53 protein-coding genes and 1 tRNA gene (1 of these 54 running past the window's edge) are annotated in these 57404 nt (G+C 55.4%); 18 read left to right on the forward strand and 36 right to left on the reverse strand.

Going from position 1 to position 57404, the window contains the following annotated elements; translation table 11 throughout:
- Positions 1–121: 121 nt before the first annotated feature.
- A tRNA-Ser gene (locus ACILP4_RS03480) sits at positions 122–211 on the reverse strand.
- Positions 212–343: 132 nt separating this feature from the next.
- On the opposite strand from ACILP4_RS03480, the gene hspQ reads away from it, so the two are divergent.
- Entirely contained in the window at positions 344–694 is a 351-nt protein-coding gene (gene hspQ / locus ACILP4_RS03485) for a heat shock protein HspQ (RefSeq protein ID WP_395619453.1), read from the forward strand.
- A gap of 90 nt (positions 695–784) precedes the next feature.
- Here the strand turns inward: hspQ and ACILP4_RS03490 are convergent, their stop codons facing one another.
- The 10 genes from ACILP4_RS03490 to glmM all read right to left on the reverse strand — a co-directional run bounded on the left by ACILP4_RS03490 (position 785) and on the right by glmM (position 9911).
- Positions 785–2167: an NAD(P)(+) transhydrogenase (Re/Si-specific) subunit beta gene (locus ACILP4_RS03490; RefSeq protein ID WP_395619454.1), complete on the reverse strand. Its 1383-nt coding sequence runs from the start codon at positions 2165–2167 to the stop codon at positions 785–787.
- Between the two features lie 31 nt (positions 2168–2198).
- On the reverse strand, positions 2199–2480 hold the full coding sequence (locus tag ACILP4_RS03495) for an NAD(P) transhydrogenase subunit alpha (RefSeq protein ID WP_125230306.1): 282 nt from the start codon (positions 2478–2480) through the stop codon (positions 2199–2201).
- 9 nt (positions 2481–2489) lie between these two features.
- Positions 2490–3617, reverse strand: coding sequence for a Re/Si-specific NAD(P)(+) transhydrogenase subunit alpha (locus ACILP4_RS03500; RefSeq protein ID WP_395619455.1), 1128 nt, complete (start codon positions 3615–3617; stop codon positions 2490–2492).
- 3 nt (positions 3618–3620) lie between these two features.
- Positions 3621–3755: an aa3-type cytochrome c oxidase subunit IV gene (locus ACILP4_RS03505; RefSeq protein ID WP_395619363.1), complete on the reverse strand. Its 135-nt coding sequence runs from the start codon at positions 3753–3755 to the stop codon at positions 3621–3623.
- A 170-nt stretch (positions 3756–3925) separates the two neighbouring features.
- Positions 3926–4345 (reverse strand): DUF2177 family protein, encoded by a 420-nt coding sequence (locus ACILP4_RS03510; RefSeq protein WP_395619364.1) that lies wholly within the window; start codon positions 4343–4345, stop codon positions 3926–3928.
- Between the two features lie 59 nt (positions 4346–4404).
- Positions 4405–5511, reverse strand: a complete 1107-nt coding sequence (gene folP, locus ACILP4_RS03515; protein ID WP_395619365.1) for a dihydropteroate synthase — start codon at positions 5509–5511, stop codon at positions 4405–4407.
- Entirely contained in the window at positions 5508–6638 is a 1131-nt protein-coding gene (locus ACILP4_RS03520; RefSeq protein ID WP_395619366.1) for a site-specific DNA-methyltransferase, read from the reverse strand. The genes folP and ACILP4_RS03520 overlap by 4 nt, the downstream gene beginning before the upstream one ends.
- Positions 6639–6850: 212 nt before the next feature.
- Positions 6851–7432 carry a ribonuclease HII gene (locus tag ACILP4_RS03525; protein ID WP_395619367.1) on the reverse strand — a complete coding sequence of 194 codons (582 nt, stop codon included), beginning with the start codon at positions 7430–7432 and terminating at the stop codon, positions 6851–6853.
- Positions 7429–8571, reverse strand: coding sequence for a bifunctional hydroxymethylpyrimidine kinase/phosphomethylpyrimidine kinase (gene thiD / locus ACILP4_RS03530; protein WP_395619368.1), 1143 nt, complete (start codon positions 8569–8571; stop codon positions 7429–7431). The genes ACILP4_RS03525 and thiD overlap by 4 nt, the downstream gene beginning before the upstream one ends.
- Positions 8571–9911, reverse strand: coding sequence for a phosphoglucosamine mutase (gene glmM, locus ACILP4_RS03535; RefSeq protein ID WP_395619369.1), 1341 nt, complete (start codon positions 9909–9911; stop codon positions 8571–8573). Before glmM ends, thiD begins: the two co-directional genes overlap by 1 nt.
- A gap of 96 nt (positions 9912–10007) precedes the next feature.
- Here glmM and ACILP4_RS03540 point away from each other — a divergent pair, with 96 nt between their 5' ends.
- Together ACILP4_RS03540 and ACILP4_RS03545 are read left to right on the forward strand one after the other, a co-directional pair.
- Positions 10008–11252, forward strand: coding sequence for a dicarboxylate/amino acid:cation symporter (locus ACILP4_RS03540; protein ID WP_395619370.1), 1245 nt, complete (start codon positions 10008–10010; stop codon positions 11250–11252).
- Positions 11239–12234: an aldo/keto reductase gene (locus tag ACILP4_RS03545; protein ID WP_395619371.1), complete on the forward strand. Its 996-nt coding sequence runs from the start codon at positions 11239–11241 to the stop codon at positions 12232–12234. The genes ACILP4_RS03540 and ACILP4_RS03545 overlap by 14 nt, the downstream gene beginning before the upstream one ends.
- Here ACILP4_RS03545 and ACILP4_RS03550 read toward each other — a convergent pair.
- The 4 genes from ACILP4_RS03550 to ACILP4_RS03565 are packed head-to-tail and all read right to left on the reverse strand — an operon-like array spanning position 12231 to position 17248.
- Positions 12231–12914 (reverse strand): NnrU family protein, encoded by a 684-nt coding sequence (locus ACILP4_RS03550; RefSeq protein ID WP_395619372.1) that lies wholly within the window; start codon positions 12912–12914, stop codon positions 12231–12233. The two genes, ACILP4_RS03545 and ACILP4_RS03550, sit on opposite strands and share 4 nt — an antisense overlap.
- Before the next feature lie 41 nt (positions 12915–12955).
- The gene (locus tag ACILP4_RS03555; RefSeq protein ID WP_395619373.1) at positions 12956–14248 is read right to left on the reverse strand and encodes an amidohydrolase family protein; all 1293 of its coding nucleotides are present in this window, start codon (positions 14246–14248) and stop codon (positions 12956–12958) included.
- A complete protein-coding gene (locus ACILP4_RS03560; protein ID WP_395619374.1) occupies positions 14245–15642 on the reverse strand; it encodes an amidohydrolase in 1398 nt (465 codons plus the stop codon). The genes ACILP4_RS03555 and ACILP4_RS03560 overlap by 4 nt, the downstream gene beginning before the upstream one ends.
- 4 nt (positions 15643–15646) lie before the next feature.
- Positions 15647–17248, reverse strand: coding sequence for a peptide MFS transporter (locus ACILP4_RS03565; RefSeq protein ID WP_395619375.1), 1602 nt, complete (start codon positions 17246–17248; stop codon positions 15647–15649).
- Between the two features lie 133 nt (positions 17249–17381).
- On the opposite strand from ACILP4_RS03565, the gene ACILP4_RS03570 reads away from it, so the two are divergent.
- The gene (locus tag ACILP4_RS03570) at positions 17382–17951 is read left to right on the forward strand and encodes a nitroreductase (protein WP_395619376.1); all 570 of its coding nucleotides are present in this window, start codon (positions 17382–17384) and stop codon (positions 17949–17951) included.
- A gap of 57 nt (positions 17952–18008) precedes the next feature.
- Positions 18009–18350: a GntR family transcriptional regulator gene (locus tag ACILP4_RS03575; RefSeq protein ID WP_395619456.1), complete on the forward strand. Its 342-nt coding sequence runs from the start codon at positions 18009–18011 to the stop codon at positions 18348–18350.
- Positions 18351–18362: 12 nt separating this feature from the next.
- On the opposite strand, the gene ACILP4_RS03580 is transcribed toward ACILP4_RS03575, so the two are convergent.
- Complete coding sequence (locus tag ACILP4_RS03580; protein WP_395619377.1) at positions 18363–19778, reverse strand: short-chain fatty acyl-CoA regulator family protein; 1416 nt, start codon at positions 19776–19778, stop codon at positions 18363–18365.
- A gap of 149 nt (positions 19779–19927) precedes the next feature.
- Between ACILP4_RS03580 and ACILP4_RS03585 the strand changes: the two genes are divergently transcribed.
- A complete protein-coding gene (locus ACILP4_RS03585) occupies positions 19928–21529 on the forward strand; it encodes an isocitrate lyase (protein WP_395619378.1) in 1602 nt (533 codons plus the stop codon).
- Between the two features lie 12 nt (positions 21530–21541).
- The gene (locus ACILP4_RS03590) at positions 21542–21700 is read left to right on the forward strand and encodes a hypothetical protein (protein ID WP_395619379.1); all 159 of its coding nucleotides are present in this window, start codon (positions 21542–21544) and stop codon (positions 21698–21700) included.
- 100 nt (positions 21701–21800) lie between these two features.
- On the opposite strand, the gene ACILP4_RS03595 is transcribed toward ACILP4_RS03590, so the two are convergent.
- Positions 21801–22586: a 3-hydroxybutyrate dehydrogenase gene (locus ACILP4_RS03595; protein WP_395619457.1), complete on the reverse strand. Its 786-nt coding sequence runs from the start codon at positions 22584–22586 to the stop codon at positions 21801–21803.
- A 164-nt stretch (positions 22587–22750) separates the two neighbouring features.
- Between ACILP4_RS03595 and ACILP4_RS03600 the strand changes: the two genes are divergently transcribed.
- On the forward strand, positions 22751–23899 hold the full coding sequence (locus tag ACILP4_RS03600) for an alpha-hydroxy acid oxidase (RefSeq protein ID WP_395619380.1): 1149 nt from the start codon (positions 22751–22753) through the stop codon (positions 23897–23899).
- Here ACILP4_RS03600 and ACILP4_RS03605 read toward each other — a convergent pair.
- Entirely contained in the window at positions 23896–24507 is a 612-nt protein-coding gene (locus ACILP4_RS03605; RefSeq protein ID WP_395619381.1) for a LysE family translocator, read from the reverse strand. The genes ACILP4_RS03600 and ACILP4_RS03605 overlap by 4 nt on opposite strands.
- Positions 24508–24587: 80 nt before the next feature.
- Between ACILP4_RS03605 and ACILP4_RS03610 the strand changes: the two genes are divergently transcribed.
- Positions 24588–25574 (forward strand): LLM class flavin-dependent oxidoreductase, encoded by a 987-nt coding sequence (locus tag ACILP4_RS03610; protein ID WP_395619382.1) that lies wholly within the window; start codon positions 24588–24590, stop codon positions 25572–25574.
- A gap of 261 nt (positions 25575–25835) precedes the next feature.
- Here ACILP4_RS03610 and sdhA read toward each other — a convergent pair whose 3' ends face one another.
- The 3 genes from sdhA to sdhC are packed head-to-tail and all read right to left on the reverse strand — an operon-like array spanning position 25836 to position 28470.
- Entirely contained in the window at positions 25836–27638 is a 1803-nt protein-coding gene (sdhA, locus tag ACILP4_RS03615; protein ID WP_395619383.1) for a succinate dehydrogenase flavoprotein subunit, read from the reverse strand.
- The gene (gene sdhD, locus ACILP4_RS03620) at positions 27638–28027 is read right to left on the reverse strand and encodes a succinate dehydrogenase, hydrophobic membrane anchor protein (protein ID WP_395619384.1); all 390 of its coding nucleotides are present in this window, start codon (positions 28025–28027) and stop codon (positions 27638–27640) included. Before sdhD ends, sdhA begins: the two co-directional genes overlap by 1 nt.
- Positions 28027–28470, reverse strand: a complete 444-nt coding sequence (gene sdhC / locus ACILP4_RS03625; protein ID WP_395619385.1) for a succinate dehydrogenase, cytochrome b556 subunit — start codon at positions 28468–28470, stop codon at positions 28027–28029. The genes sdhD and sdhC overlap by 1 nt, the downstream gene beginning before the upstream one ends.
- A gap of 163 nt (positions 28471–28633) precedes the next feature.
- On the opposite strand from sdhC, the gene ACILP4_RS03630 reads away from it, so the two are divergent.
- Together ACILP4_RS03630 and ACILP4_RS03635 are read left to right on the forward strand one after the other, a co-directional pair.
- The gene (locus tag ACILP4_RS03630) at positions 28634–29326 is read left to right on the forward strand and encodes an SDR family NAD(P)-dependent oxidoreductase (protein ID WP_395619386.1); all 693 of its coding nucleotides are present in this window, start codon (positions 28634–28636) and stop codon (positions 29324–29326) included.
- Positions 29316–30296 carry a 50S ribosomal protein L11 methyltransferase gene (locus tag ACILP4_RS03635; RefSeq protein WP_395619387.1) on the forward strand — a complete coding sequence of 327 codons (981 nt, stop codon included), beginning with the start codon at positions 29316–29318 and terminating at the stop codon, positions 30294–30296. Before ACILP4_RS03630 ends, ACILP4_RS03635 begins: the two co-directional genes overlap by 11 nt.
- A 10-nt stretch (positions 30297–30306) precedes the next feature.
- Here the strand turns inward: ACILP4_RS03635 and ligA are convergent, their stop codons facing one another.
- The 13 genes from ligA to rimP form a co-directional block, all read right to left on the reverse strand.
- Positions 30307–32322 carry an NAD-dependent DNA ligase LigA gene (gene ligA / locus ACILP4_RS03640; protein ID WP_395619458.1) on the reverse strand — a complete coding sequence of 672 codons (2016 nt, stop codon included), beginning with the start codon at positions 32320–32322 and terminating at the stop codon, positions 30307–30309.
- Positions 32323–32351: 29 nt separating this feature from the next.
- Entirely contained in the window at positions 32352–32915 is a 564-nt protein-coding gene (locus ACILP4_RS03645) for a hypothetical protein (RefSeq protein ID WP_395619388.1), read from the reverse strand.
- Complete coding sequence (gene recN, locus ACILP4_RS03650; protein WP_395619389.1) at positions 32912–34567, reverse strand: DNA repair protein RecN; 1656 nt, start codon at positions 34565–34567, stop codon at positions 32912–32914. The genes ACILP4_RS03645 and recN overlap by 4 nt, the downstream gene beginning before the upstream one ends.
- A 4-nt stretch (positions 34568–34571) precedes the next feature.
- Positions 34572–35366 carry an outer membrane protein assembly factor BamD gene (locus tag ACILP4_RS03655; protein WP_395619390.1) on the reverse strand — a complete coding sequence of 265 codons (795 nt, stop codon included), beginning with the start codon at positions 35364–35366 and terminating at the stop codon, positions 34572–34574.
- A gap of 172 nt (positions 35367–35538) precedes the next feature.
- A complete protein-coding gene (gene pnp / locus ACILP4_RS03660; RefSeq protein WP_395619391.1) occupies positions 35539–37860 on the reverse strand; it encodes a polyribonucleotide nucleotidyltransferase in 2322 nt (773 codons plus the stop codon).
- A gap of 201 nt (positions 37861–38061) precedes the next feature.
- Positions 38062–38331 carry a 30S ribosomal protein S15 gene (gene rpsO, locus ACILP4_RS03665; RefSeq protein ID WP_296201403.1) on the reverse strand — a complete coding sequence of 90 codons (270 nt, stop codon included), beginning with the start codon at positions 38329–38331 and terminating at the stop codon, positions 38062–38064.
- Positions 38332–38347: 16 nt separating this feature from the next.
- Complete coding sequence (gene truB, locus ACILP4_RS03670; RefSeq protein ID WP_395619392.1) at positions 38348–39250, reverse strand: tRNA pseudouridine(55) synthase TruB; 903 nt, start codon at positions 39248–39250, stop codon at positions 38348–38350.
- Positions 39251–39256: 6 nt separating this feature from the next.
- Positions 39257–39838, reverse strand: a complete 582-nt coding sequence (locus ACILP4_RS03675; protein ID WP_395619393.1) for a thymidine kinase — start codon at positions 39836–39838, stop codon at positions 39257–39259.
- Complete coding sequence (rbfA, locus tag ACILP4_RS03680) at positions 39838–40266, reverse strand: 30S ribosome-binding factor RbfA (protein ID WP_395619394.1); 429 nt, start codon at positions 40264–40266, stop codon at positions 39838–39840. Before rbfA ends, ACILP4_RS03675 begins: the two co-directional genes overlap by 1 nt.
- 29 nt (positions 40267–40295) lie before the next feature.
- Complete coding sequence (gene infB, locus ACILP4_RS03685; protein WP_395619395.1) at positions 40296–42839, reverse strand: translation initiation factor IF-2; 2544 nt, start codon at positions 42837–42839, stop codon at positions 40296–40298.
- 21 nt (positions 42840–42860) lie between these two features.
- The gene (locus tag ACILP4_RS03690) at positions 42861–43517 is read right to left on the reverse strand and encodes a DUF448 domain-containing protein (RefSeq protein WP_395619396.1); all 657 of its coding nucleotides are present in this window, start codon (positions 43515–43517) and stop codon (positions 42861–42863) included.
- A 31-nt stretch (positions 43518–43548) separates the two neighbouring features.
- Positions 43549–45159 carry a transcription termination factor NusA gene (nusA, locus tag ACILP4_RS03695; RefSeq protein WP_395619397.1) on the reverse strand — a complete coding sequence of 537 codons (1611 nt, stop codon included), beginning with the start codon at positions 45157–45159 and terminating at the stop codon, positions 43549–43551.
- A gap of 3 nt (positions 45160–45162) precedes the next feature.
- Complete coding sequence (rimP, locus tag ACILP4_RS03700; RefSeq protein WP_395619398.1) at positions 45163–45723, reverse strand: ribosome maturation protein RimP; 561 nt, start codon at positions 45721–45723, stop codon at positions 45163–45165.
- 186 nt (positions 45724–45909) lie between these two features.
- On the opposite strand from rimP, the gene ACILP4_RS03705 reads away from it, so the two are divergent.
- Positions 45910–47043, forward strand: coding sequence for a PQQ-dependent sugar dehydrogenase (locus tag ACILP4_RS03705; RefSeq protein ID WP_395619399.1), 1134 nt, complete (start codon positions 45910–45912; stop codon positions 47041–47043).
- Positions 47044–47062: 19 nt separating this feature from the next.
- On the opposite strand, the gene ACILP4_RS03710 is transcribed toward ACILP4_RS03705, so the two are convergent.
- Positions 47063–47908 carry a DUF1499 domain-containing protein gene (locus tag ACILP4_RS03710; RefSeq protein ID WP_395619400.1) on the reverse strand — a complete coding sequence of 282 codons (846 nt, stop codon included), beginning with the start codon at positions 47906–47908 and terminating at the stop codon, positions 47063–47065.
- Positions 47909–48078: 170 nt separating this feature from the next.
- Between ACILP4_RS03710 and ACILP4_RS03715 the strand changes: the two genes are divergently transcribed.
- From ACILP4_RS03715 to ACILP4_RS03730, 4 genes are read left to right on the forward strand one after another with little or no spacing between them, the layout of a single operon-like run.
- Positions 48079–48558, forward strand: a complete 480-nt coding sequence (locus ACILP4_RS03715) for a GNAT family N-acetyltransferase (RefSeq protein ID WP_395619401.1) — start codon at positions 48079–48081, stop codon at positions 48556–48558.
- 38 nt (positions 48559–48596) lie between these two features.
- The gene (locus tag ACILP4_RS03720; RefSeq protein WP_395619402.1) at positions 48597–49148 is read left to right on the forward strand and encodes a DUF1285 domain-containing protein; all 552 of its coding nucleotides are present in this window, start codon (positions 48597–48599) and stop codon (positions 49146–49148) included.
- Positions 49145–49717: a CoA pyrophosphatase gene (locus ACILP4_RS03725; protein ID WP_395619403.1), complete on the forward strand. Its 573-nt coding sequence runs from the start codon at positions 49145–49147 to the stop codon at positions 49715–49717. The genes ACILP4_RS03720 and ACILP4_RS03725 overlap by 4 nt, the downstream gene beginning before the upstream one ends.
- Positions 49714–50937: a CCA tRNA nucleotidyltransferase gene (locus tag ACILP4_RS03730; protein WP_395619404.1), complete on the forward strand. Its 1224-nt coding sequence runs from the start codon at positions 49714–49716 to the stop codon at positions 50935–50937. Before ACILP4_RS03725 ends, ACILP4_RS03730 begins: the two co-directional genes overlap by 4 nt.
- A 9-nt stretch (positions 50938–50946) precedes the next feature.
- On the opposite strand, the gene parC is transcribed toward ACILP4_RS03730, so the two are convergent.
- Positions 50947–53271 carry a DNA topoisomerase IV subunit A gene (gene parC / locus ACILP4_RS03735; protein WP_395619405.1) on the reverse strand — a complete coding sequence of 775 codons (2325 nt, stop codon included), beginning with the start codon at positions 53269–53271 and terminating at the stop codon, positions 50947–50949.
- A gap of 220 nt (positions 53272–53491) precedes the next feature.
- On the opposite strand from parC, the gene ACILP4_RS03740 reads away from it, so the two are divergent.
- Positions 53492–56140: a TonB-dependent receptor plug domain-containing protein gene (locus ACILP4_RS03740; protein WP_395619406.1), complete on the forward strand. Its 2649-nt coding sequence runs from the start codon at positions 53492–53494 to the stop codon at positions 56138–56140.
- Positions 56141–56271: 131 nt separating this feature from the next.
- Positions 56272–57404, forward strand: the 5' portion of a protein-coding gene (purB, locus tag ACILP4_RS03745) for an adenylosuccinate lyase (protein WP_395619407.1). The gene runs 178 nt beyond the window's last position; 1133 of the gene's 1311 nt are visible here — the first part of the coding sequence; the start codon lies at positions 56272–56274; its stop codon lies beyond the right edge, outside the window.

Here is a 57404-nt window from a genome sequence, read left to right on the forward strand (position 1 = left end):
GGTGGCTAAGCGGCAGTGGAGAGCTATTCCACCCAAAAACGACAGAAATTCAACGGGTTTCACGACGCCATGCCCACGGACCAAGGCCAGCGGAGACAGTTTGTTTCGCAACTCGATGCGTTGGCGGAGAGATAGGGATTCGAACCCTAGGTACCGTCACCGGCACGCCGCATTTCGAGTGCGGTGCTTTCGACCACTCAGCCATCTCTCCGCAGTTCATAGGGACTGGTCATTGCCGCAAAAACGGCGCATCTCTATGACAGAGCGGGGCCATTAACTGAAGTTTTTCGCTTTGCCAAGCCACAAGGTTGATTTGCACCCAAGAAGCTATCATATTGTGGACATGAATGGTCCAATAGCTCCACCCGACATTGTTAAAACGGCGTTTTCCATAGGGGACGTTGTACGCCATCGCATATTCGATTTTCGTGGCGTGGTGTTCGACATTGACCCTGTTTTTGCCAATAGCGAGGAATGGTACCAGTCCATACCGGAACCGGTACGACCTTCAAAAGAGCAGCCATTTTACCATCTGTTCGCCGAAAATGCGGAAAGCAGCTACATCGCTTATGTGAGCCAGCAGAATTTACTTGCTGACCATCAGCAAGGGCCAATCAACCACCCTGGCATTGATGCGGTTTTTGAAGGTTGGAATGGCGATCAATATCAACTGAAAAGGCTCATGCGACAGTAAGGGGCGCAGGTTGGCGCCTAATTCGCCTGTCTGCGCAAGCCGCACGTCACCCAAGCTTCCGCTAGAGCGACGTGCCGTGCATTCCGATCCTTAGTGCTGCAAGGCTTTGACTATGTCTTCGCACATCTTCTTCGCATCGGCGAGAAGCATCATGGTTTGATCCATGTAGAAGACGTCATTGTCGACACCAGCATAGCCAACGCCGCCCATCGACCGCTTTACGAAGAACACAGTCTTTGCCTTGTCCACGTCGAACACAGGCATGCCATAAATGGGGGAAGTCTTGTCGGTTTTCGCCGCTGGGTTCACAACGTCGTTGGCGCCAATGATGAAGGCGACATCGGCTTGCGCAAATTCGCTGTTAATATCCTCAAGCTCGAAAACTTCGTCATAAGGCACCGATGCCTCAGCCAACAAAACGTTCATATGGCCGGGCATACGTCCGGCAACAGGGTGAATGGCATATTTTACACTTACGCCCTGTTTCTTCAGAACATCGGCCATTTCACGCAATATATGCTGCGCCTGCGCAACCGCCATGCCGTAACCGGGCACAATGATGACGCTTTCGGCCTGTTGCATCATATAAGCTGCATCTTCGGCAGAGCCGCGCTTCCATGGACGCTGTTCTTTGGCTTCGCCACCCGATACAGCCGCCTCTGCGCCAAAGCCGCCAGCGATAACGCTGATGAAGCTGCGGTTCATGGCCTTGCACATGATGTAGGAAAGGATAGCACCAGACGAGCCCACAAGCGCGCCTGTGATAATCATAGCGGTGTTATGCAACGTAAAGCCCATGGCGGCAGCTGCCCAACCGGAATAGCTGTTTAGCATCGACACCACGACGGGCATATCCGCACCGCCGATGGGGATGATGAGCAAAAAACCGATGAGGAAAGCAAGCGCCGTAACGGTCCAGAATATCCAAGGACTTTGGTCCACGGTGAAATAACCGATGAGACCAAGGATTGCCGCCAAAGTTCCCAAGTTGATGACATGGCGCAGCGGCAAAAGGATTGGCGCACCCGACATTTTTCCCGCCAGCTTCAGGAAAGCAATGACGGAACCGGAGAAAGTGATTGCACCAATCGCGATACCTAAGCCCATTTCAACCCGGCTAACAGGGTTGATAAGGCCATCTTCGCCAAGGATGCCGAAGGCACCGGGGTTAAGAAACGCGGCAGCGGCAACAAGCACTGCGGCCATACCAACGAGCGAGTGGAACGCAGCGACAAGCTGCGGCATGTCGGTCATGGCGATCTTACGCGCCGTGACCCAGCCAATGCCGCCACCAATGGCGATTGCGCCCAGAATTTCAGGCAATGATGCGACTTCGTGTGTGACCAACGTCGTGACAACGGCGATCAACATACCAGCCATACCAAAGCGGTTGCCGCTCTGTGATGTGGCAGGCGAAGACAATCCGCGCAGTGCCAAAATGAAGAATACGCCCGAAATCAAATAAGCGAGCATGACCCATGCAGAAGGAGCAGTATGTTCCAACTTAACGCTCCTTTTTCTTGTACATTGCTAGCATGCGCGCCGTTACCGCAAAGCCGCCGAAAATATTAACGCTGGCCAATGCCACGGCGATCAGGCCAAGCCATTTCGCGGTCGGTGAACCACCTGCCGCCGCCGCGATCAACGCGCCGACGATGATGACCGAAGAAATCGCGTTCGTAACCGCCATCAAGGGCGTGTGCAAAGCGGGGGTGACTGACCAAACGACATAATAGCCAACGAAACAGGCCATCACGAAGATGGATAAGATTGAAATAAAGTCCATTATGCCCCCTTACGCCAACAGGCGATCATTCACGACCTTGCCATCTTTGGTCAGGCGAATTGCTGCGGTAATTTCATCTTCATCCGGCAACACAGGCTTGCCAGCTTCCTTATCCCAAAAAGCGGAGAGGAAGTTGAACAGGTTGCGCGCATAGAGCGCCGATGCATCCGCCGCCAAATGCGCTGGCGTGTTGCTATAGCCGATAATTTTCACACCATGCTTGATGACGATTTCGTCAGCTTTTGAACCTTCCACATTGCCGCCCTGCGCAACGGCAAGATCGAAAATGACCGAGCCTGGCTTCATGCTTGCGATTTGCGCGTCGGACACCAGACGCGGTGCTGCGCGGCCCGGGATCAAGGCAGTTGTAATGACAATGTCTTGCTTGGCGATATGCGCGGAGACCAGTTCGGCTTGCGCCGCCTTATACTCATCCGACATTTCGGTCGCATAGCCACCAGCGCCCTCGCCCTCAATGCCAGCAACATTCTCAACGAAAATCGCCTTGGCGCCTAAGGATTCAATTTGTTCTTTAGTCGCCGAACGTACGTCGGTTGCCGATACTTGCGCGCCCAGTCGGCGCGCTGTGGCAATCGCCTGAAGCCCGGCAACGCCAACGCCCATGATAAACGCCTTGGCCGCGCTCACCGTGCCAGCAGCAGTCATCATCATCGGAAAGGCGCGGCCATAGACCGAAGCCGCCTCAATGACCGCTTTATAGCCCGAGAGGTTCGACTGCGACGACAATATGTCCATCGACTGGGCCCGCGTAATCCGCGGCATGAATTCCATCGCCAGCGCTTCTACGCCTAGCTTAGCGTAGGCATCCACGCGTGCACGTTGACCAAAAGGGTCGAGCCCCGCAACCAACCACGCGCCGGATTTCATGCCCTTCAGCGCCTTGGGATCTGGTCCTTGTACACCAAGTACAATGTCTGCGTCCTTTAGGACAGCAGCCAGATTGCCGACTGAAGCGCCCGCATTTTCATAATCGCTATCACTAATGGATGCCCCTGCGCCCGCACCCTTCTCAATCGAAATAGTCGCACCTAATGCGATGAATTTCTTGACGGTTTCAGGTGAGGCAGAAACGCGGGCTTCGCCTTGGGTGGCTTCCTTCAGGACAGCGATTTTCACCATTCAGCCCGCGCGACTAGCGATTATCAGAACCACTATCGCGGTGACAACCACCGACAATATTGTGCCCCATTTGAAAAGCGCGATGAAACCCGCATAGGTTTCTTTTGCAGGTCCTAGGTCGTGATTGTTTGCCAAAACAGCCTCCGTATTAAAAATATCATTCCTGGGCTTTAACTGTTGATTTTCTAATGCTCAAGCGCGTTGAACAAAGAAAATGTTATCGCGCCGAAATCGGCACTTTAACTCGACGGCTTTATAATTCTGCGCAGTGCCAACGACAATTGCCGCGAGGCTTGTCCAGCGGATTAGACATTCTTGCCCAATAAAGCTTGCGTGATCCAAAAGCCCACCAAAGAGGCCGAGCCTGTCAGGAATGTCCCCCAAATGATATCGAGGATGGTGACTTTCGTGCTCCACACTTTCAACGTGGCATAATTGGTCAAGTCATAAGTCATATAACAAAAGAAGCCCATCAACGCGCCCCAAATGAGTGCGGTCTGCCATTTGCCGGTCAACAACGCTGGCCCGACAGCGAAGATCATCATGCCCAAAATATACAGCAGATAGAATATGATCGCCGGCCCCATGCGAAAGCCGCCCTTCATCAATAATTCGCCGATTTCTGGCTGATATAGGCGCGTATACATGGTCCGAAGCCAGACACTGTCGATGACTGCAAATGCAATGCCAGTTGCAATGTACCCGATGATATATTTCATAAGCATCTCAAATCCCCCTTAATATTGACCAAAACTGCCAAACGATGAAAGCAGGGTCAAGGCAGTCAAATGGCTGTAGGCTGTATAGGTTCCATCCATGCTGCATCCCGAAGGCCACGCCAGACCTGAATAGCCTGTACAGTTTCGGCGGCGTCATGGACGCGAACAATATGCGCGCCCTGCTCCACCGCTTTCATGGCAAGGAAGATTGAACCACCAAGGCGATCCTTTACATCTTCTGCATTCGATAGCGCACCAATCAGTCTTTTGCGGCTTGCGCCAAACAATAAGGCGCAACCCAGTCCATGATAGATTGCCAGATTATTAATGATCGCCAGATTGTCAGCGAGTGTCTTTCCGAACCCGATACCCGGATCGATCAATATCTTATCACGCGACAACCCTGCGGCCTCAACCTCGGAAACGCGCTGTTCAAGCCAGTCGAACACATCATAGACGACATCATCATAATGGCCGTCTTTATGCGGGTCGACGCCTTGGCTTGGGGCGTGCATGAGAACGACGGGAGCATTGCACTTGCGCGCGACTTCTAAGGAGCGGTCGTCGTATAACAGCGCCGAAATGTCATTGATCAACGACGCGCCAGCTTGCAATGCGCCCTCCATCACCGACGCCTTGCGCGTGTCAATCGAGACAGCTGCGCCAGCCTCGGCTAAGCTGCGGATCAACGGCGCGACGCGATTTAGCTCATCACCCTCCCCGATCAAAGGCGCACCGGGCCGCGTAGATTCCCCGCCAACATCAATAATGACCGCGCCAGCGCGCAACATGGCGAAAGCCGCTTCGGCCGCAATTTCCGGATCTAGGTTTTTGCCGCCATCTGAAAAGCTGTCTGGGGTCGCGTTGATAATCGCCATGACCTGTGGCTGATCAAGGCTAATCCTGCGCGTACCCATATGTAGTTCAGCGCGTGAAACAGTTATGCGTTGAAGCAACAACCCGCAGCGCTCGCGCGCAGGCTGCGGGAGTGCCGCTGCGAAAGCATCCCATTCCCGAACCGGCACCAACTGCCGCTGCGTTGATGTTATGTCGCGTGTAATATACTCGATTTGCGAGAACCACAGCGTGGTTCCCGCCAAGCGCAAACTTTCACCCTCGTTCCGCTGGGGGCTTTCGACAAAACCAGTGGGACGAAGATAGATTTTTGTCACGGCTCAGTTGCGAGCAAATAGGTTTGGCGCAGGTCATCAATCGGCTTCATCGCACCATCGGGCGCTGCATAATGCCAATAGGTCCATCCATTGCAGCTTGGCGCGTTTTGAATGCTCGAACCGACTTTGTGAATCGAACCGTCCACCACGCCGCACAAGATAGAGCCATCGGCGCGCACGGTCGCCTCAAACTGACGCTTGCGGTCAAATAGCTTCGTGCCGGGATTGAGATAACCAGCCTCGACCAATTGGCCAAAGGCGACCTTTGGCGCTGACTTTGGCGACTGCATGGTTTTGATAGCGCTTTCATCCAACGGCAATGCTGCGGCAATGCGCTCCTCGGCAACTTCGCAATAGACGGATTCGCGCTCACAGCCAATCCAGTCACGGCCGAGGCGGCGGGCAACCGCGCCCGTTGTTCCGGTTCCGAAAAACGGATCAAGCACCACGTCACCAGGTTTCGTACAAGCCAGCAATATGCGATACAAAAGCGCTTCCGGCTTTTGCGTCGGATGTGCCTTCACACCATTGCGCTTCAACCGCTCCTGCCCGCCACAAATGGGAATTAACCAATCGGACCGCATTTGAAGTTCGTCATTCAACGTCTTCATCGCCCGATAGTTGAAGGTATATTTCGACTTCTCGCTTTTCGACGCCCAGATCAGCGTCTCATGCGCATTGGTGAAGCGTGTGCCCTTGAAATTGGGCATTGGGTTCGACTTGCGCCAGACGATGTCGTTGAGGATCCAATATCCCGCATCCTGCACTGCCGTGCCAACGCGGAAAATATTGTGATAGCTGCCAATGACCCAAAGCGAGCCGTTCGGCTTCAAAATACGGCGCGCCTCGGCCAACCATTCGCGCGTGAATTTGTCATAAATGGCGAAACTTGCGAATTTGTCCCATTCGTCATCAACGGCATCAACCTTACTATTGTCCGGACGCAACAAATCGCCGCCAAGCTGCAAATTATAGGGCGGATCAGCAAAGACCATGTCGATGGAGCAATCGGGCAAAGAGCGCATCGCCTCAATGCAGTCCATCCGCAAAATCTGATTGCGCGGCAGTTCAGGTGCCGGTGCCAGCTTCGCTTTTGTTGCTGGTCTAATTTTCTCAATAACACCCATTGCCTGCTCCCTTTGGCGCTTATTAAGCTGCGATGAGTCAGCGCGGCCCTTGGGTCAAGGTCATTGATGCTTATGGAATCCAAGGTGTAGCGGGCGTAGAGCCATCATATAAGCGGAACGAAACGAGTCCGGCACAAGATGTGGAGTCTTGCGAATCTCGACAGACTCAACCCCTAGTGGTGTTACCCGAAGGACTCACTGCCCAAAAAAAGTTACAGCAGAAGCAGTTGAGCGACAGGCGCGAAGCTTTTCCGGTGCAAAGGCGTCGGACCATGCGCCTGCAGCGCGGCCATATGGTCGGGCGTGCCATAGCCCTTATTCTTTTCCCAACCATAATGTGGGTGCTGCTGCGCGGCTGCATACATCATCCGGTCACGATGCTCTTTGGCAATGATCGAGGCTGCCGAAATGCAAGGTTCAATTGCATCGCCACCGACGATAGCCCGTGCTGGCCAGCGCCATTCGGGGCGTCGGCCAGCAGGCGTCATGTTTCCGTCAACCAACACCTCAATCGGGTCGCTGCCAAGCTTCGAGCACAAGGCATCAACCGCCAAAGTCATAGCCAACATTGTTGCGCCGAATATGTTCAGGCGGTCAATATCCTCCACCTCGACAACGCCTATCGCCCATTGGCAGCGGCGCTTGATCGTAGCCTCCAACTCCGCACGGCGCGCAGCGGTTAGTTTTTTGCTGTCGTCCAGCCCCGAAGGCCGGGGTTTGCTTAACAGCACCGCAGCTGCGACCACCGGCCCAGCAAGCGGCCCACGTCCCGCCTCATCTACGCCGAAGATCATATCCGCCAATCAGGATAGCGCCGGTTTTCGCCAGCTTTATAAAGGCAAACAATGTTCCCAGCGGGATCCAGCAAACGGGCCTCACGCCAACCCCAGCTTTCATCCTGCGGCAGCTGTTCAAACGCAAAGCCTTGGCTGGCCAGCTCTGTTACCCACGCATCGAGGCGTTTGCTTTCAAAATAGACTATGGTCAATGACGCGACGTTTTCACTGAGATGTATGGAAAAAGTGACGCCATTGGGTGCTTCAAATCGGGCGTAGCCACTGGACGGGCTATCGACGATCAAATCCAGCCCAAGCGACTTATAAAAGTTTACGGACGCGGCATAATCGCGGCATCCCACAGTTACATGATTGAGCGACGGGCCAGCGACCATCGCATCCTCACGCACCAATTGATGCCCCATCGGACCATGGCCTTGTCCAAACCCCGGCGCGTCGCGCAAGGCGAGCCGCACGAACAGGCGCGCGCGCGCTATTGCGGGCACAAGCTCCATCCCCTGCCCTAGTCCCGTTGCAATGGCCGAAGCCAATGTGCACCCCGTGCCATGCGTGCTCTGTGTCTGTATGCGCGCATCGCTCCAGCTTTCGCTCTGCCCAGGCGTGAGATGCAGCGTGTCGATGATGTTATCGCCGTCGGCGTGACCGCCCTTGATCAGCAAGGGAAAACCCCGAGCTAGCAAAGCATCCTTACCGCCCAAAGCGTCCAATTCCGGCAAGTTAGGTGTCGTCAGCGTGGCAAGCCGCATCAGCCGTTCGAAAGCTGCTATGGTATCCGCATCCGCCAAAACCGCGCCGCTCGTCGCGACCATGACGGGATCGAATATGATCGGGCAGTATAAAGCCGCCAAGCTATCCGCGACCGCATTTGCCGTGTCCGCATTGCCGATCATCCCAATTTTAACAGCGTCAACGCCAATATCACTCACAACGGCGCTGATTTGATCAATCACCATTTGCGTCGGGATCATGTGCACGGCGTCAACGCCGAGCGTGTTTTGCGCGGTAATCGCGGTCACCGCCGTCATGGCATGGCCACCCAGCATGGTAACCGTTTTAATATCCGCCTGAATCCCTGCGCCGCCACCGCTGTCTGACCCAGCGATAATCAATATGCGGGCGGGCCGGCCTGTGGTCATCAGGATGCAGCGATCCTAACCGCGTCGCAAATGCTGTCGACAATACGCTCAACCTGCGCGGCGTCATCGCCTTCCGCCATTACGCGGATGACTGGCTCAGTCCCCGATGGGCGAATAACCAAACGGCCATTGCCCACCAGTTCGGCCTCGGCCTTTGCAATAACGGCCTGAACATCTGGATTATCAAGCGGCTTGCCACCCGAAAAACGGACATTTTTAAGCAATTGGGGAACGGGATCGAACAAGTGCAGCACTTCACTCGCTGGCTTGCCGCTCGCGACAAGCTGGGTCAGCACCTGCAACGCCGCAATGGTGCCATCGCCCGTCGTTGCATGATCCAGCATGATCATATGACCTGATTGCTCTCCGCCGACATTGATGCCGTGCTTGCGCATTTCTTCCAGAACATAGCGATCACCGACTTTGGCGCGAATGAGGCGCAAATCCTGCGTCTCCAGATACCGTTCAAGGCCCAAATTGGACATCACCGTCGCGACAATACCCCCGCCCGTCAGCTTGCCGCTGCGGTTCATTGCGGAACCAAGCAATGCCATAATCTGGTCGCCATCAACTACGCGGCCATGTTCGTCCACGACGATCAAGCGGTCAGCGTCGCCGTCAAGCGCAATGCCGATATCGGCGCCCGCTGCAACCACAGTTTCCTGCAAAGTTACAACATGTGTGGAGCCGACCTTGTGATTGATGTTCTTGCCATTCGGGTCAATGCCAATGGCCGTAACCTTCGCGCCCAGTTCCCAAATCGCGGTCGGAGCGACTTGATAAGCCGCACCATTGGCGCAATCGAGCACAACGTGCAGACCGTCAAAACGGATATGCTCCGGCACAGATGCCTTTATCGCATGAATATAGCGGCCCCGGCTGTCTTCAATACGCCGCGCCCGCCCTACATCAGCCGCGTCCGCTAATGGAAGCGGCCCATCCAACAAAGCCTCAATCGCCAGTTCGTCCGCGTCAGACAGTTTATAGCCGTCAGGACCGAACAGCTTGATGCCATTATCCTCATACGGGTTGTGGCTGGCCGAAATCATCACGCCCAAATCGGCGCGCATCGACCGCGTGAGCAATGCAACAGCTGGCGTTGGAATCGGACCAAACTGGACCACGTCCATGCCAACGCTGGTAAATCCGGCGACAAGCGCATTTTCAATCATATAGCCGGAAAGGCGTGTGTCTTTACCAATAACAACGCGATGCTTATGACCGCCACGAAGAAAATGCGTGCCCGCTGCTTGACCGACTTTCATTGCCATTTCCGGCGTCATGGCACCCGCGTTACTACGCCCCCTGATGCCGTCTGTACCAAAATATTTTCGCGCCATGTACGTCCCTGCTCTTTTGCGGTCGTTATTTGATTTTTTCGTGCCGCTAAGCCTCTCCCTTGCATAGGGAGCAACAGGCTGGCAAGGCCCGATGCTATGTCAAACGCTACACGTATTCTCCTCGCGCTCGTCATTGGGCTTGCCCTTGGAATTTTCGCCGCCGCACAAGTGCCCTTTATAGGCACGCAAATCGCCTATTGGCTCGATATTGTCGGCTCCTTGTGGCTTAATGGCCTTCGCATGACCGTGGTGCCTTTGGTCGTGGCGCTACTGATTACCGGCATCGTCAAAAGCGCCGAGGCTGCCCGCGCCGGTCCGATGGCTGCGCGTACAGTAACGTGGATTGTCGTCATGATGGGTCTCTCTGCGGCCATGGGAGCTCTGTTGACGCCATCATTGCTATCCATCTGGCCCATGCCAGCGGAAAGTGCGGCTGCGTTACGTGCGGCGCTTACAGGCGTCCCTGCGGTAGCAGAGCAGCCTCCGTTGCGCGATTTTCTCGTCGCATTGGTGCCGACCAATCCCATTGCTTCTGCAGCCAATGATTCTATCCTACCGCTTCTGATCTTCACTTTAGTATTCGCCTTTGCGGTTACGCGTCTCACGCAGGGCCCAAGGGCGCAAATGGCAGGTTTTTTCAGCGCGCTCGCCGATGCCATGGTCATTGTCATTGAATGGGTGCTCAAACTCGCACCCATAGGCGTATTTGCCTTGGCTTTTGTCGTTGGCGCACGATCCGGTCTTGCGGCACTTGGCGCAGTTGCACATTATATCGTTACAGTTTCCATCGTCGGCATCATCGTTGGCGGCTTCGCCTATCTGGTCGCCGTGTTTGCCGGCAAGGTGCGCTTGCGCGAATATGCCCGGCAGATCGCGCCCGTGCAGGCCTTTGCCGTATCAACACAATCGTCGCTCGCGAGCTTGCCGCTGATGTTGAAAAAGGCAGAGGCGCTGGGCGTAAGGGAATCGACCGCTGGATTGGTTCTGCCGATGGCCGTCGCTTTGTTGCGCGTCACTGGGCCAGCTATGAACTTGGCGGTCGCGCTGTATGTTGCAAACTGGTTTGGGGTGGAGCTCAGCGGTTTCGATTATGGCTTTGCAATTTTTATTGCTGCGTTGACCTCTATGGGCGCTGTCAGCCTACCAGGATCGGTTAGCTTCGTGACGTCCATCGCCCCTATCTGCTTGGCGCTCGGGATTCCAATTGAACCTTTGGCTCTGCTGATTGCTGTCGAAACACTGCCCGATATCTTCCGCACCACTGGCAATGTGCAAATGGACGTGGCGCTTGCGACGGCCATAGAGGCATCTGAGAAGGACAAAGCCGATGCAATATCGTGAACTTAGCCATGGGCTAAAAGTATCCGCGCTCGGCGTTGGCTGTATGCCGATGATAAAGGGCGGCAACATCACTTATGGCCAAGATGCCGACCCGGATGAGGCGATTAAGACGATCCACCGCGCAATCGACCTTGGCATCAACTTTTTCGACACGGCGCAGATTTATGGTCCGTTCCAGAATGAGGAATTGGTAGGCCAAGCGATTAAGGGAAAACGCGAAGGCCTCATCATCGCCAGCAAATTCGGCTTCAAATTTGATAGCAGCAATATTGTCGGCGTGGATGGCTCAGCTGCAAACGCCAAGACTGCGGTTGAAGGCACGTTGAAACGCCTCGGCATCGATTGCCTTGACCTATATTACCAACATCGCGTCGATCCCAATGTGCCAATTGAAGAGACCGTCGGCGCGATGGCTGACCTGATAACCGAAGGCAAGATCAAGCATATCGGCCTGTCCGAAGCTGGCCCAGAAACGTTGCGTCGTGCAGCCGCAGTTGCACCGATTTCTGCGTTGCAGAGCGAATATTCGCTGTGGGAACGGGATATTGAGGATGACATTCTGCCGACGTGCCGCGCGCTTGGCATCGGCTTTGTACCATACTCGCCACTCGGTCGCGGATTTCTTACAGGTGCTTTCCGAAGCCTTGATGCATTGCCCGAAAATGACTGGCGGCGGCAAGACCCCCGCTTTCAAGGCGACAATTTTGCAGTGAACCTGGCCATTGTCGACGTCGTGGGGGAGATTGCCACCAAGCATGATGCGTCACACGCACAAATCGCTTTGGCATGGATATTAGCGCAAGGTAGCGACATCGTGCCCATCCCCGGCTTCAAACGGCGCGTAACGATGGAAGACAGCGCAAGAGCCAGCGACATTACGCTTGATGCCGATGACCTTGCCAAGTTGGATTCGGCAGCCCCGCGTGGTGGCACGTCGGGTCCGCGCTATGGCGAGCGCGGCATGAAGATGGTTCGGCTTTAGGAACCCAACCAGCGAAACAGGCCAGCGCCGCCTACGCCCCAAAAAGGGTGCGCCCACGTGGCGATGACCCAGATTAAAATCCCCAAAAGCCAAGGGCCAATGCCTGCTCGCAAAAGTGCCGCGGGGCGGACAAAGAAATATGTGCTGCGCAACCACTTTGCCCACTGACCACCCATCAGGTTGCGCTTTTTAATTTCTTGCGCCTTGGATCCCGCTAGGGCCAAAAAGACGAGGCTGCCTGCAAAGATGAAATTGTCGATGCGCGGTGCGACGAGAATATGTCCTACCCCCCATAAAGCAAAGCCCCACATCATGGGATGCCTAGTGGCCTTAAACACCCCTGAGGGCGTTTGTGCGGCCAATGCGGCCGGCACTCCGGGGAGAGATGGGTTACGGATGAAAGAACCTGCAAATAAAACAGACGCCACGAGCGTAAGCACGCTGGCTACTATCCAGACAATGTCACCCACAGGCCAAAGACCATCCGCTTTGGGCGCACGTCCGAATGCGATAATCATCCACACAAATGTAAGGAGCGATATGGCCGAATAGAAGGTCATAAACCCATTCATCCCGAAGCGACCAACAAGTATTGCGCGCAACGGATGTGACATCAGGAAATGGCTACCAACGTACAATAGACTTGCGACAGTCAATGTTAGATAATCGCCCACAGCCATCTCCCGATCCAGCTACATCCATTTGTTAAAGCATCATTTTATCAACGATCATATGCCTTTGGCAAATCACCTTCCGTGGGACGCGCATAACGGTCACGCAGGCGATTTTGACGATTGCCGAGCGGTTGCTCCACACCGTCGATGATAACCATAGTGGCAGCACTGGAAAGCTCGAGCGGGTCGCCATCCCAAACAACGACATCTGCGGCTCTACCGACTTTCAAGCTGCCAAGACGGTCACCAATGCCCATGATTTCGGCAGGAACCGAGCTGATAGCAGCAAAAGCTTCATCCCAGGTCAGACCTGTCGCCCCGGGCACATATTGAAGGCTGACAATGTTACCCGCATATTGCGTTGTGTAGCGCAATTGATGGGAATCCCGGTCGTTGATCATACCAATGGCAACCTGAACACCGGCATCCTTCATACGCCCAATATTGCTTTGCGTCGCGCCCAGCATTTCGAAGGTTGCTGGCAAATCATTGAGCGCGGACGCGATCACAGGAATGCCCGCTTTTGCGAGTTCGGGGGCGACCCGCCATCCCTCGCTCACGCCTACAAATACCATTTTAATTGCCGGAAATTCCCGCTTCAATTCCATAAGGCGCAGCATGTCATTTGCGCCTTCAACATGGATGAGCAAACGGGTGTCACCGCGAAGGACAGACAATAACGCTTTCGCATCCTCAGCCTTCAGCAAATCGTCATCAAATGTGCCGCGTCCTGCGGCATAATCTTGCGCTTCACGGAGCATGGCGCGGAAGTGCAGATGCGTTCCCGCACGGCTTCCACCCGCAGATGCAGCACCCTCTTCACCGAACTCGGCAAATTGGAAAGCGCGGACTTTTGTGACTGGGTTACTATCTGCCCCAAGGTCCGCAATGGCGCCCTGACCTGCAAAGATACTGTCTGCAGACTCTGGCGCAACCACTGCGCGCGTTACACCCGCAGAACGGTTTACAGCAAAGGGCGACCGAAATGGGTCGATGGCCGGCGCAACGTCGATAGCGGCGGAAAATCCACTTCGGCCGCCACTCTTGTCATTGGTGCCGTTGACCGCATCCACTTCAGCTAGGCCAAGGCGGGAGAAACCAGCAAACACACCCGGCGTTACCCATTTGCCCGCGGCGTCAATCTGACGTGCGCCGGACGGTATGGCAACAGTGGCACCCGCAGCAACGATTTTGCCGTCGCGGATGACGACAGTACCGCCTTCAATCGGCGCACTGCCATCTCCGACCACGACGCGCCCCCCCGTTATGGCAATGGTTTCGGCAGCAACTGGCGTTGCAAAGGCTGCCAATGCAGCGGCAGCATAGAGGAAATGCCTCATTTCACATCTCCTTCACCGGGTTGGCCAAGCTCAAAATCGCTGACCGGACGTAATTTAGGATTGCTTGAGTCAAACATCAACGCGCCATCGATCCAGACCTTGTCAGGCCGGGCGTAAACGCTCAGCGGGTTGCCATTCCACAACACAAGGTCCGCCATTTTACCGGCCTTCAAGCTGCCCGTTTTTGCATCAATACCAAGCGCCTTGGCAGGGTTGTAGGTCAGCCATTTGATGACTTCGGCATCGCTTATGTTGAAACCCATGCGACGGCCATCGGCTTGCGCCTTTGCCGCTTCTTGGTTCAAACGCTGGATTTGGTTTTCATCATCGGAATGGATGATGACGCAGGCACCCGTATTATGGAGGATTGCGGCGTTTTCAGGAATGGCGTCATACGCCTCCATCTTGAAGCCCCACCAATCGGCCCACACCGCGGAACACACGCCATTGTCGCGCAACAGATCAGCGATTTTGTAGCTTTCGACCGCATGGTGGAATGTTGATACCTTATAACCAAATTCCTTGGCCATATCGAGGACGATTGCCATTTCATCGGCGCGATAGCAGTGGTTCTGGATCGAGATGTCACCATCCAATACGCCTGCCAATGTTTCCATGCCAATGTCGCGGGTATATTCTTTGCCGCTATCGCGCCTTTTCTTATATTCCTGCGCCTTGATCCAAGTTTGCCTATTCACGGCTATGTTGCCCATGCGTGTTGATGGCATACGCCCCTTGCTTCCGTAAACGCGCTTCGGATTTTCACCGCAGGCCATTTTCATGCCATAAGGCGCGTCGGGAAACTTCATGCCCTGCACGGTGCGGGCATAGACGTTTTTCAGCACAACTGACCGCCCACCCATGAGGTTTGCAGAACCAGGCAATACCTGCAGCGCCGTTACGCCACCATTGGCGAGTGCGCGGCTGAAACCAGGGTCTTGCGGCCATACGCTATGTTCGGCCCATACTTCAGGCGTCGTGGGCGATGTTGCTTCGTTGCCGTCGCTATGCGCCTCAACCGATGGCGTGGGATAGTCACCCAAATGGGAGTGAATATCAATGATGCCAGGCGTTACAAACTTACCCTTCCCATCGATTACATTCACGCCCGAAGGAATAGTCGTGTCTGGACCACCAACGCTACTGAACTTGCCGCCGGTCATAAAAACCACGCCGTTCTCGATCTTGCCGCCTTCACCATCATATACGGTGACGTTACGAATGGCCGTCGCGACACCGGGATAGGCCTTATATGTTGACGGAAACGGCACGGGAGCCTTTTCAGCTGGCTTTACCGCAGGGTTTGCGGACACGGTCTTTGGACCTTCGGCGTTAGAACACGCCATCAAGGCCAGCGGAGCGGCCAGAAGCGACCAACGCAAATTGCTCTTCATATGCTTATGCTGCCTTTTCTTCTGCAGTGTCTTCGTCCTTAAGCGTGTCAAGGTGCATCAGGCGCTTCACCAAAGGTGATACCAGAAGCACGACCACGCCGATGGCAATAGTTATATAACCGATCTGTTCATAAACGTTGATCAGGCCCTCACGAGTCATTGCACCATCATGGCCGCCCGTTGCAGCGCCAATGACGCCAGCAAGGAAGTTGCCGCCCGCAGTCGCAAAGAACCAAGCCCCCATGATTAGCGACGCCATGGTCGCCGGCGCAAGCCGGTTCATCGCCGATAGCCCGACAGGCGAGAGGCAAAGCTCTGCAGTGGTGGCGAATAGGTAAAAGGCGAAGATGAACAACACCGGTACCAGAGTATCGGAACCAACGCTGTTCGCACCCCAGACCAGAACGAGGTTGGCAAAGCCGATTTGCGCCAGCGCGATACCGAATTTGGCAGGGGTCGAAGGCTCCAGTCCGCGTCGGCCGAGCCACACCCATAGGCCCGCAAAGATTGGACCCAGCAGGATGATGTAGATTGGGTTAATCGACTGGAAAATCGACGCCGGCACGCCCTGACGATCAACAAAACGGTCGGTGAACAGGTTCATACTACCACCGGCCTGTTCGAACAGCGCCCAAAACAGGGGCTGCAACGCCAACAAGAAAAGGATGGCATAGATGCGGTGCCGCGCCTCTACATCCAACTTGAACGACTGCAAAAGCACATAGCCGAGCAACAGCACGCCAAGGCCAAGCAACAACCAGCCATAAAAGCCCTGATACTGGATCAGCAGCCAGATAGCGCCAACAGCGGCAAGGCCGACGCCATAAATACCATATTCGGTCGACTTGGTCATGGGAGCCGGCGCTTCGCCGCGGCCCATAAGCAAAGGCTTGCCGAACACAAACACGATCAGACCAAGCAACATGCCTAGACCAGCAGCGCCAAAGCCATAAGACCAGCCATAGGTTTCACCAAGATAACCAGCAAAGATCGTACCGATCGCGGCGCCCACATTAATGCCCATATAGAAGATGGTATAAGCACCGTCACGACGCACATCGGTGCGCGGATAAAGTTGGCCGACAATCACGGAGATATTGGCCTTAAGGAAGCCCGAGCCGACAATGATGAAGGCCAACGCTAGCCAGAATATGTTGATCGCGGGATCCGCTTGTTTCACCAATGGGTCGGTAACGCCCGCCAAACCTTCAAATGCCATCAAGACATGACCAAAGGTCAGAAGGACTGCACCGAATGCCACCGCCTTACGCTGGCCTAGATACCGGTCAGCAAGCCACCCGCCGAGAACCGGCGTGATGTACACAAGGCTGGTATAGGCACCATAGATCAGGTTCGATTGGCCGTCGGAAAAGAGCCAATGCTTTGTAAGATATAGGATAAGCAGGGCACGCATCCCATAATAGGAAAAACGCTCCCACATCTCTGCAAAAAAGAGAACATAGAGACCGCGCGGATGGCCGGCAAACTCAGGCTCCTTTCGCGTCGCGATATATGCCCCGCCAAGCAGGAAGAAACCCAAAACCGCAGCCGCAATCGCTGTGATCCAGTCCTGCTCCTGCCAAAGCGCAATGTCTTTCAGCCCCATGTGCAATCCCCTCATTAATCTTTAATGGACGGTCTTCGCCGCCTGTTTTCTCTGTTGCGTCATCTAACTGAAAAATCGGGTCTGTGAAGAATTTTGTTGCGCTTGTTACAGCTTTTCGACGAACAGCAGGGTCATGTTCAACGATCTTTCTTCTGTTACCACCTATCTGGAAACCCGCCGCTCAGGTAAACCACGCGACATGGTCGCCCCTGGTCCCGACGGCACAACACTGAATCTGATCCTAAGAACTGCCATGCGCACACCCGACCATGGCAAGTTATTTCCGTGGCGTTTTGTCGAGATTACCGATCGTTCGGCCTTTGCGGCGTTATTGGAAAGAGCATTCTGCGCCGCAAATCCAGACGCTCGCCCGGCGCAAATTGAGGCAGCAATTGCCTCGGCGCATATGGCCCCGACGCTCATCTTGCTGATATTCGCCCCGCAACAGAGCTTGAAAATTCCGCCGTGTGAGCAGGAAATGAGCGTGGGCGCAGTGGGCATGAATTTACTCCATGCGGCACATGCCCATGGCTTTGTCGGTAGTTGGATCACGGGATGGGCTAGCTATGATTCTCTGGTGCACGCCGCTATCTGTCAGGGCGAGGAGCGGATCGCGGGCATGTTCTTCATCGGCACCCCAGCGCTTGGCTTAGAAGAGCGCCCACGCCCCGTGCCAAACGACATCATCCGTCAATGGCCATGACTGCATAGACTCACCCATGCTTGACGCGCCATACTGTATTATGGCAGTAAGCATGTGATGAAAAATGACGTAAAACCAGTCTACCTAAAATTACGTGACGTGATTGCTGCGGCTATCCTTGACGGCAAATATAAAGAGGGTGAAATGCTCCCCTCTGTCCGTGCATTTGCCGCAATTCAGGGTGCAAATCCGCTGACCGTGGCCAAGGCTTATCAATTGTTTCAGGACAGTGGCTTGGTAGATGTCAAACGCGGTGTGGGTTTGTTTGTGGCCCGCGGCGCGACCGCAAAACTGCGGAGTTTTGAGCGTGACAATTTCATCGAGAATGTCTGGCCCGAAGTGAAGGCACAGATGCAGCGCGCCGGCATTGATCCTGCAGAGTTACTCGCGCTGTCTTAGCGTCGATTGACCTTATGCTAGCTGATCGAAATTAAAGGGCGACATACCTCTTTCGCGTTCATTGAATACCAGAACCCGTCCAGTGGGCGGCGCACTTCTTTGGGGGCATTCTGGTCGCGTACAGGCCGAACAGCCAAGCCCGATGGCCGTCGCCTTTCCATTTTTCAGGTCCATACCACGGGCAGATGCCAAAGGTGCGGCGAGTTTTGCGTCCAAGCCAAGGCAAATCGCGAACTCCGCCTCCACGCCACCGCTTACCGCGGTTTGCGGGTGCACTGCGCGGGACAAAGTGAACCAGCGGCTGCCGTCCTCTAATTCCACCAGATGCGGCAGCAGCGTTCCGGGCCGCGCAAATACATTATGCACATGCCATAACGGACAACGCCGATCGGTCGCAACCAAGGGCGACCCGCTTGCGCCAGCATAGCGCTTGCTGCTTTGCCCTGCCTTATCAATGCGCAGCATAAAAAAGGGCAGCCCGCGTTGACCGACACGCTGCAACGTCGTCAGGCGGTGGGCGATCTGTTCAAAGCCAGCACCAAAGCGTCGCTGCAAAAGCATGATGTCATAACCAGTTGCTTCGCACGCCCGCAGAAAGCGTGCATAAGGCATCATGACCGCGGCGGCGAAATAGCTGCTCAAATGGCGGCGATAGAGCCTTTCGGCAGCTCGTTCTGTAAAAGATGCACCAGCGACAAGCGCATCAATCTCTGCTTTGGCTTCCAACATGCCAAGCTGCAACGCGGCGGCAAAGGTGCGACTTGCGGGGTCAAGAAGCTCGGACAATTGCAGCTGCCGTGCGTGCAGGTCGAGGCGACGGAGCCTGTCGGGCATAACGTCAAACGGTAGAATGCGTATAGAAAGCTGATGCTTTACCCGTAGCCGTTCGGTGATCGCGCCATACAAGTCCGCATTGGCGAGCCGCAATTCATCAGCAAGAGTCTCGGCCTGAGAGTCCAAATCAGCAAAATGGTTGCGCCAACGTTCAATCTCGCGCCGCGCCGATGCAATGGCTTCTGGTTCAATCTGCGCGCCGCCCGCTGCCGCGCTGGCCCCGCCGTGCGAGCCACCGGAAAGACGGTCAAACGCCCGTGCAAACGCCTCAGCGGCATCCGGGCTAGCCGCGATCCATTCTTCGACCTGTGCACGGTCAACCGCCAGATCTGCGAACATCGGGTCACTTAAACGTCGCCGGATAGCGTCAACCCCGCCTCCGGGCGTGGTTCCAGTCAACGTGCGCGGGTCAAAGTCATAGGACTGCGCCAGTTTCAACAACAAGGTCGCTGTCAACGGCCGTTGATTGCGTTCGATCAGGTTGAGATATGAGGGCGAAATCGCAAGCGTCTCGGCCATTATTCCCTGGGTCAGCCCATAAGCGCGGCGGATCCTGCGCACGGCATGTCCCGCAAATAGTTTTTCTTCTGCCATCGCTCTCTTGTCAATAATATTACAACATTACAAACAAACGATAGAGTTTTACGACGATAACACAACAAATATTACAAAATTGACTCGGCTTTTCTACGCAAGCGTCGGAATAGTGGGGAAATAGAACCCCACGAACGAAGGAATACAACATGTCATATCAGACACTGATAGCCACAAACAGCGCGCAAATTGCTGCGCATAAAGGAACGTGGGATTCCATTAGCGCCGAGTCCGTCGCGCGAATGCAGTTGCAAAACCGTTTTCAGACTGGTCTCGATATTGCCCGCTATACAGCGAAGATTATGCGTGAAGACATGGCTGCTTATGACGCGGATCCAGCGCAATACACGCAGTCACTCGGTTGCTGGCACGGGTTTATCGCGCAGCAAAAAATCATTTCCATCAAGAAGCATTTTGGTACCACCAAGAAACGCTATCTATATTTGTCAGGTTGGATGATTGCCGCATTGCGGAGCGAATTTGGCCCCCTGCCCGACCAATCCATGCATGAAAAGACCAGCGTTCCTGCACTCATCGAAGAATTATACACCTTCCTGCGTCAAGCCGACAGCCGTGAACTGAACATCCTGTTCCGTGATTTAGATGACGCACGCGGAAAGAATGACTCAGCGCGCGCCGCCGCTATCATGGACAAGATCGAAAACCATGAAACCCATGTCGTTCCAATCATCGCGGACATCGACGCCGGGTTCGGCAATGCAGAAGCAACCTATTTGCTCGCAAAGAAGATGATTGAGGCAGGTGCCTGCGCGCTCCAGATCGAAAACCAAGTGTCGGACGAAAAGCAGTGCGGTCACCAAGACGGCAAAGTTACCGTGCCACATGAGGACTTTCTTCAGAAAATTCGCGCTTGCCGCTACGCATTCCTCGAACTTGGCGTTCCGGATGGCATCATCGTTGCCCGCACTGACTCGCTTGGCGCTGGCCTGACCAAGCAAATTGCGGTGTCTACTGCCGCTGGCGACTTGGGCGATTTGTACAACAGCTTCCTCGATTGTGAAGAAATCGACCCAGCCACAGCGCAAAATGGCGATGTCATTTTGAACCGCAACGGAAAGCTGCTGCGTCCAAAGCGTTTGCCTTCCAACCTGTTCCAGTTCCGCTCCGGCACGGGCGAAGACCGTTGTGTGCTCGATTGCATCACATCGCTTCAAAATGGCGCCGACTTAATCTGGATCGAAACCGAAAAGCCGCACATCGAACAGATTGCCGGCATGGTTGACCGCATCCGTGAGGTCGTTCCCAATGCAAAGCTCGCCTATAACAATTCGCCAAGCTTCAATTGGACTTTGAACTTCCGCCAGCAAGTATTTGATGCATGGTCCGCGCAAGGCCAAGATGTCTCTGCATATGATCGCGCAAACCTCATGAGCGCCTCTTATGACGAAACGCCACTTGGCATTGAAGCGGATGTCCGCATCCAGAATTTCCAACGCGATTCTGCGAAACGTGCTGGGATTTTCCATCACCTCATCACGCTGCCAACCTACCACACGGCGGCGCTGAGCACCGATAATCTCGCAAAGGATTATTTCGGCGAAATGGGCATGCTTGGTTATGTTGCCGGTGTTCAACGCAAGGAAATCCGTCAAGGCATCGCCTGCGTCAAGCACCAGAATATGTCGGGTTCCGACATTGGTGACGATCATAAGGAATATTTTGCAGGCGAAGCCGCTTTGAAGGCGGGCGGTAAAGACAATACCATGAACCAATTTAACAACGCCGCATAAGGAGCAATCGAAATGGGTGAACCAGCACGCGCACGCGCCGTCCTTTCGACTGAGGATCTGACGCTTCTAAGGCAAGCATTGGTGCATTATCTTGAAGTCATTCAGGACAAGCCTGAATCGGTCAAATTCGCGCGGCTGTATCACCGCCTTGGTAGCGCCGGCGGCAAATAAACCGTCCTATTTACTAGAGTTTTCCTGGGGAGGAAAAGCACCTGACCGCCGGCAGCAATGTCGGCGGTTTTTTTGTTTCTACGGCCCTAAAAGTTCCCCGCTATTGCGCGGTCCAACCGCCATCGACCGAAAGATTTGTGCCGGTAATCGCGCTCGCCTCTTCCCGGCACAAAAACACCGCAAGCGCGGCCAATTGCTCAACCTGCACAAATTTCTTCTGCGGCTGATTGGCCAGCAACACATCGTTGATCACTTGATCCCGGGTTAGCCCGCGGGCTTTCATAGTATCGGGGATTTGGTTTTCCACCAACGATGTCCAGACATAGCCAGGGCAGATGTTGTTCACCGTGATGCCTTGCGTCGCCACTTCAAGCGCGACCGTCTTGGTAAAGCCGGCAAGGCCATGCTTGGCAGCATTATAGGCGGATTTGAAGGGCGATGCGACGAGGCTGTGCATTGACCCAGTGTTGATAATGCGGCCCCATCCTTTGGCCTTCATCGCAGGCAAGGCCGCCTTAGTTGTGTGGAATGCCGAGGACAGGATGATCGACATGATCGCGTCCCATTTATCGTCCGGAAATTCGTCCACCGGTGCCACATGCTGAATTCCGGCGTTATTGATCAAAATATCAGGCGAACCCAATAAGTTGGTGCATTCTGACACCATCGCCCGGATGCTGTCGGGTACAGTCATGTCGGCCGCGGAATAATGCGCCTTTCTACCGCTCACCTTGCTGAGTTCGGCGACATAGCTTTGTATCAGGTCAGCGTCGCCGAAACCGTTTATCATCACATTTGCGCCTTGTGCAGCTAAGGCCCGGGCATAGCCCAAGCCGATGCCGGAGGTTGAACCAGTTATCAGTGCAGTTTTGCCTTCGAGGAACATAGGAGCTTGCCTTTGCATTTAGGATGACCTTGTCTTGCGCAATGCTCCGCTAAACGCAATGTTCCATCTCGATAATGTGCTGCGGAACGACCAAGGACCGAATGTCCTGTAAGCGCAGAACCCAAATAGATGCATTTATGTGCAAGGTCTGTCATAAGCCTAAAATGCGTTTACAAGATTGTCACAATGTCGCCGATTTCCGCCGTCTGGCAAAGTCGCGCCTGCCTTCACCTATCTTCAATTATATCGACGGTGCTGCCGACGATGAACACACAAAGATGCGCAACACGTCGGCATTTGACGATTGCGATCTGGTGCCCAATGTCTTGGCGGGCGTGTCAGAAATCGACATGGGTGTGACCGTGATGGGGCAGCGAATTGATATGCCGCTGATGCTGTCCCCCACCGCTTTGCAGCGACTGTTCCACTGGCAAGGCGAGCGTGCTGTTGCTTCGGTCGCGCAGCAGCATAATACCTGGTTCGGCATCTCCTCACTTGCCACCGTCAGCATTGAGGAAATCGGCGCGACCATCAAAACGCCAAAAATGTTCCAACTCTATATTCATAAGGACAAGGGGCTGAACGCGTCGATGATTGAACGCTGCAAAGCGGCAAAGTTCGATGCCATCGCGCTGACGGTAGACACCATCGTTTCGGGAAACCGCGAACGATGCTTGCGCAGCGGATTTACCTCTCCCCCGCGCTTCACACCCGCGTCGGTGTTAAGCTATGCCATCCACCCGCAATGGGCGTTGAATTACATTTTCCGCGAAAAATTCGCCCTGCCCAATTTGCAGACGCATGTCGATGCGGGCACCAATGTTGCAGTATCGGTTGCGGAGTATTTCAATACGATGCTCGATACGTCGATGGACTGGAAAATGGCCGAAAAGGTCCGCTCGGATTGGGGCGGTGCATTTTGCCTGAAAGGGATTATGTCCGTTGACGACGCGAAACGCGCGGTCGACATTGGCGCAACCGCGATCATGGTGTCCAACCATGGCGGACGGCAGTTGGACGGGTCACGTTCTCCGTTCGATCAAATCGCCGAAATTGCGGATGCCGTGGGCGGTAAGATTGATATCATATGCGATGGCGGCGTGCAGCGCGGAAGCCATGTATTGAAGGCTCTAGCCGCGGGTGCCACCGCTTGTTCGGGCGGGCGGCTCTATTTGTGCGCCTTGGCAGCGGCTGGCCAGCCCGGCGTCGAGCGCATTGTCAGCAAATTGCGTGACGAAATTGCGCGGGATATGCGCCTGATGGGCGTGACATCACCGGCGCAACTTGATCGCTCCATGCTGCGCTGGCGCTAAGCTGAGCTCATCAGGAACCAGATAGCGATAAGTGCCAATAAGACCGCAAAGAAACGGCGGACGATGCGCGCTCTGTCCCCGGCGGATATCCATCCATGTGCCTGTGCGGCGAGTGCAACGATGACGAGATGGACGAAGGTGGCAATCGCGACATAGCTTGCGGACAACAAAGCCGTTTGCGGCGCAACGGGCGCACTTTGCGTTATATAGGCTGGCAGGACGGTTATGAAGAAAACCGCTGCCTTGGGGTTCAACACATTCAACAACAGCCCATGGCGAAACCAAGCGCCGAGCGCTTTTTTGCTTATGCTATCCGATATGGCTTCATCTTTACCCGCCCATGTGCTCCACGCCAGCCACAGTAAATAAGCGACGCCGGCATAGCGCAACAGGCTGAATATCGCGGGAGAGCGCGTCGCTAGCTCTGCCAACCCAATCGCCGATGCGGCAGCGAGTATCGCGAGGCCCAACGCAATACCTGCTACTGCCGCAAATCCAGACCTTTTGCCTTCGCTCGCGCTCGTCAACGCCAACCACGCCATATTGGGACCGGGGGTTAGCTCGATCAATATTGTCATCACAAGGAAAGGCATGAAAAATTCTGTCATTACACCAACGTATATCGCACGCCACGAAGACATAGTCGATTGCGCTTGGCTTTGGCGCGATAAGCCACCAATTACGCGCTATGACATCCTTCTCTTTTCTTGATCTGGTGCCTGTTGTCGAAGGTGGCTCGGTCGCAAGCGCGCTCGCCAATGCGGCTGACCTAGCGGCGCATGCCGAAAACCTTGGCTTCACACGCTATTGGGTTGCCGAACATCACGGTATGCGTGGCATTGCCAGCGCCGCCACCAGCGTCGTCATCGGGCATATTGCGGCGGCAACCAAGACAATCCGCGTTGGTTCAGGTGGCATCATGCTGCCCAACCATGCGCCTTTGGTCATTGCGGAGCAGTTCGGCACGCTGGACGCGCTCTATCCGGGGCGGATTGATCTAGGGCTTGGCCGCGCGCCCGGTAGCGACCAACGTGTTGCCGCCGCAATCCGGCGGACACTCGACAGCGACCCCAATGCATTTCCGCGCGACGTGATGGAATTGCAAAGCTATTTCGCCGATGATGGCCAAACCGGCATCGTCGCAACGCCGGGAGCAGGCGCCCAACTGCAAATCTATATCTTGGGCAGCAGTCTCTATGGCGCGCAGGTCGCAGCAGCTTTGGGGTTACCCTTCGCCTTCGCCAGCCACTTTGCGCCGCAAATGCTAGATGAGGCGCTGCACATCTACCGCAGCCATTTCCGCCCAAGCGCAGCGCTTGATGCGCCGCACGCGATGGCCGCGTTCAACATCATCGCTGCCGATACCGATGCGGAAGCGGAGTTTTTGGCAAGTTCATTGATGCAAAGCTTCGTTGCGCTGCGCACCGGCAACCCGCGCCAATTGCCACCACCCGTAGAAGGCTATGTCGCTTCCCTGCCCCCGCATTTTGCATCTGCTCTGCATGACGTTTTGTCCGCCAGCGCCATCGGTGCGGCGGATACCGTAAAATCGGCGGTGCAGGCGTTTCAGGCGCGTACGCAGGCCGACGAGATCATCGTCGCCTGCTCAATCTTCGACCATGAAAAGCGCAAGCGGAGCCTAGAGATTGCGGCAGAAGTTTTTGGGCGCCTTTAACCGGTGAGGTTTCCCGCTTTGCCGCTCAAGCGGACATTTAAGCTGTGAACCTTCACCACGTGATAGGCACCAGCCTCCGCTGGTGCGACGTGGTATTGGTTTGCTAGGTTAATTTTCGCAACCCACCGTCGCACCAGCGCAGGCTGGTGCCTATCGCGTCTGTCGGTTTACACAACCACGCGACGCGCTAACCTGAAACGCGGGATGGGCCCCAGCCTACGCTGGGGCGACGCATCATCTAAAGATCAGGCAAGCTAAAACTCAATACACGCGTGGTTTTGGCTTAATATACTCTGCCTCATCGGTGAGCGTATAATCATGGACCGGGCGGTAATCGATTTTGACCTTACCACCGGAACCGCCCCAACCGTCAAACCAGGAAGCCGTGTGCTTCATCCAATTGGCGTCGTCGCGCTCAGGGAAATCTTCATGCGCATGGGCGCCGCGGCTTTCCTTGCGGTTGTTTGCGCTTTCGATTGTGCAAACCGCCTGCCCCATCAGATTATCGAGCTCAAGCGTTTCGATAAGGTCGGTATTCCAGATCAAGCTGCGGTCGGTCACATGGACGTCGGTTAGACGCTTGTTGACCTTTTGCATTTCGACCACGCCTTCTTCCAACAACGCGGTGTCGCGGAATACAGCAGCATGCTTTTGCATTGTGCGCTGCATTTGCAAACGGATCTCGGCAGTCGGCGATCCGCCCTTTGCATTGCGGAACTTGTCGACGCGGGCCAGTGCAAGATCCGCAGCGTCCGCTGGCAATGCCTTGTGCGGCGCGCCTGGGGTCAGTGACGACTTCAAATGCAAGCCCGTTGCACGGCCGAACACGACAAGATCGATCAAGGAGTTCGACCCCAAACGGTTGGCGCCGTGTACCGAAACACAGGCCGCTTCACCAACGGCATAGAGGCCCTGAACGATGACTTCGGGATCATCGCCCACCTTATTGACGACCTGGCCATGATAATTGCACGGTATGCCGCCCATATTATAGTGGACGGTTGGCGTCACAGGCAAAGGTTGGCGTGTCAAATCGACGCCAGCAAAAATCTTGCCGCTTTCGGTGATACCGGGCAATCGCTGCGCCAATACCGCAGGATCGATATGGTCGAGGTGCAGGTAAATATGGTCCTTATGTTCGCCAACGCCGCGCCCTTCGCGCATTTCAAGCGCCATAGAACGGCTGACAACATCGCGTGATGCCAAGTCCTTCGCCGATGGGGCATAACGCTCCATAAAGCGCTCGCCTTCGCTGTTGGTTAGATAACCACCCTCGCCGCGTGCGCCCTCGGTGATGAGAACGCCAGCGCCATAAATACCCGTTGGGTGGAACTGAACGAATTCCATGTCTTGCAATGGCAAGCCAGCGCGCAAGACCATACCGCCGCCATCACCTGTGCAGGTATGTGCCGACGTTGCGGAGAAATAAGCGCGGCCATACCCGCCGGTTGCCAGCACGACAGCATGGCTCTTAAACCGGTGGATGCTGCCATCTTCCATGCACATGGCGATAACGCCGCGGCATTCGCCATTTTCCATAATCAGGTCGAGCGCGAAATATTCAATGAAGAAGTCCGCGTCATATTTCAGGCTCTGTTGATACAAAGCATGCAACATCGCGTGACCAGTACGGTCGGCGGCAGCGGCAGTACGCTGAACCGGAGGGCCTTCGCCCATATTCTGCATATGCCCGCCAAAGGGCCGTTGATAGATGGTGCCATCGGCGTTGCGCGAGAATGGCACGCCCGCATGCTCAAGCTCATAAACTGCGGCAGGCGCCTCACGGACCATATATTCGATGGCATCTTGGTCGCCGAGCCAATCGGAGCCCTTAACCGTGTCATACATGTGCCAGGTCCAATGGTCTGGCGAGTTATTACCCAGCGATGCCGCAATCCCGCCCTGCGCCGCAACGGTGTGCGAACGCGTTGGAAAGACTTTGGTAATGCAAGCAGTTTTCAAACCAGCTTCCGCACTGCCCATGGTGGCGCGCAGACCCGACCCGCCAGCGCCAACAACGACGGTGTCATAGGTGTGGTCAATAATCTTATAAGCGTCTGACATCAGGCGGGAGCTCCGGTAAATGCGAGTTTTGCGACAACGAAAATGCCGAATACGGCGCTGGCGATGACGTAAAAGTTAAGAAGTGTCATGGCCGCAAATTTCAGGCCATCATCATGCACATAATCTTCAATCAGCACCTGTAGGCCGAGACGCGCATGTGCGAAGATATTGGCAATCATCAAGATCATCGGAACAGCAACCAAAGGCTGTGCCAACCATTGCGCAAGCGCTGCATGATCAAAACTTGGGATCATCAACAACGACGCTGCAAACCAAGTGGTCAGCAATATATTGCCAATCGCGGTCAAGCGCTGCTTCAGCCAATGTTCGCCGCCATGTTTGGCCGAACCAAGGCCGCGGACGCGACCGATATTTGTTCTACTGTCCATCACAAAACTCCCAGAAAGCGCGATGCCACAATCAGGGCGACCAATGCAGTTGCAAAAATGGCTGCGACAAATGCAACCGATGCCCAAAGGCGATTGGTCTTCAATTCATAGCCAGCGCCAATATCGAGCACGAGGTGGCGAAGACCCGAGGCCAGATGCTGAAAGAAGCTGAAAGTCACGGCCAAAGCGACCAGGCGGAAGAACCAGTTGCTAGCGACTTGAAAGGCTGTGCCATCGGCGCCTGCCGAAACGACATATGCTTGGAACGTGGCATAGCTTTCTGCTCCACCGCCAATGGCCGACAGCCACCACAATAATGTCATCATTCCAGCAGTCGCGAGAACAAAGCCTGTCGCGCGGTGGAAGATCGAAATGGCCATCTGCGGCGACCAACGATACACCTGCAAATGCGGCGATAGTGGTCGGTTGGGGTTTTTCGCCATGTTTTCAGCGTCCTTCAAAATTGCTAGCGGTCGACGTTGCGATGCTCTTTAATCAATTCATGCGGTCGTGCAAGACCCGCGCAGTGCGAAACGCGCAATCGGTTCACCAATTTAGGGAATAACTTTAGTTGAAATTTTATCTGCGCTGTGAAAGGCAGCGGCGATGAAAACGCATATTCTTATTACCGGTGCCTCGCGCGGAATTGGCGCAGCAATCGCCGCAAGCTTTGATCCTGCCACTACGAAGCTGGTTGCATTGTCCAGCAAGGATGGTGACCTGAATGACCCAGCGGTTCCCGGGCAGCTTTGGGCAAAGGCGCTTGAGAGCCTAGACGGCCGCATTGATGTCCTCATTAACAATGCCGGCATCTTCGAACCAAACCCCGTTGTGCGACCAGATGACGAATGGTTGGCAAGCTGGAACCGCACGATGCAGATTAACCTAACCGCCAGCGCGGACTTGTGCCGGCGCGCCGTGCTGCATTGGCAGGAAAATGGCAGGTCTGGCCGCATCGTCAACATCGCCAGTCGCGCCGCACATCGCGGCGATAGCCCCGCCCATTGGCATTATGCCGCATCAAAGGCGGGCATGGTCGCGATGACCAAAACTATCGCGCGGGCTTATGCCAAAGAAGGTATTTATGCCTTCGCTATCTGCCCCGGTTTTACGATGACAGGCATGGCCGAAGATTATCTGGAAAGCCGCGGCGGCGATAAATTGCTGGCGGACATTCCCTTGGGCAAAGTCGCCGACCCTGAAGAAGTCGCGGCTATGGCGAAGTTCTGCGCTTTAGACGCGCCGCCATCGATGACCGGCGCGGTACTTGACGTAAATGGTGCCAGCTATGTCCGATGATTGGAAAGTGCAGTTTCCCTGCACCCGCGCAGAGGCGGAGGCTATACATGAAGACGATGAATGGCTGGCTTCGCTCGACCCAATGCCTTCGATCGTGGCGGACGAGGTTGAAGCGTTTAACGACAATAAATGGCAGTTAAATGCCTATTTCGCAGGTAAACCAACGAAGGCAGTTATCAAGGCCATCCAAGGTCGCTTAAACAGTGCAGCCAACACAAAGCCAGTCGTCGAAAAGCTCCCCGACGCTGACTGGGTCGTGATGAGCCAACAAGGTTTAAACCCCGTCCATGCGGGCCGTTTCTACGTTCACACCAGTTCCAACAAGGGCAATTTACCCGAAGGCGCGACGCCGTTCCTGATTGAGGCAAGCCGCGCCTTTGGCACGGGCGGTCATGAAACCACCAGCGGGTGCCTGATGATGCTCGACAGCATGAAACGAGCTGGCAAGCGGTTCGACGTAATCGCCGATATTGGCACGGGCACGGGCTTGCTTGCTTTTGCCGCACATAGCCTTTGGCCAAAGGCCTATTTGACGGCGTCGGACATTGATCCAATCAGCGTCGATGTGACCGCAGATAATGCAAGGGTCAATAACGTGCCCTGTGGCGTCTCTCAGGGGCAACTTGCACTTTGCGCAGCAGAAGGTACCGCACACCCACTTATCGCCTCACGGGCGCCCTACGACCTTGTGACGGCCAATATTTTGGCCGGTCCTTTGATAGAGCTTGCTCCCTCCATTGCTCAGATCATCGACGATGGTGGCGCGCTGATATTAGCGGGGCTCTTGAATACGCAGGCAGAAGCGGTGTTACGTGCTTATCGGCTGCACGGCTTTCGGCTTCAAAAGCGCGTTGATTGCGGTGACTGGCCGTGCCTATGGCTAGTGAAGCGGCGCGTTTATGGTTGGAAACGTCCCGTCCGCGCCAATGGTCGCACCAGCCAACCACCCGGGGATTTCGGAACATGGTAGAAAAGCAGCATTAGGCGCTCTGGACGATATTTGCCCATTCGGCCTCGTCAATAACCTGAATACCGAGCGCGGTGGCCTGTTTCAGCTTTGACCCGGCACCGGGCCCCGCGACCACAAGATCGGTTTTGGCACTCACCGAACCAGCGGCTTTTGCGCCTAGTGCTTCGGCCTGCGCTTTGGCTTCATCGCGGCTCATCGTCTCCAGTTTTCCAGTGAAGACAATCGTTTTGCCTGTCCACGCGCTTTCGCGAATGTTGGAAACATAAGCGGGCGGACTGACTTCGTTCAAAAGGTCGGTCCAAACAGACAGGTTATGCGGTTCATGGAAGAAGTCACCCAATGCCTCGGCCACCGCAACCCCGACCCCGTCGATGGCGGTAACATCCGCAATCGCCGTTTCATCCGCCTGCGCAAGCCTTAAGCCGACCGTGCCGATTTCCGCGACGGATCCGAACGCTTTAAACAAATCCCGTGCAGTGACCGTTCCGATGTGGCGAATACCCAAACCAAAGAGCAGCTTTGCGCCATCAGGCGCACGCTTTGCCTCAATCGCTGCCAACAGGTTATCCACAGACTTATCCTGCCAGCCATCGCGTGCCAAAATGTCAGCGCGGCGATTGCGAAGGCGAAAAATATCTGCGGGGCTTTCCAGCCAACCCAGATCAAAAAATTCTTGGATGGTTTTCTCGCCCAGCCCCTCAATATCGAGGGCGCCGCGGCTGACAAAATGGATAAGCCGCTGCACCCGTTGCGCGGGGCAAATCAGGCCAGCGGTGCAACGGACGTCGACTTCGCCTTCTTCGGCTACCGCTTCGGAACCGCATTCCGGACATATTGCGGGAAATGCATAAACCACACGCTCGGTTTCACGCGAGAGGTTCTCAACAATCTGTGGGATCACATCCCCTGCCCTTTGCACGACCACGCGGTCGCCCGGACGCACCCCCAAACGCGCAATTTCGTCACGATTGTGCAGTGTCACGTTGGACACCACTACACCGCCAACGGTGACCGGCGTAAGGCGGCCAACCGGCGTAAGTTTGCCCGTCCTACCAACCTGTATATCGATTTGCTCCAACGTCGTTTCCGCGCGCTCTGCCGGGAATTTATGCGCAATCGCCCAGCGCGGCGATTTGGCGACGAAGCCAAGCCGTTCCTGCCATTCCAAGCGGTCAACCTTGTAGACGACGCCATCAATATCATAAGGCAAATCGGCGCGGCGGCGTTCTATATCCGCATAATGCGCAAGGACGTCATCGGTGTGGTCGAAGCAGCGCAGCAAGGGTGAAATCGGCACGCCCCAAGCGGCAATCGCTGCCATCACCTGACTTTGCGTATCGGCGGGCAACGCGCGTACCTCACCCCAGCCATGCGCCAGAAAGCGCAAGGGCCGCGATGCGGTAACCTTCGCATCCTTTTGCCGCAATGACCCCGCCGCCGCGTTGCGCGGGTTGGCGAACAGCTTTCCACCCTTTGCCAGTTGTACTTCGTTGATCGCGACAAAATCGGATTTCGCCATATAGACTTCGCCGCGTATCTCGAAGACCGCAGGAATGTCACCGTTCAGTTTTTGCGGGATGTCGGCGATATAAGCGACGTTAGCGGTTACGTCCTCCCCCACGCTGCCGTCACCGCGCGTCGCAGCTTGTTTGAGTATCCCATGTTCATAACGCAGTGAGAGCGAAAGCCCGTCAATCTTGTCTTCCGCCGTCAACGCAACCTCTGCGTCCGCCCCCAAGTTTAAGAACCGCCGCACCCGCGTGACAAAGTCGTGCACATCCTGCGCCGCAAATGCGTTGTCGAGGCTCATCATCCTTTTGGCGTGGGTAATCTTTTTGAGACCCGACCCATCGACAGCAGCGCCCACTTGGGTGTTGGGGCTATCGGCGCGAATGAGATGCGGAAAGGCCGCCTCTAATTCATTGTTACGGCGCACGAGGGCGTCATATTCCGCGTCGGAAATTTCAGGCGCATCTTCCGCATGGTAGCGCTTATTGTGGTACGCAATCTGTTTCGCCAAGCGCATCAGCTCGTTGGCAGCATCCGCCTCAGATGTCACTCAGCCACTCCAGCGACAGGATGGGCTACATCAAACGCCACGCGAAACAGACGGTTGGGGCGTGCCAGTTCATAGGTTAATGTCTGGCCCGGATCGATTTCGAATGCCCAAATGTTCGTATTCGACACTGTACGGCCTTCTTTGGTGAACATCGCTTTGGAATACGCATCCACGGGAAACTCCTGACGCGTCGTCGTTCCCGGCTGCGCCGTGTCGCCGCCATATTGTGACACAGGATCTTCTGTTCCATCTTTCAACATATGGCGATGTTTCAGCCGCAAGCCGCTGTCTGTGCGCGTGATAATCCATGTGCGCGAGCGGTCTTCGCCAACGTCGAACGATATCTGGATTTCGCGGTCGGTGCAGGTCCGGACATGTGCCTGCATCTTGGCCGTGGCAAAGCTGGCGTCGCTATCGTCGCCGGCGGCCAATTTGCCGTTGAAGCTTTTGCCGCACAGCGCGGACATCTCCGCGAAGAATTGATCTACCGGTTGCGCAGCAACTTGCGGCGCTGCAAAGGCGCTGGCCGACAAAGCGACGAAAAATCCAAATTTCTTCATATAGTCTCCAATAGGCGCACGGCCTGTGCTCTTGCCTCATCTGTTATTTCTGCACCGGACAGCATACGCGCAATTTCTTGGCGGCGTGCTTCGGTATCCAGCAAGGTTACACCTGTCCGAGTCACCGTGCCTTGGCTCGATTTCGCGATGAAATAATGCGCCTTTCCTTTAGCGGCGACCTGCGGGCTGTGCGTAACAGCCAGCAATTGTGTACGGGTCGCAAGACGCGCAAGGCGTTCGCCAATCGCGGCAGCGACCGCGCCGCCAACGCCCCGGTCGATTTCGTCGAAAATGATTGTGGCGGCCCCGCCCTCTTCGGCCAAAGCAACTTTCAGTGCGAGGATGAAACGCGACAATTCCCCGCCCGACGCGATCTTCGCCAAAGGCGCAAAAGGCGCACCGGGGTTGGTCGAAATCAGAAACTCGACGCGGTCCATGCCATAAGCCGTCCAGCGATCTTCGGGTAGTCTCTCAACCGCGGTCTGAAATTGCGCCGCATCGAGCTTCAATGGCGCCAGTTCATTCTTCACGGCAGCGTCCAGTTTGACCGCAGCCGCCGAACGGACCGCCGACAATGCGCTTGCGGATTCGACATAGGCACTGTGCTTTGCCGCGACCTCCGCCTCCAACACGGCCAATCCCTCACCGCCTGCCTGTATCGATTGCAACTGCGCCGTCAGTTTATCCTGCAGCGCGATAATTCCGTCTGGCGCAATATTATGCTTACGGGCCAATGCGCGCAGCTCAAACAAGCGCTCCTCAATCTCGTCAAGCCGTGCAGGCTCATATTCAATCGCGCGTGCGGCGGCGTTCAACTTATCTTCGGCCTCGCTCGCCTCAATCACCGCGCGGTCCAATGCGGTCAGCGCCTCGGCCAGTAACGGGTGCGCGTCAGCCAGACGGTCCAATTTGCGCGCCGCGCCGCGGATCAGCGCCATGCCGCTCTTCGGGCCGTCAAAGCTCTCCAGCACCGCTTTCAGGTCTTCGGCAATGCGTTCGCCTTTTTGCATGTCGGACCGCTCGCCCGCGAGTTGCTCTTCTTCGCCGGGTTGTGGATGAAATGCGGCAAGTTCGGCCACTGCATGTTCCAACCATTCACGGTCGCGCGCTGCGTTTTCGAGCGCTTCACGCGCAATATCCAAGCGCGATTTGGCATCCTGCCACGCGGCGTAATTGGCGGACACGGTTGCGGTATCGCTGCGGCCAAAGGCGTCCAATAGCCCGCGATGCCCGCGCGGGTTCAACATGCCGCGATCATCATGTTGGCCGTGGATCTCAACCAAGGCCGCGCCAAGTTCTCGCAACAATGCGGCTGAACAAGGCTGGTCGTTGATAAACGCCTTGCTACCGCCATCGGCCTTCACCGAGCGGCGGATGATTAAAGGCTCATGGCTGTCGATATCGATGTCATTGTCGGCAAGGAATGCCGCGACATGGCCCGAAGCCTCAAAACTCGCCGTAACTTGTGCCTTGTCCGCACCAGAGCGTACCAAGCCACTATCGGCGCGCGCACCAAGGGCAAGGCCAAGTGCATCCAACAATATCGATTTACCTGCCCCGGTCTCACCCGTGAGTACGCCAAGACCGCCTGCGAATTCCAAGTCCAGTGCCTCGATCAGCACGACGTCGCGGATCGAAAGCCCCGTTAGCATGGCATTACGCGGCGGGCGCGTTCTTCTGCATCAGGTCATAGGCGCGCTGATACCATTCGCTGCCGGGATAGTTGGCGCCCAAAACAGCCGCTGCCTTCTTCGCCTCTTCCGGAACGCCCATTGCCAGATAGCTTTCCGTCAGACGGTACAGAGCCTCTGGTGCATGCGTTGTCGTATCATATTTATCGACCACTTCACGGAAGCGCACTGATGACGCGAGCCACAAAGCACGGCGTTGGTAGAAACGGCCAATTTCCATTTCCTTGCCGGCCAGATGGTCGCGGACAAGGTCAATCTTCAACGTGGCATCCGACGCATAACGCGAACTCGGGTAACGGCGTTGCACCTCGCCCAAGGCGGCGAGTGCCTGCTCCGAAATCTTCTGGTCACGAGTCACGTCGCTGATCTGCTCATAATAAGACAAAGCGATCAAATAATATGCGTAAGACGCGTCCTTATTGCCCGGATGGATCGACAAGAAACGGCGCGATGATTGGATCGACTCATTATATTTTTGCGCCATATAATAGCTAAAGGCGCTCATAAGCTGCGCCCGGCGCGCCCATGGCGAATATGGATGCTGACGCTCAACCTCGTCAAATAACGCCGCGGCGACTTCATATTGCTTGTTATCAAGCTTATCCTTGGCAGCCGTATAGAGTGTATTGACGTCACGCGCGACATAACGGGTGTTGCTACCCGGCTTTGCCCCGCCGCCGCCTAGACCGAGCATAGCGCAACCGGAAAGCAGGGAAGATGCGGCCAATACCGCGACGGGCAGAAGGAATTTTTTGTTCATGGATGTTCCCTAGATAATCTTGCCCGCCCCGCCAAGCCTTTTGCTTGGCACGGCGCATAAACACGCAAACAGCGTGGCGGAAATATTCTGTATCGGCGATGAATTATTGCCCAAAGGGGTACAAAAAAGGGGCCGCCGAAGCCGCCCCTTTCCTTTGGTATCCTTTACGGATTTAATCTTTCAAGAAAGCTGGCACATGGTCGGGATCGCCCCCGCCTTTGTTTTCGCCTTCTGAGCGCTCTTGGCGTGGGCCACGGTCGCCGCGGCCTTCGCCCCGTCCGCCATCACGGCGCGGTCCACGGTCGCCACGGCCTTCACCGCGTCCACCACCGCCGCCTTCACGACGGGGACCACGATCGCTGCGCTCGCTCTTTTCGCGGGGCGGGCGTGTGTCTTCAAGCTCTTCACCGGTTTCCTGATCAACGACGCGCATCGACAGGCGCACCTTGCCGCGTGGGTCGATTTCGAGAACCTTGACCTTAACGTCCATGCCTTCGCTGACGACGTCCGTAACCTTCTCAACACGCTCATTGCGCATTTCGCTGACATGGACGAGACCGTCCTTGCCACCCATGAAGTTTACGAATGCACCGAAATCAACGAGATTGACGACCTTACCGTCATAAATCTTACCGACTTCTGCTTCTTCAACGATGCCCGAAATCCACTTACGCGCCGCTTCGATTTGCGACATGTCGGACGACGAAATCTTGATAAGACCTTCGTCATCAATGTCGACCTTCGCACCGGTGGTCGCAACGATTTCGCGAATGACCTTGCCGCCGGTACCGATGATGTCGCGGATCTTCGCTTTGTCGATCTGCATCGTCTCGATACGTGGAGCATGTGCGGACAATTCGCCGCGGGCTTCGCCCAATGCCTTGGCCATTTCACCCAAGATATGCGCGCGGCCTTCCTTGGCTTGGTTCAATGCAGCTTCAAAGATTTCGCGGGTAATGCCGGCAATCTTAATGTCCATCTGCATCGTGGTGATACCTTCGGACGTACCAGCTACCTTGAAATCCATATCGCCAAGATGATCTTCGTCACCCAAGATATCCGACAGGACTGCGAAATCCTTGCCTTCAAGGATCAAGCCCATCGCAATACCCGAAACCGGGCGCTTGATAGGAACGCCAGCGTCCATCATCGCAAGGCTTCCGCCGCAAACCGATGCCATCGACGACGAACCATTGGATTCGGTAATGTCGCTGGTGATACGGATTGTGTAAGGAAACTCTTCCTTGCTTGGCAACACAGCGTGCAGCGCGCGCCATGCAAGCTTACCATGGCCGATGTCGCGGCGGCTTGGTGCGCCAAAGCGACCAACTTCACCAACGCTATAGGGTGGGAAGTTGTAATGCAGCATGAAGTTTTCATAATGCAGACCACCAAGACCATCGATCATCTGCTCTGCATCCTTGGTGCCCAAGGTGCAGGTTGCGATAGTCTGCGTTTCACCACGGGTGAACAAGGCCGAACCGTGCGAACGTGGCAAGAAATGCGTTTCTGCCAGAATAGGACGGATTTGCGAGGTGGTACGTCCGTCGATACGCGTGCCGTCCTTAAGGATGGCGCCACGAACGATTTCAGCTTCCAGCTTCTTCATCAACTTGCCAGCGGCAAGCTGATCCTGAGGCGCAGCATCAACAAATGCTTCCTTTGCCTTTGCGCGTGCCGCGTTCAACGCGTTGCTGCGCGCCGACTTGTCGGTCAACTTGTACGCAGCGGCGATATCCTTGCCGATAAGCTTCTTCAGCTTATCCTTAGCGGCTGACAAATCAGCCTGCTCTGCCATGGCCCAAGGCTCTTTCGCGGCTTGCTCAGCAAGCTTGATAATGGCCTTTACGACTTCCTTGCAAGCATCATGCGCAAACAGGACGGCACCCAGCATGATTTCTTCCGAAAGCTCATTGGCTTCGGATTCCACCATCATCACCGCGTCATAAGTCGCAGCCACAACGAGGTCGAGATCACCTTCGGCAACCTGTTCATCGGTTGGGTTCAGGATATATTCGCCGTTCAGGTAACCCACGCGTGCGGCGCCGATTGGGCCCATGAATGGAACGCCCGAAATGGTCATTGCGGCCGACGCGGCAACAAGTGCCAAAATATCAGGCTCATTCTCGCCATCATAGCTAAGAACTTGCGCAATTGCGTTGATTTCGTTGTAGAAACCTTCAGGGAACAGCGGACGGAGTGGACGGTCGATCAGACGGGAAACCAAAGTTTCCTTTTCCGTCGCCCCACGTTCACGCTTGAAAAAGCCACCAGGAATACGGCCAGCTGCGGAATATTTTTCTTGATAGTGAACGGTGAGCGGGAAGAAATCCTGACCATCTTTCACAGACTTTGCGGCGGTAACCGCGCAAAGCACAACAGTTTCGCCGAGCGATGCCATAACAGCGCCGTCAGCTTGACGGGCAACCTTGCCCGTTTCGAGTGTCAGGGTTTGTCCGCCCCACTCGATTGATACAGTCTTCGTATTAAACATATATTTTCCTTTGACCCGCATGCCCAATGCGATGCGGGGCCTCTTGAGTTGCGGAAATACCGATCCGCCGCGGATGGGGCATTTTGAAGCCCCGATGACAGTCCAGCCTCATTGCTGAAATGCCCTTTTCATGCGCACCCGAAATTCATTTTTCGGAGGCGCAAAACGCAAACGGCCCGCCGAGGCGGGCCGAGAGTGAATTTATTTGCGAAGGCCGAGCTTCGCGATGAGGGCCGCATAACGCGCACCATCAATTTTTTTCAGATAGTCGAGGAGCGAACGACGCTTGTTAACCATTTGAAGAAGACCACGACGCGAGTGATTGTCCTTGTGATGGTCTTTGAAATGGGATGTCAGGGCATTGATACGGTCGGTCAGGATTGCGACTTGCACTTCTGGTGATCCGGTATCGTTAGGCTCGCGTGCGTGCTCTTTGATGACCTGGGCTTTACGTTCTGCAGTAATAGACATATTTTTCCTTCGAACATCATGGAGTTAGGTTAAAGCCACGGACGGTTTTTAAAATCCCGTCGACGTTCTGCACCAGCGCTATAGGCCGCAAATCTGCGCCCCTCGCCCAATGTAGCCCATCTTTCATGGCAATCCCGGTCAAGACGCGGCCCTGTTGGACCGCCCTTGCCTGTTCCGGGGAGAGATCAAGAGCCGGGATGTCGACCAGCCCTGCCTCTATCGGCAAGATAATGTCTTCTTGAGCGGCTCCTTGGCCGAATGCATTCAGTTTGTCCAGCGAAATCGCGCTTTCCAAGTCGAACGGTCCGGCGCGCGTGCGGCGCAGCATCGACACATGGCCAACAGTGCCGACAGCATAAGCGATATCCCGCGCAAGACTTCGGATATAAGTACCTTTTGAGACATTGGCGGTGAGTGTGACAGCCTCCAACCCGCCAATCGTCACATCGGGATGGATACACAGATCATGCACGATCACAGCCCGCGATTTCATCTCAACAACCGCACCTGCCCGCGCCAAATCATAGGCGCGCTTGCCATCGATCTTTATTGCGGAATAAGCAGGTGGGATTTGTTCAATGGGCCCTGTAAAATGGCCTAGCGCCGCTTCGACTTGCGCCAAACTCGGACGATGGACAGAGGTCGCAACAATCTCCCCCTCGGCATCCAAACCACTGGTTTCCGTCCCAAAGCAAATCGTAAAGTCATAGGTTTTTGATGCGTCCAACATACGGCCGCATAATTTGGTCGCTTCGCCCAAAGCAATGGGCAAAACGCCCGTTGCCAAAGGGTCAAGCGTTCCGCCATGACCAACCTTGACCTTGCCAAAGCCAGCTTCACGCAAATTGCGCTTTACCGCTGCCACCGCCTGCGTTGAACCCAGACCAAGCGGTTTATCGAGGATGATCCAGCCATGCATGCGGGGCTATCGTCCTGCCCGCGCCTCATTAAAATGCTTGCGGCACATGGCTATATAGCGGTCATCGCCGCCAATTTCGGTTTGCGCGCCGTCGACAACTGCTTTTCCAAACTCGTCCACACGCAAGTTCATCGTGGCTTTACGGCCGCAATCGCAGACGCCCTTTAGCTCAACCAGACTGTCCGCTATGCCAAGCAAGGCGGCGGAACCCGGAAACAGCTCGCCTTGGAAATCCGTACGCAGGCCGTAACACACAACAGGAATTCCAGCCTTGTCGGCAAGCGCCGCCGCTTGCCAAACCTGTTCCTTGCTCAGAAATTGCGCTTCGTCGATTAATACGCAAGCCAATGGCGTTTTGGTGTGTTGGGTAAGCACCGCTTTTTCAATATCGGTTGTTGAGTCAAAGCGGCTGGCATCACCCGCAAGGCCAATACGCGAGCTAATCGCGCCATAGCCGGGGCGGTCATCAATAGCCGCCGTCCAGAGCATGACCTTCATACCCCGTTCGCCATAGTTGAACGCAGCTTGTAGCAAAGTCGACGATTTGCCCGCGTTCATTGAGGCATAATAAAAATACAGCTTTGCCATTACACCGCATCGCCAGTTGACGCGTCTGCTTCATCCTCAGTCAAGTCCTGCTGGACCTTGGGCGCGCTCAATAAAGTTTCGATATGCGTTGCCTGGTCAAAACTGTCATCGGCGAGAAACTTCAGCTTTGCCGCGTATTTCATGCTGACCCGCGCGGCGACTTCCTTTTGGAAAAACGCTGTATTCGTGCGCAATGCCTTAAGCACCACCGCCTCATTCACCCCAAGCAGCGGCTTAATGAAGGCCGTGGCATGGCGCAAATCCGGAGACATGCGCACTTCGGTAACGCTGACGCTGTGGCTATTAAGGACATCGTCATGCACCTCACCGCGCGCGAGCAGCTCCGACAATATATGCCGGAATTGCTCCCCTACCCGTAGCAGGCGGACTGATCGGCCTTCGGGGCCCGTATCATTATGCTTAGCCATGATATTCCCTGTTCAGGACCGAGCTAAAATCACAACGTCCGTTCACGCTCCTCGACCTCGAAGACTTCCAGCATATCGCCTGCCTTGACGTCGTTGGTATCCGCGAGGACGACACCACATTCCATACCGGCGCGGACTTCGTCGACATTGTCCTTGAACCGGCGCAGCGACGCAATGGTGGTTTTCGAAACAATGACGTCTTCGCGGGTAAGACGGGCGTGCAGTCCCTTTTTAATGATACCATCGGCAACCAAAAGACCAGCGGCCTTGTCGCGCTTGCCTGACTTGAACACGTCTTTGACTTCGGCGCGTCCGACAACGGTTTCGATGATTTCTGGTCCCAATTCGCCGGCCATTTCTTTGGCGATGTCGGCGGTCAGGTGATAGATCACGTCGAAATATTTCAGACGCACGCGATCCCGCTTGGCCAAAGCAGCTGCCTTGGCATTGGGACGCACGTTGAAGCCGATAAGTGGCGCATTTGACGCTGCCGCCAGCAACATGTCGGATTCGGTGATGCCGCCAACACCCGCCAGCAATACGCGGACCTTGATGTCGTCGGTCGAGATATTGTTGAGTGCGGTGACGATCGCTTCGACCGAACCTTGGACATCGCCCTTGATAACCACCGGATATTCCATCGCGCGCGTGGCGGACAGGTTATCAAACAGATTTTCAAGATTGGGCGTGACTTGCGCGGTACGAACCTTCGTCGATTGCTCTTTACGATACAAAGCAACTTCGCGGGCACGAGCTTCGTTTTCCACAACGGTCAGAACGTCACCTGCCGAAGGCACACCGGTTAGGCCAAGCACTTCGACGGGAGTTGCGGGGCCAGCTTCAGATACTTGCTGTCCCTTTTCGTTGACCAAAGCACGAACTTTACCGCTTTGGGCGCCAACGACGAAAATGTCCCCGCGCTTCAGCGTGCCGCGCTTCACCAGCACGGTTGCCACAGCGCCGCGGCCCTTATCGAGCTGCGCTTCAACCACAACGGCTTCCGCTGCGCGGTCTGGATTAGCTTTCAGCTCCATGACTTCAGCCTGCAAGGCAAGCTTTTCAAGCAAAGTATCGAGGCCAATCTTCTTTAACGCGGAAACCTCAACGTCTTGGACGTCGCCGCCCATGGCTTCGACCACAATCTCATGCTCAAGCAAACGCTCGCGAACCTTTTGCGCGTTTGCGCCTTCCTTATCGATCTTGTTGATCGCAACAATCATCGGCACATTTGCAGCCTTAGCATGCTTAATGGCCTCAATCGTCTGCGGCATCAGACCATCATCAGCAGCGACCACCAAGATGACAATATCGGTCACAGAAGCACCGCGCTGACGCATTTGCGTGAACGCTTCGTGGCCCGGTGTATCGAGGAAAGTGATGACCGAGCCATCCTTTGCCTTCACCTGATAGGCGCCGATATGTTGCGTAATGCCGCCAGCTTCGCCGGATACGACATTCGCGCCGCGCAAGGCATCCAGCAAGGACGTCTTACCATGGTCGACATGGCCCATGACGGTCACGACCGGCGGACGCGGCTTCATGGTGTCGGCGCTGTCTACATCGTCATCATGGAAAATGTCGACGTCCGCATCCGAAACGCGTGTGATGTTGTGGCCAAACTCTTCGACAAGCAATTCTGCCGTATCTTGGTCAATGGTTTCGTTGATCGTGATCGGCATGCCCATTTTGAACAATGCTTTAACAAGGTCACTGCCCTTTTCTGCCATACGGTTGGCAAGTTCCTGCACCGTGATGGTTTCCGGCACGACCACGTCGCGGGTCTGCTTAACCTGCGCCTGACGACTACCGCCGCCATGTAGACGTTTTTCTTTCTCACGCGCCCGTTTCAGCGCGGCAAGTGATCGTGCGCGTGCGCCGTCATCACCTTCAAGTGCGCGGGTGACGGTGAGCTTTCCAGACTGGCGGCGGTCATCAGCTGCACCGCGCGTTGGGCGGTTCGGGGCCTTTTTGATTTCCTCACGCTCGCGCTCTGGGCGCTTGGGTGCTTCTACGGGTGTAAAGCGACGCGGCGCAGGTGCAGCATCGTCTTTACTGCTCACTTCTGCAGCGGGCTCATCCCGATCAGCAGCGACTGGAACAACTGCTTCAGCAGCAACGGGAGGCGGTGATGCAGCAGCCTCCTCACGATTGGCTTGGGCGCGCTGGCGCTCTTCTTCGGCGCGCTGTGCACGTTGCTCCGCTTCACGGCGGCTGCTTTCCTCCAACATAGCCAAGCGCGCCTCTTCGGCTTCGCGCAGCAGCTTTGCTTGACGCTCCTGACGGCTGAGCATGTCATTGCTTGTCGGGCGTGCCTTTGGCGCTGGTTCGGCCACAGGTGCAGGCGCGGCAGCTACGGGGGCGGCTGCAGGTGGTGGAGGTGGCGGCGGTGCCGCAACTTCGGGCTCAGGCGCATAACCGGGCTTACCGACGAGTTTTTTGCGCTTCACCTCAACCACAACCTTATTGGTGCGGCCATGGCTGAAAGTCTGTTTCACTTCACCGGACTCAAGCGAGCGGCTCAAAGTGAGCGGCTTGCGCGTCAAAGTCGGCTTATTATTATTTTCATCACTCATCGAAACAGAACCCGTCCTTACTCAGTCAATTGCGGAGATGTCAGCGTCATTGCCCCGCAAGTCCGCAGCCAAAGCAGCGGAATCGAATGGCGCATTACTGCATCCTTTGAAATTTAGCCAGCGTCCAAGATGATGCATCACCCGCTCAGCCGCTTTTTGGTTAATCAATGCGACGTGCACAGCATTTTGCCGTCCAAGCGCTGCTGACAATGCATCCCGGTCCACAGGCAGCTTCACGCCGCCCTTTCCGGTGCCTTCGGCGTCTTCACCAACGCGCCATGCCTGGTCGCGTTTGCCGCTACCATCGGCACTTGCGTCCGATGCATGCAGCAACAGCTTCACTTGCCCACTGCGTGACGCGGAATCTATTTTTTCCGCACCCAAGATGAGATGCCCTGCCCGCGCTTCTAAGCCGAGCCGATCCAAAAAAGCCTTTTCCAAGCCACGGTCAATGCGGCCTGTCAGGTCATCGATGATCTCAATCTTATCCGTCTTGAACGCTCGGCGAAGCAATCCGGCAAGCTTACCCTTGGCTATTGCCTTAGACAATTCTTCTCCGGAAACGCCAATCCACGCGCCGCGGCCGGGCGCTTTTGCAAATAGGTCAGGTGCGATACTGCCATCAGGGCCGAGGGCAAGCCTGATGAGCTGGGCACGAGTCCCATGCTCACCTGACAATATGCACTTCCTTATTGGGGAGTGTCGGTTCTCATTGAGAGTTGTCCGCTGCAACCGCGTCCTCCTCTTCGAACCAATGCGCGCGAGCAGCCATGATGATTTCATTGCCCTGCTCTTCGGACAGACCAAAGGTCGCCAATATGCCTGCCTTATCTTCGGTACGGTTGCGCCGCACTTCACGATCACTCCGCTCATTGCGACGTGGCTCACGCGCCTTCTGGATCAGTTCGTCGGTGGCAAGGTCAGCCAAATCGTCAAGCGTCTTGATGCCCGCCTTGCCCAAAACGACCAACATCGCTTCGGTCAGGATAGGCAGTTCGGCAACGGCGTCTTCCACGCCAAGCTCGCGGCGTTCGGCACGGTTTGCTTCTTCGCGGCGATCCAGCGCTTCTTGGGCGCGGCTCTGCAATTCTTCGGCCAAACCGTCGTCAAAGCCTTCAATGGCGGCGATTTCGGCGGAATCGACATAAGCGACTTCTTCCAATTCGCTAAAGCCTTCGGCAACCAGCAATTGTGCCAGTGTTTCGTCCACGTCCAGCTCTTGCTGGAACATTTCGGAACGCTCGACAAATTCCTTCTGCCTTTTCTCACTCGATTCCGCTTCGGTCATGATGTCGATGCCACGACCCGTAAGCTGCGAGGCCAGACGGACATTCTGTCCGCGACGGCCGATGGCGAGGCTCAATTGATCGTCAGGAACGACAACTTCGATACGGCCTTCTTCTTCGTCGATCACAACGCGGCTAACCGTGGCTGGCTGCAGCGCGTTCACGATGAATGTCGCGGTGTCTTCCGACCATGGAATGATGTCGATCTTTTCGCCCTGCATTTCCTGCACGACAGCCTGAACGCGGCTACCCTTCATACCGACGCATGCGCCGACAGGGTCAATGCTGCTGTCATAGCTGATGACGCCAATCTTAGCGCGGCTACCCGGGTCACGGGCAGCGGCCTTGATCTCGATGACACCGTCATAGATTTCGGGCACTTCTTGCGCGAACAATTTCTTCATGAAATCAGGATGCGCACGGCTCAACAGGATCTGTGGTCCCCGATTTTCACGCTGCACCTTCATGATCAGCGCGCGGACGCGGTCGCCGCCGCGAACGACTTCGCGCGGGATTTGCTGGTCGCGGCGAATAACGCCTTCTGCGCGGCCAAGGTCCACAACGACATGGCCGAACTCAACCGACTTTACGACGCCCGTGATGATTTCGCCGGTGCGGTCCTTAAACTCTTCAAACTGGCGCTCGCGCTCTGCATCGCGCACTTTTTGGAAGATAACCTGCTTAGCCGACTGCGCATCAATACGACCCAAATCCACAGCGGGCAGCGGATCAACGATGAAGTCGCCGACGACGGCGCCCTTTTGCAGCTTGTCCGCCTGCTTCAGGTCGACTTGCTTGAAATAATCCTCAACCTCTTCGACAACTTCCACAACGCGCCACAGACGCAAGTCACCGGTTTGGGTGTCAAGCTTCGCACGGATGTCATTTTCGGCCCCATAACGCGCCCTAGCAGCACGCTGGATAGCTTCTTCAAGCGCTTCTATGACAATCGCCTTGTCGATCATCTTTTCGCTGGCGACCGCGTTGGCGATTGCGAGCAATTCAGCCTTGTTGGCGGCAATACTACTGGCCATGTTTTAGTCTTCCTGTGCTTCGTCGTGAATGGGTTCAGCCTCTACTTCGTCCGCCCCATCGCTGTTGATGGGGGCAGTCGACGCAATCAGGCGGTCTGTCAAGAGCAGCTTGGCATGGCCAAGTGCGGAAAATGGGAAGGTTAGGCGCCCTGCCTTTCGGTCATCGACATGAATGTCTTCACCATCGACTCCGGCCAGATCACCGCGAATATTCTTGCGGCCATCCATCGGATCGCTCAGTTCGATCTTAGCCTCATACCCGACCCAGTCAGAGAAATCAGCAAGACGCGTCAACGGCCGGTCAATCCCGGGCGAGCTCACTTCAAGGCGATATGCCTCGACAATTGGGTCCAGCTCGTCAAACAGGTCGGAAATACGGTGTGAGAGCGCCGCACAATCATCAATGTTGAGCTGTCGTGTTTCGGGACGCTCGGCCATCACTTGCAACGTAGGCTCGTCACTGCCCTGCGCACCATTGGAAAACCAAGCCACGCGCACCAAAGCAAAGCCAAGCGCCTCCGCCTCGGGCGCAATCAAACTGCTCAGCTTATCCAGATCAGGCAAAATCAAACTTTCTTATTCGACGTGCAATAACATTTCGCGCCGGCCCCAGTGGCGCCAGCCCTTTCAAGTTCTCACAATGTAAGGATGTTGGCCGTATAGCCCCTAAAACTTTCATATGCAAGTGTCTTGCACATCGCGCCTTCACCCACCAATTGGGATGGGCATATATAAATGGAGCTTTGCATCATGTCCAAATTGTCTTTTCTGATAGGCGCATCATTTCTGGCCGCCGCCTGCCAGCCTTCGGTCAGTGACGCCGCCCCCGCAGACACCAACGGCGCGCCTTTTGACGTCACAGTTGTTGCCGATTTCGAGGAACCTTGGGCCATGACGTTCGTCCCTGGAACGCCTTATGCGCTTGTGACCGAAAAGAAGGGTAAGTTGAAGCTTTGGCAAAATGAAGGCAGCGTTGTCGATGTTGAAGGCGTCCCTGCGGTTGCTTATGGCGGCCAAGGCGGCCTTGGCGATGTTGTTCTCCACCCCGATTTTGCCAAAAACAAATTGGTCTATCTGAGCTTTGCCGAAGCCGGCGAAGGTGGATTTGGCGCGGCTGTTGTCCGCGGCAAGCTAGATGTGGCCAGCGCAAAGCCAGTTCTAACCGATGTTCAAATCATCTGGCGTCAGGAACCCAAGGTTTCGGGCCGTGGCCATTATGGCCATCGCCTCGCTTTCGGTCCGGACGGCAACTTGTATATCAGCAGCGGCGAGCGACAAAAATTTGACCCCGCACAGGATCTCAACCAAAATCTTGGCAAAATTGTGCGCCTCACGGACGGCGGCATGGTCCCATCGGACAATCCCTTTTATGGCCAAGGCAGCGTAAAGTCGCAAATCTGGTCTTACGGACATCGCAACCCACTAGGCATTGCTTTTGATGCAAAGGGCCGTTTGTGGAACCAAGAAATGGGCCCCGCTGGCGGTGATGAATTAAACCTTGTCAAAAAGGCAGCCAATTACGGCTATCCAACTGTGTCGAATGGCGACCATTATGACGGCAGAAACATCCCCGACCACGCAGCAGGGGATGGCTTTGAAGCGCCCAAGGTTACATGGAACCCAGCCATTTCACCCGGTGGCTTGATGATTTATTCTGGCGACATGTTCAAAGCATGGAAAGGCAGCGCGTTTATCGGCGGCCTTGGTGCCAAGGCTTTGGTTCGTGTGAAGCTGGACGGCGAAAATGCGGCAAAGGCAGACCAATGGGACATGGGCGCGCGTATCCGCGAAGTCGAACAGGGCCCCGATGGCGCTATCTGGTTGCTGGAAGACGAACGTGCTGGCTCACAGGGTCGCTTGTTGAAGCTGACCCCGAAAAAGTAAGTTAATCGGCGGCGGCGCTTTATTGCGCCGCCGTTACCGTTCCCGTTAAATCTGCCAGAAAAGACCGGACGCGCTTGGCATTCATACCCAAGTCGCTTTGCCCGACACGGCTAACGGAACGCATATCAACGATGCTGCCTTCGCCTTTGTTCGAGGGGCGCACGCGCAGCACGACATCATCCTTGAATTGAAAAAATGCGCTGGTCTCGGTCGCCTCCAAGCGGCCTTCTTCGGGCATGGAAATAGCGACATCCCAGCTACGTGCTTTGGCCAGACGTTCGGCCTTGGCAATCACCATCGGCACCGGTTCGTTCACACGAACCGAGCGTATATCGCCATAATCCTTTTGATGCACCATCGCCCAGCGTTGTTCCGGCGTCAGGCCACGCATCTTAGGATCATCTGCGCCGGGAACATGATCAAGATTATCGGCACGCAATTGCAATGTCTGAAAGGCCGGCGGGTCAGCGAGATCTGTCGACACATCATGGATCGCAGGTACAGTCAGCGCCTTCATAAAAAACGTACCTATCCAGCCAACATAAACCAACGCGACCAGCATCCCAAGCCAGCGCCGCGCGCGCAATGGCGGGGTATTGGATTTACGCACGCGCCACTCTTGCACCAGACCAATCAAAATGGCCGCTATCCCCAAAAGAAAGGCGCCAGCTACGCCCTTCAGACCCGATGTATAGGCCCAAAAACCCCAACCTGTGCCAACCGCCGCAACCGCGCCCCAGACCAAAGCACCAACGCCCGCAATTAAAACCAGATAGCCCAAAATATCTTTTTGGGCCTGCGGCTGCGCCGAAGCCGGTGACGATGTCGTATCTGTTGAAGCACGGGGCGCTTGCTGATTGGTCAAATTCTCTCTCCTGCGTGACGAAACCATCTAAGCAGCGCATGCTAATAGATGTTCCGTAGAAAGGCAATTTACGGCCGCTTTATTGTCGGCGAGCTGATATTCGATTGGACAAATATCGTCCGCAATGACAGGGGACGCGACTAGTGCGAACCTTTTCCAGCAAGTGTAATATGCATAACACGTCCCTTTCAGGCATATCTGCAGATGCCTTGAACGCTTTACTCGATGATGCCTTCGGGACGGACAGGTATACACGAACGGCCTATTTGCTGCGCAAAGGCATGGCCGCCATTGACCATTTGTCCTTTGGAATTCTGGACGAAGGTGAACTAATGGCGAGCATTCAGTGTTGGCCCGTGCGGGTTGGAAAGGCAGATCTGATCTTGGTCGGGCCAGTCGCTGTCGCCACCAATCGCCAGAATGAAGGGCTTGGAACACAATTGATGCAATTGATGCTCCACGCAGCAACGCCGCAAGATGCACCAATGGTGATGATTGGTGATCCAGAATATTATGGCCGTTTTGGATTTTCGTCCAACGACACATCTGGTTGGACCTTACCAGGGCCCTGGGAGCCACGGCGTTTGCTTCTGCGCAATAGCCATATGGTTGCCTTACCAACGCATGGCATGCTTGGACCTGCCGACTAAGCTTTGACGATTGGTCCGATTGGACGTATCGCGTTGCCATGCCTTATGAAGCACCCGATTTAGCCAAGCTTACGCTGTCCGATATTGCGGAACTTGTGGCAGCGCGAAAATTGCCGCCGGTGGAAAGCTGGGAACCCGCCACCTATGGTGACAGTGATATGCGGATCGCTTCGGACGGCAAATGGTTTCATCAAGACGGCGAAATTACCCGGCCGGCAATGGTCCGTGCCTTTTCCAGCCTATTGCGTCGCGATACCGATGGACGATATTGGCTGGTTACACCGCAGCAGAAGCTGTCGATCATTGTAGAAGACGCGCCGTTCATTGCCGTCGAACTACAAAGCGAAGGCGAGGGGTCAGAACGTAGCTTGGCATTCCGGCTCAACAGCGACGACCTAATTTTTGCCGATACCGAACACATAATTGAGATGCGCGGCGGCCTGTTATATGTGCATGTGCGCGGTGGCATGTGGGCAAAGCTTGCACGCCCTGTTTATTATGAACTCGCCAATTTGGCGCTGGCCGAAAATCCGGAAGACCCAAGCATCTGGAGTAAAGGCGTACAATTTCCGCTGGCTTCGCCTGTATGAACTGGCGGCAGCGGCTGCAAATGGCGCTTGATCCAGCGCGCAGCATAGAGATTGAGGACGAGAGGCATTTTGCCGTTGATACCCACCGCGAAGCGGCGGTCCTGATCCCCATAACAGATCGAGCGGAACCTGGCGTGATCTTAACCCAGCGCCCCACATGGTTGCGCAGCCATGCCGGCCAAGTGGCTTTTCCCGGTGGCAAGGTCGATGAAGGCGACGAAAACGCAATCGCGGCGGCCTTGCGTGAGGCACATGAAGAACTCAGCATCCCGCCTGCGATGGTCGAGGTCATCGGTGTGGCAGACACCTATTTTTCCGGCAGCGGATACCGCATCGCGCCTGTTGTCGGCGTGATCCCGCCTGACCTTGCGCTTCAGCCCAACCCCGAAGAAGTCGATGACTTTTTTGAAGTGCCACTCGCCTTCTTACTTGACCCTGCCAATTCGGTTCGGAAAGAGGCCGCTTGGAATGGTCAACAACGTAGCTATTATGACATGCAATGGGGCGAACGACGGATATGGGGTGTGACGGCGGGGATCATCGCCAATCTGGTGCGGCGGCTGACATGACGCCAGCACGCCTTCCCGATTCCGCATGGCAGCATGCCGATGGCCTCAAAAAGATTTTGGCAGCTTTAGATGATGCTTATGGCGGCCCGCGTTATGTGGGTGGCGCGGTGCGCGACACGCTGCTTGGCTTGCCAGTATCTGATATTGATATCGCCACGGCCTTATTGCCAAACGAAGTCATCAACCGCTTACAAGATGCTGGAATCAAAGCCATTCCAACCGGCATTGAACATGGTACTGTCACCGCCGCTGTGGATGGCAAAAATTATGAAATCACAACATTGCGGCGTGATGTGGCAACCGATGGCCGCCGCGCGACGGTTGCGTTTGCGACGGATTGGCAAGAGGATGCCGCCCGTCGCGACTTTACGATTAACGCGTTATATGCGGCCCCCAAAAGCGGGGAAGTTTTCGATTATTTTGATGGACTAAACGATCTGGAAGCGCGCAGATTGCGGTTCATTGGTGATGCCAATCAACGGATTGCTGAAGATTTCCTGCGCATATTGCGCTATTTCCGGTTCCTTGCCCGATATGGCGGCGGGCAAATGGACGCCGATGCCATTCAGGCATGCGCAAATGGCGCGCATGGTCTGACCGCCTTGTCACGCGAACGCATCGCGCAGGAACTGACCCGCATATTAGCCTTGAAGGATCCGGTCGCATCGGTGGCCCTGATGATCGCAAATGGCATCTTCACCCCATTTCTACCTGAATTATCCGCCAGTGCCGCCAATGACCTGCAGCGCCTTGTAGAGCGCGAAGCGCAATATGCGCAGCCTGTCTCGCTGCCTGCACGCTTTCTGGCGCTGTTAACCCGCGACATTGTGGCTGTTGATAAGGTGGCGGCGCGGCTGAAGCTGTCCAACAAAATGCGCGAAGGCTTTGCCCAAAGGTTGCGTGCAGATGCCCCAACACCCGCCAATATCCGCGCTATCGCCTATCGCGCAGATATCGACACCGCGCGCGATGCCGCGATGCTATATGCTGGCGAAGCTGATCTGCCGGAATGTCTCGCGCGGCTTGAACAATGGGACATTCCAACGCTGTCTATTAAGGGCGGCGAACTTATTGCAATGGGTTTGCCTGCTGGCCCCATGGTCGCAAAAACGCTGCAAGCGGTTGAGGCGGCTTGGATAGAGGCGGATTTTCCGGATGCAGCTCGCCAACGCGCCCTGGCCACTCAAATGGTCAATGCTGCTTTGCCTAGAAAAACATAGGCAAATTAATCAATCAAATTGATTGTTCCGTGGGAAACCCTGTGGCGGCAATCGGCCAGCGGCACCGCGCGCAACACGCCATAATGACATGTCATTCTCTGTCCGCATCCGTCCACTGTCACCACCCATGGTCCAGCTGAGACCTTCGCTCATGCGGAAACACACCGCATCTGCAAGCCCGCCGTCCTTATAGCGCTGCAAGGTAACGCCCTGCCCTTTTGACATTTCGGGGATTTCGGTCATCGGGAATACAACCAGTTTCCGGTTATCGCCCACCACGGCAACATATTGATCGCGCAAGGCGGCCTCGTCGGCAGTTTCCGGCGGCGCGGGGCGGACGACTTTCAGACGCGTGCCGGGTTTCAATGTTACAACGCCGCGTCCTTTGCGTGTCTCGGCGATAACCTCGCTCATGCGCGCAATAAAGCCTTTGCCAGTGGTGGCAGCCAGCAACATCCGGCCATCGGTAACGGCCGGGAAAACGGCGACAATATCGTTACCAGCCTCGATATCGATCATCGTGCTCACCGGCTCACCAAAACCGCGCGCGCCGGGAAGCTTGTCGGCACCCAAGGTGTAAAAACGGCCATTTGCTGTGGCAATCAGTATCTTGTCGGTGGTCTGGGCATGGAAGGCGAAAGCGGGGCCATCCCCTTCTTTGAACTTGAAGTCCGCGCGCGCCGAAAGGTCAGCATGTCCCTTCATCGCCTTGATCCAGCCGCGCTTCGACATAATAACGGTCACGGGTTCGCGCTCTACAAAGGCCTCAAGCGAAATTTCGCGCGCCTGCCCTGCTTCTTCCAAGCTTGTCCGGCGGCGTCCAAGCGCCGTTTCTTCAGCGTAATTCTTACGCAGTGCAGACAGGTCTTTCTTCAAACGCTTCTTTTGGAGCGCCGGGCTTTCGATCAACTTTACGAGATCTTCCCGCTCAGCCTCTAAAGCTTCAAGCTCCCGCCGCAGCTCCATTTCTTCAAGCCTGCGCAGCGATCGCAAGCGCATGTTCAGAATGGCCTCGGCCTGACGGTCATTCAACTGGAACTCCGCCATCATGACGGGTTTGGGTTCGTCCTCGGTACGAATAATCTCGATAATACGGTCAAGATTAAGGAAGGCGATGATATAGCCTTGAAGCAGCTCCAACCGTGCGTCAATCTTCTCAAGCCGATGCTGAGCCTTGCGCACCAGCACTTCAATCTGGTGCCGCAACCAGTGCCGCAAGACTTCGCCTAAGCCCATAACCTTAGGCGTACGGTCGGCATCCAATACATTCATGTTCAACGAGAAGCGCGTTTCCAAATCGGTCAGGCGGAACAATGCGTTTTTCAGATCTTCAGGATCAACATTGCGGCTTTTCGGTACAAGCACAATACGGACATGCTCGTCGCTTTCATCGCGAATATCATCGAGAATGGGCAGCTTCTTATCGGCGATAAGCTGCGCGATTTGTTCAATCAACTTGCCCTTTTGCACTTGGTAGGGAATTTCAGACACAACCAATTGCCATGTCCCACCGGGCAGTTTTTCAACGCCTGTTGGTTCCCAGCCCTTGTCATCCTGCCAGCCGTTCGAGAAACGCGCCCGCACACGCATCGCACCGCGGCCCGAAGCATAAGCAGCGCTGATCACCGATGGACTATCCACCAATACGCCGCCCGTTGCAAAATCAGGGCCACGCACAATTTCCATTAATTGGTCATGGCTGGCTTGCGGATTTTCAATCAACAGCATCGCAGCGTCAATGATCTCTGCGGCATTATGCGATGGAATGCTTGTCGCCATCCCCACGGCAATCCCGCTGGCGCCATTGGCCAGCAAGTTCGGGAATAGGCCGGGCATGACTTCTGGCTCTTCATCTTCGCCATTATAGGTTGGCCGAAAATCGGTCGCATTCTCATCGAGCCCGTTCATCAGCTCAATCGCCGTCTTTGTCAGCCGCGCTTCGGTATACCGGTAGGCAGCCGCATTATCGCCGTCGATATTGCCGAAATTGCCTTGTCCATCGACCAATGGGTACCGCAGCGAGAATGTCTGCGCGAGACGCACCATCGCGTCATAAACCGACTGATCGCCATGTGGGTGATATTTACCAATAACATCACCGACAACCCGCGCGCATTTCTTATACCCGCTGGCCGGATCAAGCTTTAGCAGGCGCATCGCCCACAACAAACGCCGGTGCACAGGCTTAAGCCCGTCACGCAAGTCCGGCAGCGAACGCGCGGTAATCGTCGACATCGCATAGATCAGATAGCGTTCCGACAAAGCCGCATCAAACGGCGCATCGACTATCGCGTCAAACGGATCTTCTGCTGGGGCATCAACAATATCAGACATGCATAAGCCGATAGCGGGCCAGCCCGTAGTCGCAAAGCAGCGATTTCAGCAATCCACAGCTAAATGCAATTTTTAGAATATATGTCACTATAGGCGCGTTGCCACAAAGCCACACATCCATAGCAAAATATTTCAATTTTATGTCTTTACTGGACTTTGCGCATTAAAATGCCAGATCCACCATAATAGTTTAAATACATGCACAAATCGGGGAAATAGAATGAAGACGCATAAGATTATTTCGGCACTGGCAGTGACGGTTTCGACCACTGCTCTTTTTGTGGCCGCGGCAAATCCGGCCTTTGCGCAAGACAGCGCACCGCAAGATGCGGCCGTCGAAGAAGCAACTGGTTTAGATGCTATTATCGTCACCGGCACACGCCGCACGGACCGTACTGTCGCAGATAGCACAGTTCCTGTCGACATCATCTCGGCTGAGGCCTTGTTGAACAGCGGCCAGACCGAAACCAACAAATTGCTTAACCAGCTTGTTCCATCGTTCAACTTCCCACAACCTTCGCTGACGGACGGAACAGACTCTCTGCGTCCTGCAACACTGCGCGGCCTTGCACCCGATCAGGTTCTGGTACTGATCAACGGCAAGCGTCGTCACCAGTCTGCTCTCGTCAACTTGAACGGCTCGGTTGGCCGTGGGTCAACAGCAGTCGACCTCAACACCATTCCGCCATTGGCGATTGAGCGCCTCGAAGTGCTGCGTGACGGTGCCGCGTCGCAATATGGTTCCGATGCGATTGCGGGCGTCATCAACGTCCAATTGAAAAAAGGCATGGGCGGCCGCGCGCAGGCAACATTTGGCAAGTATATAACCAAAATGGAAGATGTCGGCCAGGTCGACACCGTCGCACTCACTACTAGCAGTCCTACAATCAACCCAACCACAAACGCCATTACGGGCGGCGATAACCCAGTTATAACGTACACGGGTGAAGACCGTAAACGTCGCGATGGCGACACATATACATTCGCGTCCAACTTTGGCCTGCCATTGGGCGAAAGCGGTTATGTGAACCTTACAGCGGAATATAAGGACCGCTCGCCCACGAACCGTTCCGGCCCGGATATCCGCCGCAACTATTTCGCAGCTGGCGACCCGCGCGAAGCTACATTCAACCGTTATGCCCACCGTTATGGTGATGGTGTATCCAAAGACCTAAACTTCTTCGTGAACGCGGGTTATGAATTCTCCGATACTGCCGAATTTTATACCTTCGGCAGCTATGGCGTGCGCGACGGCAATGGCGCCGGCTTCTACCGTCGCTCTGCCGACGCGCGTAACCGCGACTTTGCGGCATCGACTACCTCATTCGTCCCCCTCTACGCAGACGGCTTCTTGCCATTGATCGCCAGTAAAATTGTCGACATTTCTGCTGCGGCGGGCCTTCGTGGCGCGACCGGCGGATGGGATTATGATCTCTCGGCCGTCTACGGATCGAACCGTTTGGACTACACAATCGAAAACACCGTCAACACCTCGCTTGGCGGCGTAGCGAGTGCCCGCCGTTTCGATTCAGGTGGACTGCGCTCGGGCCAAACCTCAATCAACCTCGACATGCGCCGTGATTTGGACATTGGCATCGGCAAAAGCGTTTCCTTCGCTTTTGGTGGCGAATATCGCAACGAGAACTACAAGATCGTTGCTGGCGAACTGCAAAGCTATGTCAACGGGCCGTTTTCAGCAGCGCCATTCAACGCGGCCGGCGGTGCCCAAGTGTTTCCAGGTTTCCGTCCTGCCAACGAAACCGACGTGTCGCGTGACAGTTTTGCTGGTTACGCGGAACTCGATGCGGACCTTACGGACCAACTGACGCTTCAAGTGGCTGGCCGTTACGAGCATTTCAGCGACTTTGGTGATACCATCAACGGTAAGGCCGCCGCGCGTTTCGAAGTGATTGATGGCGTTGCTTTGCGTGGTTCGGTTTCCACCGGTTTCCGTGCACCAAGCCTTGCGCAGCAGTCTTTTGCGGCTACCTCCACGAACAATGTCGGCGGTGTCTTAATCGAAGTCGGAACATTCCCTGTTTCGTCCCCAGTTGCTGTCGCTTTGGGTGCGCAGCCTCTTAAGCCAGAAAAATCCATCAATCTGGGTGCGGGTGTTACTTTTACTCCAATTAGCGGGCTGAGCATTACTGCGGATTACTACAACATTCAGATTGATGATCGCATCACGCTGACGGAAAACCTTCAGGGTACAGATGTTTCAGCGTTACTAACCGCGGCAAGCGTTACCGGCGTTAGCTCGGCACGCTTCTTCATCAACGGTATTGATACTAAGACCACCGGTCTTGATGTCGTCGCAAGCTACCGCGTACCCGAATTTGGCCTCGGCCAATTCCGCGTGAGTGTTGGCTATAACTTGAACGATACAAAGATCACCGATCGCCGCGTATTTTCTGGTTTCACCGCGCAACGCCTGTTCGCACGTCAGGAAAGCTTCCGCCTCACCGATGGCCAGCCGAAGAACAAGCTGAACGTCGGACTTGATTGGGATTATAACAATGTTGGCATGACGTTACGCACCAACCGTTATGGTGAAGTGTTCTTGCCAAGTGGCTTCTCGACAGCGGCAAACAACAACAATATCGCGCTTGCGCCAGGCGACGTCCCCGGTGACATCTTCTTGTCGCCGAAGTGGGTCACAGATCTCGAGTTCCGCTTTAAACCAGTGGAGTCTGTTTCCGTCGCATTTGGTGCAAACAACCTGCTCGACACATATCCAGACCGCCTTCCCTTTGGCACAGTAGATGGCGTCAGCTATGGTTTTAACAATGCGTTCTTGCCTTACAGCTCGCAATCGCCATTCGGTTTCAGCGGACGGTTTGTTTACGGTCGTGTGTCGATCGATTTCTAATCGCTCAAGAACTTGAACAAGTAGGGCGCGGCGTAAAACCCGCGCCCTTCTTTTTTGGCAGGCGTTTTGACGCCAAACCCTGCGCCTGCTAACGGGACCACGACTCCCGATATCAGCCGAAAGCGTTTCTTATGATCCCACGTTATTCCCGCCCAGACATGGTCAAGATTTGGGAACCGGAAAACCGTTTCCGCATTTGGTTTGAAATTGAGGCGCATGCCACGGACGCGCTGGCCCAACGCGGCGTGGTACCTGCATCTGCCGCTGTAGCCTTGTGGAAATGGTGGGATACAAACCCTACCATCGACGTCGCAGCCATTGACGCAATCGAAGCCGTCACAAAGCATGACGTTATCGCATTCCTGACATGGGTTGCCGAACAAGTCGGCGACGAGGCGCGCTTCATGCATCAAGGCATGACGTCCTCCGACGTTCTCGACACCTGCCTTGCCGTTCAATTGACGCAAGCGACAGACCTTTTGCTGGCCGACATGGATGCGCTACTCGCCGCCATAAAAACCCGCGCGATGGAACATAAGTTCACGCCGACCATTGGCCGCAGCCATGGTATACACGCCGAACCTGTTACCTTTGGTATGAAGCTCGCGCAGGCTTATGCCGAATTTGCCCGTGGTCGCGAACGATTGGTCGCAGCACGCGCCGAAATCGCGACCTGCGCGATCTCTGGCGCCGTTGGCACCTTCGCCAATATCGACCCAGAGGTTGAGGCGCATGTCGCGGCAAAGCTTGGTCTTGCTGTTGAACCAGTCTCGACCCAAGTCATTCCGCGCGACCGTCACGCCATGTATTTTGCGACGCTGGGTGTGATTGCCTCGTCTATTGAGCGTCTGGCGACCGAAGTCCGCCATTTGCAGCGTACCGAAGTGCTGGAGGCAGAGGAATATTTCTCGCCGGGGCAAAAGGGTAGCTCGGCCATGCCGCATAAGCGCAACCCTGTGCTCACTGAAAACCTGACAGGCCTTGCCCGTATGGTGCGTGGCTATGTCACCCCCGCACTTGAAAATGTCGCTTTATGGCATGAACGCGACATCAGCCATTCGAGCGTGGAGCGTTATATCGGCCCTGATGCGACCATCACGCTCGATTTCGCGCTGGGCCGCCTGACGGGTGTTGTCGACAAGTTGCTGATTTACCCAGAGCGGATGCAAAAGAATCTCGACCGCATGGGCGGCCTTGTCCATTCGCAGCGCGTGCTGTTGGCCTTGACGCAAGCTGGTATTAGCCGCGAAGACAGCTACCGCAT

The sequence above is a fragment of the Sphingorhabdus sp. genome (genome assembly GCF_044239045.1).
Taxonomy (GTDB): Bacteria; Pseudomonadota; Alphaproteobacteria; order Sphingomonadales; family Sphingomonadaceae; genus Sphingorhabdus_B.

What these genes read in the sequence shown, in the direction of transcription:
- hspQ (WP_395619453.1), top strand. Translation starts at nt 344, where the DNA reads ATGAATGGTCCAATAGCTCCACCCGACATTGTTAAAACGGCGTTTTCC.
- ACILP4_RS03490 (WP_395619454.1), bottom strand. Translation starts at nt 2,167, where the DNA reads ATGCTCGCTTATTTGATTTCGGGCGTATTCTTCATTTTGGCACTGCGC.
- ACILP4_RS03495 (WP_125230306.1), bottom strand. Translation starts at nt 2,480, where the DNA reads ATGGACTTTATTTCAATCTTATCCATCTTCGTGATGGCCTGTTTCGTT.
- ACILP4_RS03510 (WP_395619364.1), bottom strand. Translation starts at nt 4,345, where the DNA reads ATGCTTATGAAATATATCATCGGGTACATTGCAACTGGCATTGCATTT.
- ACILP4_RS03520 (WP_395619366.1), bottom strand. Translation starts at nt 6,638, where the DNA reads ATGGGTGTTATTGAGAAAATTAGACCAGCAACAAAAGCGAAGCTGGCA.
- ACILP4_RS03525 (WP_395619367.1), bottom strand. Translation starts at nt 7,432, where the DNA reads ATGATCTTCGGCGTAGATGAGGCGGGACGTGGGCCGCTTGCTGGGCCG.
- thiD (WP_395619368.1), bottom strand. Translation starts at nt 8,571, where the DNA reads ATGACCACAGGCCGGCCCGCCCGCATATTGATTATCGCTGGGTCAGAC.
- glmM (WP_395619369.1), bottom strand. Translation starts at nt 9,911, where the DNA reads ATGGCGCGAAAATATTTTGGTACAGACGGCATCAGGGGGCGTAGTAAC.
- ACILP4_RS03540 (WP_395619370.1), top strand. Translation starts at nt 10,008, where the DNA reads ATGTCAAACGCTACACGTATTCTCCTCGCGCTCGTCATTGGGCTTGCC.
- ACILP4_RS03545 (WP_395619371.1), top strand. Translation starts at nt 11,239, where the DNA reads ATGCAATATCGTGAACTTAGCCATGGGCTAAAAGTATCCGCGCTCGGC.
- ACILP4_RS03550 (WP_395619372.1), bottom strand. Translation starts at nt 12,914, where the DNA reads ATGGCTGTGGGCGATTATCTAACATTGACTGTCGCAAGTCTATTGTAC.
- ACILP4_RS03555 (WP_395619373.1), bottom strand. Translation starts at nt 14,248, where the DNA reads ATGAGGCATTTCCTCTATGCTGCCGCTGCATTGGCAGCCTTTGCAACG.
- ACILP4_RS03560 (WP_395619374.1), bottom strand. Translation starts at nt 15,642, where the DNA reads ATGAAGAGCAATTTGCGTTGGTCGCTTCTGGCCGCTCCGCTGGCCTTG.
- ACILP4_RS03565 (WP_395619375.1), bottom strand. Translation starts at nt 17,248, where the DNA reads ATGGGGCTGAAAGACATTGCGCTTTGGCAGGAGCAGGACTGGATCACA.
- ACILP4_RS03570 (WP_395619376.1), top strand. Translation starts at nt 17,382, where the DNA reads ATGTTCAACGATCTTTCTTCTGTTACCACCTATCTGGAAACCCGCCGC.
- ACILP4_RS03575 (WP_395619456.1), top strand. Translation starts at nt 18,009, where the DNA reads ATGAAAAATGACGTAAAACCAGTCTACCTAAAATTACGTGACGTGATT.
- ACILP4_RS03580 (WP_395619377.1), bottom strand. Translation starts at nt 19,778, where the DNA reads ATGGCAGAAGAAAAACTATTTGCGGGACATGCCGTGCGCAGGATCCGC.
- ACILP4_RS03585 (WP_395619378.1), top strand. Translation starts at nt 19,928, where the DNA reads ATGTCATATCAGACACTGATAGCCACAAACAGCGCGCAAATTGCTGCG.
- ACILP4_RS03590 (WP_395619379.1), top strand. Translation starts at nt 21,542, where the DNA reads ATGGGTGAACCAGCACGCGCACGCGCCGTCCTTTCGACTGAGGATCTG.
- ACILP4_RS03595 (WP_395619457.1), bottom strand. Translation starts at nt 22,586, where the DNA reads ATGTTCCTCGAAGGCAAAACTGCACTGATAACTGGTTCAACCTCCGGC.
- ACILP4_RS03600 (WP_395619380.1), top strand. Translation starts at nt 22,751, where the DNA reads ATGCGTTTACAAGATTGTCACAATGTCGCCGATTTCCGCCGTCTGGCA.
- ACILP4_RS03605 (WP_395619381.1), bottom strand. Translation starts at nt 24,507, where the DNA reads ATGACAGAATTTTTCATGCCTTTCCTTGTGATGACAATATTGATCGAG.
- ACILP4_RS03610 (WP_395619382.1), top strand. Translation starts at nt 24,588, where the DNA reads ATGACATCCTTCTCTTTTCTTGATCTGGTGCCTGTTGTCGAAGGTGGC.
- sdhA (WP_395619383.1), bottom strand. Translation starts at nt 27,638, where the DNA reads ATGTCAGACGCTTATAAGATTATTGACCACACCTATGACACCGTCGTT.
- sdhD (WP_395619384.1), bottom strand. Translation starts at nt 28,027, where the DNA reads ATGGACAGTAGAACAAATATCGGTCGCGTCCGCGGCCTTGGTTCGGCC.
- sdhC (WP_395619385.1), bottom strand. Translation starts at nt 28,470, where the DNA reads ATGGCGAAAAACCCCAACCGACCACTATCGCCGCATTTGCAGGTGTAT.
- ACILP4_RS03630 (WP_395619386.1), top strand. Translation starts at nt 28,634, where the DNA reads ATGAAAACGCATATTCTTATTACCGGTGCCTCGCGCGGAATTGGCGCA.
- ACILP4_RS03635 (WP_395619387.1), top strand. Translation starts at nt 29,316, where the DNA reads ATGTCCGATGATTGGAAAGTGCAGTTTCCCTGCACCCGCGCAGAGGCG.
- ligA (WP_395619458.1), bottom strand. Translation starts at nt 32,322, where the DNA reads ATGCGCTTGGCGAAACAGATTGCGTACCACAATAAGCGCTACCATGCG.
- ACILP4_RS03645 (WP_395619388.1), bottom strand. Translation starts at nt 32,915, where the DNA reads ATGAAGAAATTTGGATTTTTCGTCGCTTTGTCGGCCAGCGCCTTTGCA.
- recN (WP_395619389.1), bottom strand. Translation starts at nt 34,567, where the DNA reads ATGCTAACGGGGCTTTCGATCCGCGACGTCGTGCTGATCGAGGCACTG.
- ACILP4_RS03655 (WP_395619390.1), bottom strand. Translation starts at nt 35,366, where the DNA reads ATGAACAAAAAATTCCTTCTGCCCGTCGCGGTATTGGCCGCATCTTCC.
- pnp (WP_395619391.1), bottom strand. Translation starts at nt 37,860, where the DNA reads ATGTTTAATACGAAGACTGTATCAATCGAGTGGGGCGGACAAACCCTG.
- rpsO (WP_296201403.1), bottom strand. Translation starts at nt 38,331, where the DNA reads ATGTCTATTACTGCAGAACGTAAAGCCCAGGTCATCAAAGAGCACGCA.
- truB (WP_395619392.1), bottom strand. Translation starts at nt 39,250, where the DNA reads ATGCATGGCTGGATCATCCTCGATAAACCGCTTGGTCTGGGTTCAACG.
- ACILP4_RS03675 (WP_395619393.1), bottom strand. Translation starts at nt 39,838, where the DNA reads ATGGCAAAGCTGTATTTTTATTATGCCTCAATGAACGCGGGCAAATCG.
- rbfA (WP_395619394.1), bottom strand. Translation starts at nt 40,266, where the DNA reads ATGGCTAAGCATAATGATACGGGCCCCGAAGGCCGATCAGTCCGCCTG.
- infB (WP_395619395.1), bottom strand. Translation starts at nt 42,839, where the DNA reads ATGAGTGATGAAAATAATAATAAGCCGACTTTGACGCGCAAGCCGCTC.
- nusA (WP_395619397.1), bottom strand. Translation starts at nt 45,159, where the DNA reads ATGGCCAGTAGTATTGCCGCCAACAAGGCTGAATTGCTCGCAATCGCC.
- ACILP4_RS03705 (WP_395619399.1), top strand. Translation starts at nt 45,910, where the DNA reads ATGTCCAAATTGTCTTTTCTGATAGGCGCATCATTTCTGGCCGCCGCC.
- ACILP4_RS03715 (WP_395619401.1), top strand. Translation starts at nt 48,079, where the DNA reads ATGCATAACACGTCCCTTTCAGGCATATCTGCAGATGCCTTGAACGCT.
- ACILP4_RS03720 (WP_395619402.1), top strand. Translation starts at nt 48,597, where the DNA reads ATGCCTTATGAAGCACCCGATTTAGCCAAGCTTACGCTGTCCGATATT.
- ACILP4_RS03725 (WP_395619403.1), top strand. Translation starts at nt 49,145, where the DNA reads ATGAACTGGCGGCAGCGGCTGCAAATGGCGCTTGATCCAGCGCGCAGC.
- ACILP4_RS03730 (WP_395619404.1), top strand. Translation starts at nt 49,714, where the DNA reads ATGACGCCAGCACGCCTTCCCGATTCCGCATGGCAGCATGCCGATGGC.
- parC (WP_395619405.1), bottom strand. Translation starts at nt 53,271, where the DNA reads ATGTCTGATATTGTTGATGCCCCAGCAGAAGATCCGTTTGACGCGATA.
- ACILP4_RS03740 (WP_395619406.1), top strand. Translation starts at nt 53,492, where the DNA reads ATGAAGACGCATAAGATTATTTCGGCACTGGCAGTGACGGTTTCGACC.